The following is a 57,109-nucleotide window of genomic DNA, read 5'->3' as shown; positions in this document are numbered from 1 at the left end:
CAGGTAGCCCACGACGGTGTCGGTGCCGGGCCGGTTCCGGCCGGTGGTGAAGGTGCCGAGCAGGGTGTCCTCGGTGCCGCTGAACTCGGTGAGCGCGGCCCAGGCGACGGCGAGCCAGCCGGTGTAGGCGGTGGCGGCCTCTCGTTGGGCGGATGCCGCGATCGCCTGGGACACGGCCGCGGGCAGGGTGAACCCGACCCGCTTTCCCTCCCGTTGGGTATGCGCACCGCGTGGCCGGTCCGTCGGCAGGGGCGCGGGGGCGTCGGCGGTCTCTGCCGCCCAGTGCGCCGCGGCGGCCCGGCCCTCAGGTCCTCGCATCCAGGTGGCCTGGTCGCGGACGAAGGCGCTGTAGGGGCGGGCCGGGGCGGCCGGGCCGGTCCGCCGGGCGAGCTCGTCGAGGAGCAGCTCGAACGACCAGGCGTCGAAGACCAGATTGTGCACGGCGACCAGGACCCACGCCTGGTCCGGCGCCGGCCCTTGGGCCAGCGTCACCCGCAGCAGGGGCCCGGCGGCCGGGTCGAACGGCTCCGCCGCGAGACGCCGGGCCTCGGCGTGGGCATCGGCCTCGTCGGCGCAGCGGATCCGGGACAGCCGGGGCGCCAACTCCCGGTGGACGACGCGGCGCACCGTGCCGCCGATGGTCTCGAAGGTGGTACGCAGCGATTCGTGTGCCGCCGCGAAGGCGAGCACCCGCTCGGCCAGCAGGTCGAGGTCGACCGGGGTGCCGGTCAGCCGGACGGCCTGGCACACCACGTCGACCGGACGGCCGTCCACGTCGTGGTGTGCCTGCCAGAGCCGAAGCTGACCAGGCGTCAGTTCGTCAGTGCTGGCAGCCTGTTGGGGCAGTGCGGCCCGCAGCCGGGCGCGCTGTTGGGGGGTCAGGGCCGCGAGGCGGGCCGCGAGTACGTCGCTCATGCGTACCGCCTGCGCAGTTCGTTGAGGTGGCTGAGGCTCTGCACCACGAGGTCCTCGTCGACGCCGAAGTCGATGAGGCAGGCGATCTCGGTGACGCCCATGCCCTTGAACCGGTCGACGACGGCTCCGCAGGAGTCCGGGGTGCCCAGCAGCGCCCCCTTCTCGAAGTACTTCTGGAAGGCGAATTCGATCAGCTGGTCCTGGTCGTGCTGGGACATGTCGCGCACTCCGGCACCCGGTGCGAGGTTCTTCTTCTGCGAGTCGATGACGGTGAAGAAGGAGCGCAGGTAGTCGCTGAAGGGCGACCGGACCGTCTCGCGGACCTCGTCGAGGTCGGTGCCGATGAAGGTGTGCAGCATCAGCGTGACGGTGACGCTCTCCGGGTCGTGGCCGTGCGCCTCCAGGGACTTGTAGTAGAGCGCGAGCTTGTCCTCGAGCTCCTCGTTGGTCATGTCGATGAGCGCGGTCAGCACGTTGCAGCCGAGCCGGCCCGCGGTCTCGAAGGTCTCCGGGCTCTTCGTGCAGGTGAGCCAGATCGGCAGCTCGGGCTGGACGGGCTGCGGGTGCAGCTCCACCTCGACGTGGTTGCCGAGGCCGTCCTGGACGTAGACCGGTGCTCCCTCCCACAGTTCGCGGATGGTGGTGACGGCCTCGAAGGTCCGCTCGCGCCGGTTCTCCCAGCCCGGCGGGTTGATGGCGAAGTCGACCGGGCTGAAGCCGGTCGCCAGGGCGATGCCGGCGCGTCCCCGGGAGAGGTTGTCCACCACCGACCACTCCTCGGCGACCCGGATCGGGCTGTGCAGCGGAAGGATGACGCTGCCGGCCCGGATCTGGAGGCGCTGGGTGGCCATGGCCAGGCCGGCGCCGAGCACCGACGGGTTCGGGTACAGGCCGCCGAACCGGTGGAAGTGGCGTTCGGGGGTCCAGATGGCCGTGAAGCCGTTGTCGTCGGCGTACTTGGCCGCGTCCAGGACGAACCGGTACTTGTTCTTCTCGTCGCCCGAGAAGAAGATCAGGCTGAAGTCCACCGTCAGCGCTCCTGTTCCTGAAGAGGGGTCACGGCCGGCACGTCCGCGTCCGTGTCGGTCTCCGCCGCCGCCAGCAGACGTTCGAGCTCGGCCGGGTCGAGCCCGTCCAGCTCCTGGGCCAGTACGGCGATGTCGTCGTCGCCGACGACGGCGTCGAGCCGGTCCTGGACCAGGGCGGCGAGCGCCCGCGGGGTCGGATCGCCGAGGACGTCGGCCAGCGGTACTTCGACGGAGAACTGCTCGCGCACGTCCGAGAGCAGCCGGACGATCAGGAGCGAGTCGCCGCCGAACTCGAAGATGTCCCCGTCGAGGGGCATGTCCTGGCTGCCGAGGGCGTCGCGCACCAGACGGGCCACCTGCCCGGCGAGGTCGCCGACGGGCGCGCCGTCCGCGTCGGTCGCGGCGGCGAGGGTGCCCGCGACCGGCCGCGCGATGCGCTCGTCACGCACCCACTGGTCGAGCCGGTAGTCGATGTCCCAGGTGGAGACGGCGACATGGGAGACGTCGCGCAGCGTCAGGAGCCGGCGGATGGTCTCCAGGCCCTCCTCCGGCTGGATGGCCTTGTCGTCCATGCTGCGGCCGATCGCCGACAGGGCCCGCTTCTCGTCCTGGTGGTGCTGCCACACGTCCCAGGCCGCGCTGATCCACACGGTGCGGTCGTGGCCCCGGTTGGCGCGCTCGGCGGCGGCGTCCATGAAGTGGTTGGCGGCGCCGTAGCCGAGCAACCGCAGACCACCCAGCACACCGGCGAGGGAGGACAGCATGAGACAGAAGTCGACGGGGTGGTCGGCGAGGACCTTTTCGAGGGCGATCTGGCCGTGCGCCTTGGACACGAAGTGCCACTGGCACTGCTCGACGCTGGCCGCCGTGATGGCGCGGTCCCACTGTTCACTCGGCAGGCCGGCCGCGTGCACCACTCCGTCGAGCCCGCCGAACTGGGCCTTGACCTTCTCGACCGCGGTGCGCAGGCCGTCCACGTCCGCGACGTCGGCGTTCACCAGGAACGGGGTGGCTCCGGCGGCCTCGAGGGCCCGCAGCCGGTTGATCCGCAGCGCCGTCTCGTCGTCGGCCGGGTGCTCCTGCAGCCAGGCGTCCCAGGTCTCCCGGGCGGGCAGCGCCTCGCGCGTCAGCAGGGCGAGGCGGGCCCCGCACTCGCGGTGGAGCCAGCCGGCGATGGTGGAGCCGATCTCACCGAGGCCGCCGGTGACGAGGTAGACGCCGCCGTCCTTCAGGCGTGATGCGGCCGGCGCGCTCCAGTCGGCGCGCACCCGGGCCATTTCGGCGATCCAGCGGGTGGCGCCGCGCAGCGTGACGGCCACCTCCGGGCGCCGGAAGGTGCCCAGTTCGACGGCGAGCGTGCGCAGCGAACGCTCGTCCGGCCGTGCGGGAAGGTCGAAGTGGCGGGAGCCGATGTTTCCGTGTTCCTGGCCGATGACCCGCGCGGCCACGGCCAGGGTGACCAGTTCGGCAGCGGGCTCGGGCTCGGCGGGGCTCACGGCGTACGCCCCGGCGCTCACCAGGTCGAGCTGCACGGGGCGTGTCACGCCGTGCTCGCTCAGCGCCTTCACTAGGGCGATGAGGCTGTAGAGACCGGCCCGTTGAGCCTGCTCGAAGCGCTCGACGCCGTGGTCGGCGGGGAGCGCGGCGGTCGACCAGGCGTGCACCACGTGGTCGGGCAGGCGGTCCTCGGCGAGCAGATCCGCGACCAGCCGGCTGTGGTCCTCCTCGGAGTCGGGGCGCACCGTCCAGGTGTCGCCGTCGCGTCCGTACGCGCCGCCCGCGAGCACCCTGATCACCTCGCCGGCGAAGGCGTGCGCCGCGAGCCGCGCGGCGGTGCCGTCGGGGTCCGCGAAGAGGAGTACGGGGTCGGTGATCGGCTCGACCGGGCCGTCCGGCGTGCCGACGGCCTGGCGCCACACGGGCGCCGAGAGCCAGTCGTCGAGGGCGAGCTTTCCGCCCGGGGCCCCGGCGCTCCGGCCGGCGCCCGCGGTCAGGGTGTCCGGGCCGGGCTCGATCCAGTAGCGCGTGGCCTCGAACGGGTAGGTGGGCAGCGGCACCCGGCCGCGGCCGTGCCCGGCGTGGAGGCCCTGCCAGTCCACCGGCAGGCCCGCGGCCCACAGACGGCCGAGCGCGGCGTGCACCGCGGTCAGGTCCGCGTGGGCGTCGCGGCCGCGGGCGGCGGAGGTGATGACCGGGACTCCGGTCTCGCGGTCGGGGTGGCGACGGGTGAACGTGGCCAGGGTCTGGCCGGGGCCCACTTCGAGGAAGACGTGGTCGCCGTCGGCGAGGACGGTGGCGAGGCAGTCGGCGAATTGGACGGTGTCGCGCAGATGGCCGCCCCAGTAGGCAGGATCGGTGGCCTCCTCGTCGCGGATCCAGGTCCCGGTCCGGTTGGACAGGAACGGTATCTGCGGGCGGTTCAGCTCGATGGTGCGCAGCAGCTCGGTGAGCGGGCCGGCCGCGGGTTCCATCATCGGCGAGTGGAAGGCGTGGGAGGTGGTGACCTTGCGGTGGGCCACGCCGTCGGCGGTGAGCCGGGTGGTCAGCTCGCGGACCGCCTCCCGGGTGCCCGCGACGGTGCACACGGACGGCTCGTTGACCGCGGCGAGCGCCACGCCGTCGCCGAGGTATTTGGCCAGTTCACCGGGCGGCAGCATGACGGAGGCCATCACGCCCCCCGCGAGCTCGTCCACCAGGCGGCCGCGTTCGGCGATCACCTGCAGGGCGTCCGGCAGCCGGAAGACCCCGGCCAGGGTGGCGGCGACGTACTCGCCGACGCTGTGTCCGAGGAGGGCGGCGGGGCGGATGCCCCAGGCCAGCCACTGCCGGGCGAGGGCGTACTCGACGGCGAACAGGGCCGGCTGGGTGAGCCGGGTCCGGTTCAGGTCGTGGGCGGCGCCGGTGCCGCGCAGTGCGGGGTAGAGGGCGTCGCGCAGGTCGAGGCCCAGGTGGGGCAGGAGCAACTCGGCGCACTCGTCGAGGGTTTCGCGGAACACCGGCAGGTGTTCGTACCAGCCCTGACCCATGGCGGGGTGCTGGGTGCCCTGGCCGGGGAACAGCAGCACGACGGGCCGGTTGGCGGGCTGACCGGACTCCTGGTGGGTGTGGCGCGGGTCGGCGCTGCGCAGGGCCCGCACGGCGGTGGCCCGGTCCGGAGCGGTGATCACGGCCCGGTAGTTGAAGGTGCGGCGCGCGGTGGCGAGGGTGTAGGCCGCGTCGTCGAGACCGGTGTCGCCGCGCTCTCCCGGCTCGGCGGGGGTGGTGGCCTCCAGGTGGTCGGCGAGTGCGGCACGTGCCGTCTCCAGCGCGGCCGGCGACTTCGCGGAGACCGGCAGCACCACCACGGGCGCCGCGTGGGCCCGCGGGCGGGCCTCGGTGGCCGGAGCCTCTTCCAGGACGACGTGGGCCGTGGTGCCGCCCATGCCGGTGGAGGTGACGGCGCAGCGCAGCGGCCCCTCGCCCTGCCAGGGTTCGACGGCGGTGCCCACGCGCAGGCGGGTGCCCTCGACGAGGCACTCCGGGTTCCACTCGGTGAAGTGCGGGGTCGGCACGAGGGTGCGGTGGTGCAGCATCAGGACGCACTTGATGAACGCGGTGACACCCGCGGCCACGCTCAGGTGGCCCAGGTTCGCCTTGACCGAGCCGATGGTCAGCGGCTGCGCGCCCTCGGTGCCGTAGGCCTGTGCGACGGCGGCCAGCTCGATGGGGTCGCCCATCCTGGTGCCCGTGCCGTGCGCCTCCAGGTAGCTGACGTCGGCGGGGTCCACTTCGGCCACGGCCAGCGCCTCGGCGAGGACGGCGGCCTGCCCTGCGACGCCGGGGGCGGAGTAACCCGCCCGGTCGGCGCCGTCGTTGCCGACGGCGGAACCGCGGACCACCGCCCAGATGGTGTCGCCGTCGGCCAGCGCGTCGCTGAGGCGCTTGAGCACCACCACGCCGACGCCGTTGCCGAAGACGGTGCCGTCGGCGTCGGCGTCGAACGGGCGCACCGTGCCCGAGGCCGAGCTGATGCCGTCGGACCCGTGGAGGTATCCCGCTTCCTGGGGGAAGCGCAGCGCCACACCGCCCGCGAGGGCTACGTCGCACTCCTGGGAGAGCAGGCTCTGGACCGCGGTGTGCACCGCGACCAGGGACGTCGAGCAGGCCGTCTGCACCGAGATGCTGGGGCCGGTGAGGTTGAGGTGGTAGGAGACGCGGGTGGCCAGGTAGTTGGCGTCGTTCCCCATGAGGGTGGGCAGGTCCTGCCGCATCCGCCGGATCGACCCGTTGAAGCCCTTCTCCCCCGTCAGCACGTTGTTCAGGAGGTAGGTGCTGCTGAGCGCGCCCGCGAAGACGCCGATGCGGCCCGGGTACTGCTCGGAGTCGTGACCGCTGTGTTCGAGCGCCGACCACGAGGACTGGAGGAACAGCCGCAGTTGCGGGTCCATCCGCTCGGCCTCGCGGGCGCTGAGGTAGAAGAACGACGCGTCGAAGAGGTCGGCCCCCTCGACCGTCGAAGCGCGGCGCACGTAACGGGAGTTGGCGAGCGCCTCCTGGGGGACTCCGGCGGCGCGCAGCAGGTCCTCGTCCACGTCGGTGATCTGCTCGGTCCCGGCCAGCAGATTGCGCCAGAACTCCGCGTGGTCACGGGCCCCCGGCAGTCGGCAGTCCAGGCCCACGACGGCAATCCGGCCTTCCAGGGCTGAGTCGTCGTACGGGCGGTCAGTCACGAGTCCCTCCAGGGGCGGTGGTTCGGTCCCCGCCGGCAGGCGGGAGTGTCGGGGAGTGGCAGGCGGCTGTCGCGGGGCGCCGCGGGCGGATGGCCGTGCGGCGGCGCACGCCGCGGGAGGTGCCGTCCGCGGCGTCGGTGGTGCCCGGCCCGGCCGGGCCCGCGGCCTGCCGGATCAGCCGGGCCAGGCCGCGGATGGTCGGTGCCCGGTACAGGTCGGTCATGCGCAGGCCCGGGGCGGTGTCGCGGGTCAGTCGTTCGTGGACGGCCGCCATGCGCAGCGAGGTGCCCCCGAGGTCGAAGAAGTTGTCGTCGGGGCCGGCGTCCGTGGTGCCGAGCACCTCGTGCCAGGCCGCGGCGATGGCCCGTTCGAGGGGGCCGCCGGGCCGCGGGCGGGTGTCCTCGGGGGGTGGCAGGGCCGTCAGGGGGTCGGGGAGCGCCAACCGGTCGATCTTGTGGTTCGCGGTCAGCGGCAGTTCGCCGAGCAGGACGTACGCGGTCGGTACGGCGTGGTCGGGGAGGAGGCCGCGCAGCGCGGAGCGCAGGGCGGCGGGCCTCGGCGGGGTGCCGGGTTCGGCCACCACATGGGCCGCCAGCTGCCGTTCGCCGAGCCGGTCGGTGAACGGCATGACGACCGCCTCGCGGACCTGCGGCAGGCTCTTGAGGACGCTCTCCACCTCGCCGGTCTCGACCCGGATGCCGGAGATCTTGACCTGGAAGTCGGCCCGTCCGATCAGCAGCAGGGTCCCGTCGTCGAGTCGGCGCGCGAGGTCGCCGGTGCGGTACGCCAGGTCCGCGGTGACGGCGCCGGGTGCCAGATAGGGACTGACGACCACGATCTCGCCCTCCCCGGGCCCCTCGACCGGCCGCCCCTCGGGGTCCTCGATGCGGACGGTCGTCCCGACCACGGGGTGGCCCAGGGGGAAGACGCCGGTCGGCGGCCGGTAGTGGTGGTCCGCGACCCGAAGCAGCGCGCAGGAGCACTCGGTGGAACCGTAGGCGCCCGCGACCTGGCAGTGCGGCCCGAAGGCGCGCCGGTAGGCGTCGAGGTCGCTCAGGTGCAGGGTGTCGCCGCCGAGGGCCAGCAGTCGCATCGCCGGCAGCGCGGTGCCGCGCGACTCCATGGCCCGTACCAGCGCCCGGAAGACGGGCAGCGTCGAGTGGTACACGGTCAGGCGTTCGCGCGCCATCCACTCCAACAGGCCTGTCACACCTAGGGACTTGAGGTCGACGGGGTACAAGGCGGCGCCGTTGAGCAGGGCGGCGAAGGTGTCCTGGACCGCGGAGTCCCAGCTGTACGCGGACTGCAGGGTCAGCCGGTCCTCGGGCCCGATGCGCAGGCCGTCGGTCCACACCCGGGTGTGGTGGAGCACGTTGCGGTGGATCTGGGCCACCGCCTTGGGGCGGCCGGTGGAGCCCGAGGTGTAGAGCACGTAGGCCTCGCCGCCCGGCACCGCGCGCACCGGCTCGTCGCCGGGCTCGTGGCGCACCAGGTCCTCGTAGGCGAGGACGGGCCGGCCCTGGGCCAGTGCCCGGGCCGGGGCGAGGGCTGCCCGCGTGGTGACGAGGGCGCAGGCCTCGGAGTCCTCGGCCATGAACGCGAGCCTCGGCTCGGGGTAGGAGGCGTCCAGCGGCACGTACGACAGGCCGGCCCGCAGCACGCCGAGCAGGGTGGCGATCATTTCCGCGCCGTGCGAGAACAGCAGGGCGACCCGGCGGCCGGGGCGCAGACCCGCCGCGGCGAGACCGGTGGCCACGCGGGCGGAAAGACGCTCGGTCTCCCGGTACGTCCAGCGGGTTTCGGGGGTCACCACCGCTTCCCGCTCGGGGCGGGCGGCGGCGATCTCCAGGAAGCGGTGGACCAGGGTCGTGGCCTGCTCCGCGGCGGGGAACGGCCGGTGCCCGGTGGCCGCTTCGGCAGACGTGGGTGCGGTGGTCACGGTGTGCGGTGCTCCTCGGGTCGTTCGCCGGCGCGGTGGTCAAACAGCACGGCAGGGTGCGCGGGCCGTTCGCGCAGTTCGGCGTAGGCCTCCTCGGCCCGCTCCAGCGGGAAGCGGGGCAGCCGCATCGAGGCCGGACGGATGCCGCCACGGACGATCAGGTCCAGGGCCCGCTGGAGGTTCTCGGTGACGGTGCCCTCGCCGTCCGGCGCGGTGACGTCGCTGAGGCCGCGTGTGTACGAGGCGTCGCGGTAACCGGCGCCGCAGCGGGCCGCGTACCGGATGTCGAGGTTGCCCAGCTCGACGCTGAACTCGACCCGGGCGGCGAACCGTCCCACCCCGACCAGGCGCGGCCTGCCGGGGGCCCGGCTCGCCCAGCGGGCCGCGGCGGCGACGGTCTCGTCGGCGTCACCGGTGCCGCACAGCAGCACACAGCGGCCCCCGGTGGCCGGGGCGTGGGTCCCGGCCAGGAACGTGTCGCCCTGGGCGACATCGAGACCGAGCGCGACGGCCTCGCTCAGCCGATCGGGGCGCAGGTCGAGGAGGGTGACCCGGTTGCCCCGGGCGCGGGCGGTCTGGGCGACCAGTTGTCCGACGATGCCCGCTCCGACGACGGCCACCTCGTCGTCGGGGGCGAGTGCGGCCCGGTCGACGGCGTGGACGGCGGTGGCGGCCAGATTGGCCACGACGGCGTCCGCGAGGCCGAGCCCGTCCGGGACCTTCCGGCAGAGCCGGTACGCGGCGGTGATCACGTCGGCGTGCACGGCTTCGCCCCAGCCCATCGCGATGACCCGGTCGCCGGGTGCGAAGCCCGGGGCGCCGGGGCCCACGGCCTCCACCGTTCCGGCGGAGCAGTAGCCGAGCGGGAACCGCTCCCCGGTGCGCAACGAGCGGTCCAGGTAGTGCAGTTCGGTGCCGGGGCTGACCAGGCTGTAGGCGGCGCGGACGCGCAGTTCGCCGTGGCCGGGCGCGGGGCAGTCGCTCTCCTCCAGGACGGGGAGCGCCCGGCCCGCGGCGACGAGCCGCCGGGTACGCAGCACCGGGACGTCGAGGGCAGCCGTCATCGCTGTTCCTCCGTGGCCGGGGCAGCGATCCAGCGCTCGTCTGGAATGATCTCCAGCTCCTCGCGGAAGTTGGGGATGGGTCCCATGGGGGTCGGCTTGCCGGATCTCTCGTACGAGGCCCGCCGGTTGCGCTTGCGCTCCAGGCCCAGGTTGAGGCCGGCCAGGTCCACCGGGCTGTGGGTGAGCAGCCCGCGCGCCCGGCCCTCGGAGACGGCCTCGGCGCCGGCGGCCGTGCGGATGAACACCCGGCCGTGTTTGAGCTGTTCACCGCCGTCCACGCTCGCGGCGAAGATGTTCGGGTCGCCGTCGCTGACGCTCACGTCGGCCAGGCCCGACATCCAGTCGCCGCAGGACAGACATCGGTAGGTCTTGTTACCCGCGAAGTCCCGGACGGCCTGCCAGAAGGCGACCCGGTGGTCGGCTCCGTCGTCCGTGCGCACGCTGATGTCACCGGGGTACTCGCCTTCCCGGTAGCGGAGCCGGACCACGGACTCCAGGGGCACTTCGGCCCGTTCGCGGATCACGGCGGCGGTCCCCTCGGGCCGGGTGCTGGAGGAGCAGGCGGGTTCGATCGCCAGCACCACCTGGTCGCGGGCCCACCGGCCCGCCGGGGTGTCCATCGCCTGGAGCTTGCGCAGCGCCTGGATGTGGCAGGCGACGCCGGTCAGCGCGACCTTGGCCTGCGGCTCCTCCTCCATCACCTGGCGCAACGCGCCCAGATAGGGCGCCAGTTGATAGGTGGACTGGGCGGTCTCGGTCAGCTGGGCGGGGTCCCGCACCAGCTGAGGGGCCGCCCGCCACGGCTCGTGCGGATCACGGCCCATGGACAGCACGACATCCACGTCGAGCGCCGCCATGGCGGTCCGGAGGAGCGCGGTGAGGGTGCCGCCGCTGGCGGACGCCTCGAACACGTCGGGCTCGAGCGAGTGCCCCGCGACCACCTCGGCGAAGATGCCCGTCCAGCGTTCGCCGGGGGTACGGGTCCGGCCGAACAGCCGCTCCTCGGAGGCGGGGGTGGCGGGGTCGGCTCCGGGGCAGACGTCGAGGCACTCGCCGCAGCTGCCGCAGTCCGTGTCGGTCCACAGCTCCGCGGTCAGCACCGGAACCAGTCCGTCGAAGCCGATGACCGCCGCCGGGCAGGCGAGTTGGCAGGCCCCGCACACGGTGCAGAGGTCGAGGTCGAGCACGTCCTTCTGCAGTTGCTGGAACGTCACAGGGATTCCTCGCTACAGGAGTCGGCCGCGGTGAGGGCGGCGCTCAGGCCGTTCACCAGGAATCGGTACGCTTCTTCGTCCAGCAGCGCGGGCGGGACGATTTTGACGGTGGCTCCTTCGGGTCCGCCGCCGAACAGCAGCAGCCGCCCCTCCAGCGCGGCCCGCAGCACCGCCCTGGCCCGTGCCGGGTCGGGTCGGCCCGCGCGCAGGCAGTCGAAGGCGGCGAGCGCGCCCGCGGTGCGCACCGAGGCGATCCACGGGTGGCGCGCGGCCAGTGCGCCCAGGTCGGTGTGGAGGCGGTCGCCGAGGGCGCGCGCACGGCCGGGCAGGTCGTCGTCGACCACGGCGTCGAGCACGGCGGCGGCCGCGGCGCAGGAGACGGGGTGGCCCGAGAAGGTGGAGGTCTGCACCCCCGCGGGCAGCGCGTCGACGACGTGCCGCTCGCCCACGACCGCGGCGACCGGGAACCCGTTGCCCAGCGTCTTGCCGAGCAGCGTCAGATCGGGCTGCTCGGTCATAGTTTCGGCGGCGAACATCCGGCCGGTGCGGCCCAGGCCCGTGTAGATCTCGTCCAGGACGAGCAGTGCGCCGCGCCCGTGGGCCTGCCGGGCGATCTCGTCGAGCAGGGCCGGCGTCACCGCCAGGATGCCTTCGGTCACCTGCACCGGTTCCAGGACGACCGCGGCGGTGCCGCCCAGCAGGTCGGCCTCATCGAGCGCGGCGGTCAGGGCAGCCGCGAACTCCTGCGCGTCGTCCGGGTGCGGCCGGCGCGGATCGGGCAGCTCGGCCGTCACCACGGGTCCGGCCGACTGGCCGCTGTACGCCTTGAATTCGGCACGCCAGGTCAGGGCGAGCGCCCCGGCGGTCTTGCCGTGGTAGCCGTGCCGGAAGGCGACGACCGCGCGGTGCCCGGTGACCGCCCGAGCGATCTTCAGCGCGGACTCGACCGCCTCGGCGCCGGTGGTGGTGGGCAGCACGGCCGGGTCCCGGTAGGGGCTCAGCCGGCCGATGCCGGCGATCATCCGGGCGCGGGCGTCGGAGCCGAGCTTGCAGCCGGTGTGGGTGAGCCGGCCGAGCTGGCGGGCGGCGGCCGCGGTGACCGCCGGGTGCTGGTGGCCGAGGGTCGCCGCTCCGCTGCCCGACGTCGCGTCGAACCACGCGGTGCCGTCCTCGGTGTACAGCCAGGGCCCGCTGCCCGTGGCGAACTCGGGCCCGAGCACGGTGCCGGTGGAACGAGCCTCGGGAGCCGGGGCCTTCACTTCCGTCATCGGTTGCTGTCCTCGCAGATCCTGGCGCCGACGGCACGCTGTGCGTCGGCGAAGTCGGGAAACGACGTGCGGTGGCAGGCGCCACCGGCGACGGTGGTGCGGCCGGGCAGACTCATCGCGAGCGTGGCGGCCGCCATGGCGATCCGGTGGTCCTCGAACGCGGGCACGAGGGCCGGGCCGAGCGCCGCGCCGCCGCGGACCGTGAGGCCGTCCTCGGCCACCTCCACGCGGGCGCCGAACGCCTCGACCATCCGTGCCGTGGTGGTCAGCCGGTCGGTCTCCTTGAACCGCAGTTCCTGCGCGCAGCCGATCCACGAGTCGCCGGGCAGCGTCGCGGCGAGGGCGGCGAGCAGCGGCACTTCGTCGATCAACGCGTGCAGGACGGCCGGGCTTTCGACCCGTACGCGGTGCACGTCCGCCAGGCCGCCGCGCGCGACGACGGTGCCCACCGGCTCGCCGCCCGCGGTGGTGCTCCGGTCCTCGTAGGAGATGTCCGCCCCCGCGGCCCGCAGCACGTCGAAGAAGCCGAGCCGGGTCGGATTGAGGCAGACCCGCTCCACCCGAAGCTGCCCGCCGTCGCCCCAGAGCAGATGGGCGGCGACGGGATAGGCCGCGAGCGACGGGTCGGCGGGGATGTCGATGACCGGGGGCACGGTGTAGGCCCCGCCGTCGCAGACGACCTCCCGCTCGCCACTGGTCACACCCGTGCCGAACGCGGCGAGCATCCGCTCGGTGTGGTCCCGCGACCTGACCGGGTGACGCACCGTCACCGGCAGACCGGCCGCCACCGCGGCGAGCACCACGGCGGAGCGGGCCTGTGCGCTGCCGACGCGCAGCTCGACCGTGCCCGGACGGTGCACCGGGCCGCCGATCCGGACCGGCAGTCGTCCTCGCTCGCCCAAATAGGTGAGGTCCGCGCCCATGTCGACGAGCGGGTCGACCAGCCAGTCCATGGGCCGGTGCCGGAGCACCTCGTCACCGTCGACGACGGCGGGCGTGCCCGTGCCCGCGAGCAGACCGATCAGCAGGCGCGCGGCAGCGCTCGACCCCTCGGTGTGGAGATAGGGAACGTCCCGCGGCCAGACGTCGATGTCGGGATGCGGCCGCACCTCCTGCGCCCGGGGCGGCGCGGGCCGGCGCACCCTGAGCGTGGCGCCGTCGGCGTCGACCGCGAGGCCCAGGGCGCGCATCGCGGGAAGCAGGGCGCGCACCGCGCCACCCAGGTTGGCGCCCCGCACCGTGAGCGTCGCGGGCGCGCCGGGGAGCAGCGCGGCGAGCAGGGCGCGGTGGCTCACGGACTTGTCGCCCGGCACGACCACCTCGTGTGCCGTACCGGATGGGGTCGTCCTGCCGCCGTCCACCACGAGGTCCGCCGACTGTGTCATCGGCATGGCGAAGCTCTGGACTTCTGGCACTGGATACTCCTCTTTCTGGCGCCCGGGCCACCGGCACGACGATCTGGGAACCCGGGACCGCGGCGGCCGTGCGCGGGGGTGGGCCGTGCCGTGCCGCGAACGGTGCGGCAGATCCGGGGCGTTGGCCGGTTCGACGCGTACGGACGGATGGGGCCGGCCGGTGCACGGCTGCCGCCTCGGGGGTGTCGCCGGTGAACGGCCCGACGGCACCGAGCAGGCTCAAGTTGTCACGGCCCGGGGCCGGCTCACAGGGCGTTCCGCTGGCCACCCGCTGACTTGGCCCCAACCGGACAGCCCCCCTCACGGGCCGGATCCGGCACGGAACGCCCGCTCCGCACATGGCCGATAACACACAGGACGGCGCACGGAGTCCAGGTGATGGACCGATACCGGCTGCTGCGGGTGGCTCATTAGCATGCGACCGGCAGGGCGACACCGAACATGGGGGGAAACGTGCGGATCGATGCACAGGGGAAGGCCCAGGCGCTGTTCCGCTTCATGCTCGACGATCCCGACTGGACGCCGGAGGGGGCCCGGCAGAGCCTCGGCTTCTCCCAGATCGACTTCGAGCTGGCCCAGCACTCGCTGCTGGAGGCCGGCCTGCTGCGGCCGACCCGGGGCAAGCCCCTGACCTACACGGCGGTCGCACCAGAGATCGCCGTCGCCAGGCTGCTCGCGATGGAGGAGGAGGGCGCGCGCAGTTGGATGGCATCGGTGCACGAGAGGCGGTCCACGCTCGCCACCCTCGGCTCGAAGATGATGCGGCTCCAGGCGCAGGCCAACACCGACACCCGGGTCGAACTGCTCACCGGTCAGGAGCGCATAGCCACCGCCCTGAACGGTGCGTCGGTGACCGCCCAGCGGGAGATCCTCAGCATGCACCCGGGCACCCCGCTGCCACGGACCGTGCTGGAGGGCAGCATGGACCGCAACCGCGCGGCGCTCGAACGGGGTGTCGTCATGCGCTCCCTCCATCTGGAGGCCATGAACAAGGTGCCGCACGCCAGGGCGCACCTGGAGGCGCTCCAGGACTTTGGCTGCCACGTCCGGCTGACCCCCGCGCTGCCCTTCCGGCTGATCCTTGTCGACGAGGTGCTCGCCTACGTCTCCGCGCCGTCCGCGGCCGCGCAGATGTCCGCGCTGGAGATCCGCGGGGAGGAGGTCTGCTGGCTGCTGCGCCAGGTCTTCGAACACTGCTGGCTGCAGGGCAGCCCCGTGCTGAAGGGGGAGAGCGCCGCGCAGGAGGTGGGCCTGTCGGACCGGGAGAGGGCCGTGCTGCGCATGCTGGCCGCCGGATACACCGACGACTCCGTGGCTCGCGCCCTGGGGATCTCCACCCGCACCCTGCGCCGGATGACCACCGTGATCCTGGAGAAGATCGGCGCCCGGAGCCGGTTCGAGGCCGGGGTCAGAGCTGCCATGCTGTCGCTCATCGAGACGTCTCCGGGCGGCCCGGCCGGCCTGTGAAGGGGGCGCCTCGGGGGGTGTCCGGTCGCGGCTCTGGCCTGTCCCGGCCAGCGGCCGGGCATGGACACCGCACCGGCCGCCTTCGTTGGATGGGCGCTGCTGGCCGCGTGGCCCAGGACAGCAGCGCCCACCCCGTCGAAGGCAGGATCTCCAGATGGCTCCCGACCGTGCCGCAGGACCGGTCCACGCCCCCTCCCGGGTACTCGAACTCACCGACGGCACCGTATGGTTGAGGCCGATGCGGCCGGCGGACGCGTCGGCCGTGGCCCGCGCCGGTGACGATCCCGAGGTGGCGCGCTGGACGCCGTTCCCCTCCCCGTTCACCACCGAGGACGCCCGTGCGTGGATGGCCGCCCAGGCTGCGGCCGGCACCGTGGACCTGGTCGTCACCGACCGTGCGAACGGCACCCGGGTGCTCGGCTGGGTCGGGCTGCACGACGCCGATCTGCCGCAGCGCCGGGCCGAGTTGGGCATCTGGCTGGCGGCCGAGGCCCGCGGCCGGGGCATCGGCCGCCGGGCGATGACGCTGCTGACCGAGTGGGCCTTTCGCGAGCTGGGCCTGCTGCGGATCGCCGCCCTGTGCCTCAGCGGCAACACCCGGGGCCGACAGGCCATGGAAGCGGCCGGCTTCGCGCCCGAAGGAGTGCTGCGGGCCTACGAGGACGTGAAGGGCGTCCGCCACGACACCGCGATCCTCGGCATGGTCCACCCCGATCTGCGCGGCTGACCCGGGGGCCGGGTCCACCCCGGTCCGCGCGGCCGACCCGGTACGGCCCCGGCCCCGCGGGCGGCCTCGGCAGGGCCCGCCTCAGAGGGAGCGGACGAAAGAGACCCGGTCCAGGCCCGGACCGTCGTAATCCGGCTGGACGGGACGGCCCTCGAGTTCCCGGGGGCCCGCCTCGGCGGTGAACCCCATGCGGGTGTGGAATGCGTACGAACCCGCATTACCGGCCGATGTGATCGCACGCACCACACTGCGCCCCTGGGCCCTGCTGTATTCAAAGAATTGCCCGTAAAGGAATCCCCCGAGTCCGCTGCGCTGCTCCTCGGGCGCGACCCCGACGAAATGGATATAACTTTCGTTTGTTCGCGCCTGGGACAGGAACCCGATGAGGAATCCGACCAATTCACCGTCCCGCTCCACCAGGAAGCTTCCCGTGGTGAAATGCTGGAAGTAGAGCCGCGGCAGCAGCAGCGCCCGCTGCACACTTCCGGTACTCCCTTCGAATTCACCCCACCACCGGTCGAGTACGCGCAGCACACGCGGCTGATCGTCGGCCTCCGGGTGCCGGACCCGCATTCCGTTGAATTCAGTTATCGGCATGGCCGGATGCTAGCACGGTCGTCGAACCCTGCGGCCCGAGCTCAACAGATCGATATTCCGGCAGTGGCCGTGTCCGCATGCGGACACCGGCAGCGCCTGTACACGCCCTCCGCAAGGCAGCAGCATTTCATCGTTCCCTCGACGGTTTATGGAGAAGAAATATGCCGGGCTCACCCCTCTCCGCAGCAGCCGCTGTCCGCGACAAGCTGTACGCCGCCGGACTCGTCCTGCACCTGGAGGACGGGGCCCTTCGCTATTCCGCGCCGCCCGGCGCGCTCACCGAGGAACTCCGCCGATCCGTACGGGCCTGCCGCGACGACCTCATCGAGCTGCTGCGCCGGGAGGCCGCACCCGGCACCTCCCAGGGCGAGGACTCCTGGCACTTCGCGGCCGACCCCGAGGCCGCCGGTGCCCCCTTCGCACTGACGGATCTGCAGCAGGCCTACCTCGTCGGCGAACAGGACTTCTACGACCACGCGGCGCCCGCCGTGTTCGTGCACGAGTACGCCTTCGCGGCCGGCGCCCTACCGGACGCGGACACGCTGCACACGGCTCTGACCCTGCTGCGCCGGGCCCACGGGGCGCTGCGGCTCGCCGTGTTCGCGAACGGCACCCAGCGGATCCTGCCGGTGCCCGAGGGCTGCGAGGAACCGCTGCTGGTCGACCGGCACGACTTGAGCGCGCTGTCCGGCGAGGCGGCCGACGCGGCCCTCCTGGCCCTTCGCGAACGCCTCGCCGACGACCTGCCGCCGTACACCGAGGGCCGTCCCTTCCTGCTGCGCCATGTGCTGCTGCCCGACGGCACCGCCCGGCTCCAGATCGCCCTGCGACTGATCGCCTTCGACGGCGTCACCACCCAGCTGTTCTTTACCGAGCTGGCCCGATGTTGTATCGACCCCGCCTACCTTCCGGAGGCGCTGGACCTCTCCTTCCGCGACTACGTACGGGGTCTTGAGGAGCGGCGCGCGGCCGGTGCGCACCACTCGGCCCTGCGCTACTGGGAACGCCGCTCCGACGAGCTCCCGCCCGCCCCCGCACTGCCGGCCCGGCCCGCCGCGGCCGAGCCCGCCGGTGAGCCCCGGCCCGGTGCTCCGCTGCGCCGTCTGTCCGTGCGGCTCGACGCCCCGGCGTGGTCCCGCCTGCGGGCGCGTGCCGCGGCCGCCGGACTCCCGGTGGGCAGCGCTCTGTTCGCCCTGTTCGTCGAGACACTGCACCGCTGGTCGGACGGCGCCGCCGGCGTCGTCACCGTCCTCGCCGCGCACCGCCCCGGCAGCCATCCGCAGCTGCCGCGCGTCTGGGGCAACGCCAGCAGCACGGTGCTCGTCGGCTACGGCCCGGCCGAGGCCGGCACCTCCTTCACGGACCGGTGCCGCCGGCTCCAGAGCGGCCTCTACGCCGACCTGGCGGCACTGGAGGTCTCCGGAGTAGAGGTGAGCCGGTCCCTGCAGAGCCGCCGAGGGGGCACCGGCAGCCCGGCCCCCGTGGTCTTCACCAGCGGACTCGATCTGGTCGACGGCGCCCCCGCCGGCTTCCTGCTGGCGCTGCCCGGGGCGGAACTGGTGCACAGTTCGATCAGCACCCCGCAGATCCTCCTGGACCACCAGGTGTACGAGGAGGCCGGGGACCTGGTCTGCAACTTCGACTACGCCGAAAGCGCCTATCCCGAGGGCCTGGTCGAGGAGATGGCCGCCTACCACCGGGAGCGGCTGCGGGCGTTGGCCGACGGGGACGAGGGGTGGAGCGGGACCGGTCCCGCTCCGCTGCCGGCCGGTCAGGTGGCCGACCGGGTCCGGGCCAACGCCACGCAAACCCCGCTGCCCACGGGCGAGTTGCACTCCTTCGCCCTGCGCTCCTGCCGCACCGCGCCGGACACGGCCGCCGTCCACGACGCCGACGGCACGCTGACCCGGGCCGAGCTCGACGCGGCCTCCTTCGAACTCGCGGCACGGCTGCGCGGGTTGGGCATCGGCCGGACATCGGGGCCGCCCGACCTCGTCGGTGTCCGGGTGCCCCGGGGCCGGGCGCAGTCGGTGGCCGTCCTCGCGGTGCTGCGCGCAGGGGGCGCCTACGTACCGATCGACCCGGGCTGGCCCCAGGAGCGGGTCGACACGGTGCTGCGGCACAGCGGCGCCCGCGCGCTCGTCACCGGAACGGCGCTGGACGCGGTCGGCCCGCTGCCCGACGGCGTGTGCCCGGTCCCGCTCGACGACACCGCCGCCGACGGGTCCGCCCCCCGGCTGTCGGACACCGCCGTGGAACCGCCCGCCGACCTCGACCGGACGGCGTACGTCATCTACACCTCCGGGTCGACCGGTACCCCCAAGGGCGTGGTCATCGCCCACCGGGCCGCCGTCAACACCCTGCTCGACCTCACCGGGCGATTCGCCCTGACCGCCGCCGACAAGGTGCTCGCGGTGTCCTCGCTCGCCTTCGACCTGTCCGTCTTCGACCAGTTCGCGCTGCTCGGCTGCGGCGGCACCGTGGTGTGCCCGCCCGAGAGCCCCGTACCGGACCCGCAGGCCTGGGGCGAGAGCGTGCACCGCCTCGGCGTCACCGTGTGGAACTCGGTGCCCGCCCTGCTCGCGCTGACTCTGGAGTACCTCGGCGAACAGGCCCGCGAACTCCTCGCGTCCTTGCGCCTGATCATGCTCAGCGGCGACTGGATCCCGCTGCCCCTGCTCGACCGGCTGGCCGAGCTCTGCCCCGGCGCCCGGGTCATCGCGATGGGCGGTGCCACCGAGGCGTCGATCTGGTCGAACTGGTACCCCGTGGCCGGCGTTCCGGCCGGCTGGCAGAGCGTGCCGTACGGGACTCCGCTGGCGAACCAGACGATGCACGTCCTGGACCGGAACCTGGCCGACGCCCCGGTCTGGGTGCCCGGCGACCTCTACATCGGCGGCACCGGTGTGGCCACCGGCTACCTCGGCGAGCCCGACCGCACCGCCGCCTCGTTTTTGCACCACCCCACGACCGGTGAGCGCCTCTACCGGACGGGCGACCGCGCCCGCTACCGGCCGGGCGGAATCCTGGAATTCCTCGGGCGGGCCGACCACCAGGTGAAGATCAACGGCTACCGGGTCGAACTGGGCGAGATCGAGGCCAAGTTGAGGGGCCTCGCGGGAGTCAAGACCGGCGTCGCGCTGGTCGACACCTCGCACAGCCAGCCCTTCCTGGCGGCGTTCGTCACGCGGGAGGCGCCCGATACCCCGACGAGCGGGGCCCGGATCGCACCGGACGAGGCGGAGCTGCGGCACCGGCTCGGCGCCACACTGCCTCCGTACATGGTGCCCGCCACCGTGGTCGAGGTGCCCGACCTGCCGCTGAGCGGGAACGGCAAGGTGGACCGCAAGGCGCTCCTGGGGCTGCTCGCGGACACGGCGCGGGGCGCGCGAGGGCCCGCGGCCCGGGACGCGGGCGACAGGCCCGGGGAACTCCCCGCCTCCCCTGCGGAGGCCCAACTGCTGAACCTGTGGCGGGAGTTGCTCGGCCGGACCGACGGCGGAGTCACCGACGACTTCTTCTCGCTGGGCGGCAGCTCGCTGACCGCCGTGCGGCTCTTCCGCCGCATCGAGACGGTCTTCGGCCGCCGGCTTCCGCTGGCCTCGCTCTTCCAGAACAGGACCGTGCGCGCCCAGGCGGCCCTGCTCTGCGAGGAACCCCGCGGGACGCGGGGCGACGACGGCGGTCCGCTGGTCGGCTTCGGCGGCAGCGGTGACCAGCACGTGCTGTTCGTCCACCCGGTCGGTGGCGACGTCCTGTGCTACGAGGAGGTCGTATCCGCGGTGACGGCCGACCCGGGCCCGGCCGCACGGGTGCGTCTGCACGGGCTGCGGGCCGCCGGGCTGCACGGCGCGGAGGAGGCCGCGAGCAGCCTCGACGCCATGGCCAAGCACTACGCCCGCACGCTCATCGAGCGGCTCCCCGAGGGCCCGCTCCATCTGGTGGGCTGGTCCCTGGGAGGCACCGTGGCCCTGCACACGGCGGTGGTCCTGGAGCAGGAGGGGCGCCCGGTGACCTCCCTGACCACGATCGACTCCTTCGTCGGCCGCCCGGACGGGTGCACACCTCCGCTCGAGGCGCGACTGGCGGGCTTCTTCGGCGATCTGCTCGGCCGGAGCGACCTCGCGGGGCGTATCCCGGCCGCGACGGACGCCTCCGAGGAGGAGCGGCTGTTCGCGGCCCACGACTCCCTGGTCCGCTCGGGCCTGATCGAGTCCGCCCTCGAACCGGCCGAGCTGGCACGGCTGTTCGCGGTGTACCGCAACAACGCGGAGATCCTGGAGCGGCATACGCCGGTCGCCTGGAGCCCCGGCCCGCCGATCCCCCGCCCCAGCGACCCCTGGCTGTCGATCCGCGCCGGGCGGACCTCGCGGAACGCCTTCCCCGGACTGCTGCCGCTCGACGAGGTCGTCCCGGACCCCGGCCCCGTGCACACCGCCGACGAGGACCACTTCTCGGTGGTGCGCGGGGCGGCCGCGGCCCGGCTGGCCCACCGGATCGCACAGTGCACCGCGGCCGCCACCGCCGGCCGCCCGAGAGGAGCACGGGGATGAGACCACTGAGTGCCGAGCGGGCCCTGCTCGACGCACACCTGCCCGGCTTCGACGAATGGCTCGCCGAGCTGGGGATCAGCGGCGCCGAGGACCCGGACGGCGACCTAGTCGAGGACTTCCGGCGGGCCGGCGGCGGCAATCTGTTCGTCCCCCGCGACCTCGGCGGCGCCGGACTGGGCTGCCACGACGGCGTACGGCTCCAGCGGGCGATCGGCTCTAGGGCGCCGGCCCTCGCCGTCGCCACGACCATGCACCACTACAAGGTCGCCTGGCTGGCCGACGCGCTCGGCGCCGACGCCGCCGGTGTGCTCCGCGAGATCGCCGACAAGCGGCATCTCGTCGCGTCCTGCGGCGCGGAGGGCCAGGTGGGCCGGAGTCTGTTCGCGCCCGGCATCCGGGTCGCCGCCGCCGACGGCGGCCTCACGGTGTCGGGCACCAAACGCCCGTGCTCGCTCACCCGCTCCATGGGACTGCTGTCGATGACGGCGACCGCACCGGCCGGCACCGAGCTGGAGGGCCAGCTCCTCATGCTGGTGATCCCCGCCACCGGGGCCGGGATCCGGCGCGAGCCGTTCTGGCGCAACCGGGTACTGCGCGCCACCCAGACCGACGCGGTGATCCTCGACGGCGTGTACGTCCCGGACTCCATGATCATCCCGCTCGGGGACCCGGCGCTCACCCCGGGCCGCCTGACCTCCAACCTCCTCTGGTTCCAGCTCCTCATCACCGCCTCCTACCTCGGCATCGCCACCGGCCAGGTGGAAGCGCTGTACACCTTCAAGCGGGGCACCCCCGGGGACCGGCTGGCCGCTCTGGCACCGCTGGAGACGGTGTGCGCCGCGCTGGAGTCGGTGGCCGGGGAAGTGGATGCGGGGCGGGTGGACGACGACCTGCTCGGCCGGTCCCTGCTCGTCCGCTACACCGCGCAACGGGCCATCGCGGAGGCCACCGACCGGGCCCTGGAACTCGCGGGAGGGATGCCGTTCGTGACGGGCTCGGAGGGCGTGGACGCCCTGGCCGCGAGCCGGGGCCTCGCCTTCCACCCGCCGTCCGAGATCTCCGCGCGGGAGCGGCTCGACACCTGGCTCGACGGCGGCGGACTGACCCTGATGTGACCGCGTCACCCACCTCGCAGACCGATCGACGCGCCCGCGGGGCGCAGCACTTGGAGATTCGATGATCGTCCTAGGCCTCCACTTCGGCCATGACGCGGCCGTCTCCGTCCTTCGTGACGGGGCCGTCGTCTCGTACGTGCTGCGGGAGCGGCACACCCGGGTCAAGCACGCGGCCACCCTCGATGTGGCCACCGTGCGCAGGGCACTCGACGTGGCCGGTGTGCGCGCCGACGACCTGGACGCGGTCGCGGTCTGCTCCACCCAGGGGGTGGAGCTGATCGTCGACGACCCGGCATCCCTGTCCGTCACCTACGCGGCGACCGATGTGTTCGGCCGGCCCTGCACGCTCCTGGATGAGGAGCCCCGGGCGGCCGAACTGCGGGGCGGCGGAAGCCTGTTGGACTTCCTCTACGACCCGGACCTGTCCGCCACCTGGCTGGGCCGCTCCTACGCGCGCCTGTACCCGGAGTACGCGACGCGGGAGCGGGCGGACGTCCCGGTCACCCCCTGGGTCGACGACTTCGTCACCGTGCCGGACTGGGCCGGGGACCGGGGCCTCGCGGAGCTGGCGGCCGCGCCCGTGGCGGCCGAGGAACGCCACCGCTACGGCTTCCACCTGCCGGTGCACGTGACGCTCGACGGGATCACGGTTCCCGGGTACGCCGTCCACCACCACCTGGCCCACGCGGGCAGCGTGTACTACGCCTCCGGGTTCCGCGAGGCCGCCGTGCTCACGCACGACGGTTACGCCGAGGGCGAGAGTTACCACAGCGGCATGTTCTACCTGGGCCGCGAGCAGGCCCTGTACCCGCTCGCCCCGCACCACCTGGGTCTGGGCGGCCTGTACGACCGGGTGGGCGCCGCCCTCGGCCTCGGCGTGGTGGGCCCGGCCGGAAAGCTGATGGGCCTGGCCGCCTACGGCCGGCCCCGCTTCTACGCGTCCCGGTTCCTGGGCAACCACGCCGACCTGCGGGAGCGCTTCCCGGTGGACGTCGCGACCGCATGGCTGCGGCACTGCCGGCGCGAGGCCGAGCGCATGGGGTACGACCTCGCTCCGTACGGCGACCCGGAGCGGGCCACCGCCCCGGTGAACGCCGACATCGCGGCCAGCACCCAGAAGCTCTTCGAGGAAGTGCGGATGGAGGCCGTGCGGACGCTGCACGCCTCGCTGGGCGCGGGCGGCATGACGGTGCCCGCGCTGTGCATGTCCGGCGGCACGGCCCTCAACTGCCCCTCGAACAGCCAGATCGCGCAGGACGGGCCGTTCGAGAGCGTCTTCGTCGAGCCGGCGTGTGACGACGGGGGCATCGCCATCGGTGCGGCGCTCGCGGTGTATCACTCGATCCTGGACCACCCGGTGCCGGCCGCGGGCAGCGAGGTCCGCCCGCCTTCGCCCTACCTCGGCGCGGCCGCGACGGCCGACGAGGTCGCGCGGGCGGTCGCCGCCGCGGGCGACCGGATCACGGTCGAGCAGCCGGGCGCCGGCGAGGCACTGGCGGAGCGGGTGGCGGACGACCTCGTCGCCAACCGCGTGGTGGCCTGGTTCGAGGGCGGCAGCGAGGCGGGACCGCGGGCGCTCGGCCACCGGTCGATCCTCGCCGACCCCCGTGACGCGCGGAACTGGCCACGGGTGAACGCCATCAAGAGCCGTGAGGGATGGCGCCCGTTCGCCCCCGCGGTACTCGCCGAGTGCGCGGCCGACTGGTTCGGGAACGTGCCGCTGCCCTCGCCGTACATGCTGTTCAACGCGACGGTGCGGCATCCGGGGATCCCCGCCGTGACCCATGTGGACGGCACCGCGCGCATCCAGACGGTCGATGAGTCGGCGGGCGGCTACCACGCCGCGATCGCGGCCTTCCACCGCAGGACGGGCGTGCCGGTGGTGATGAACACCTCCCTCAACGGACCGGGAGAGCCGATCGTCGAGCGACCCGAGGAGGCCATCGACCTCTTCCTGAAGACCGAACTCGACGTGCTGTACCTGGCCGGTCTGCGCATCACCCGCGCCTGATGCACCTCTGGGAGGAACGATGAAACTCACCATCTCCGGTGACGCCCCGGCCCAGTGGACCGGCGAGGTGCTCGCCCTGGGCATCTACGCCGACGCCGGGGCGCCGACGGCCCAGCCGTGGCCGAGCGGCCTCGACGCCGAGCTCGGCGACGCCGTCGGCCGGCTGCTGGCGTACGACTCCTTCGGCGGCGCCCGCGACGAACTGGTCACGGGGCCGGGCGTGCCGGGCCGGTGCGAGCGGCTCGTGCTGATCGGTCTCGGCCGGCCCGAGGAGGTGACTCCGCATACCGCACGGCGTGCGGGCGCCGCCCTGGCCCGCACCCTGACCGCGGGTCCCAACCGACGTGTCGGGGTGGCGCTTTCCTCCTGGCGAGCCGCGGGCCAGGAGGTCGTCGAGCATTTCGTCGAGGGCCTGAGCCTGGCCGTCCACTGCGGCCGGTGGAATGTGCTGCCCGACCGGTTCCGCGCCGACTACGGCTCGGACCTGCCGCGTGAGCCCGAGTCGGTCGAGCTGCTCGGCTGCTCGGCACCCGAGCAACTCCTGCGCCGCGCCGAGGCGTTCACCGATGCCGTGGTGCTGGCCCGGGAGCTGGTGGCCGCCCCCGCGAACCTGATCACTCCCGAACGGCTCGCGCAGGAGGCGGCGGCGCTGACGGCCAGCGAGGGCCGCTTCGACGTCGAGGTGTGGGACGCGGACCAGTGCCGGGAACAGGGTCTTACCGGCTTCGCCGCCGCAGCGGCCGCCGGCGCGGACCCGGCCCGCTTCATCCGGCTCAGCCACCACCCCGCGACCCCCTCCGGTCCGCCCGTCGCGGTGATCGGCCTCGGACTCACCCATGACGACCGGGGCGTGCTGCGGTCGGGCGGTGCGGTCGAGGGGGCGAAGAAATACATGGCGGGGGCCGGCGCGGTGCTCGGCGCCGCGGCCGCGCTGGCCGCGCTCGGCGGCCGGAGCGAGGCCCATCTGCTGATCCCGGCGGTGGCGAAGGCCGCAGGGCCGGGCGCGCTCCGGGTGGGGGACCTGGTGACGACCGCGTCCGGTGCCACCGTCGAGGTCAACCACGAGGACGCGCACGGTCGGCTCATGCTGGCGGACGCCCTGCATCTCGCGGGGCGGCTGGGCGCGGTACGCACCGTCAGCGTCTCCGCGCTCGGCCTGCCCGTCGCGGCCGCGCTCGGGCCGAAGGCGGCCGGCCTGTGGAGCACCCACGAGGCGCTCGCGACGCACCTTGTCACGGCCGGTCACGACGCGGGGGAACTGCTGTGGCGGCTCCCGCTCGTGGACGAGTACGACGAAGAACTCTGGGCCCCGTTCGCCAACTTGAGGGCGGCCGGGCCCGAGAGCGGCGACGCGGCGACGGCTGCCGCCTTCCTCCGCCGGTTCGCGCCGGCGGGCAGCTGGGCCCATCTGGAGATCACCGAGCCGGCGTGGTCCCCCCGGATCGACGGCTACTACAACGCGGGCGCCACCGGGTTCGGCGCCGGCACCCTGGCCCGCTGGCTCTGCACGCGCTGAAGCGCCCCATCTTCCGAGGATCATCCATGTACGCACCCGGACTGTACCGTTCCGAGGACCTCGCCCAGCAGCACGAGCTGATCGAGGCGCACCGTTTCGGCATGCTCACCGCGACGGTGGACGGCCGGCCGCACGGCACCCACATCCCCTTCGTGCTCGACCGGGGGCCCGAGCACGGCCCGTACGGCCGTCTGCGCGCCCATCTGGCCAAGGCCAATCCGGTGGTGCCCGCCCTGGCGGCCGGCGCCGAGGTGATGGCGGCGTTCCTCGGGCCGCACGCGTACATCTGCCCGGACGACTACGCGACCGAGCCGCACTTCCCCACCTGGAACTACGCGGCGGTGCACGTCTACGGCCGGCCCCGACTCCTGGACGACACCGGACAGTTGGAGCAGCTCGACGATCTGATCGCCGCGGAGGAGTCCCGGCGGCTGCCCAAGGAGCCCTGGACGCTGGACCGGGCGCCGCGGGACCTGGTCGAGCAGTTCCGCACGATGATCGTGGCCTTCGAGCTGCCCATCGACCGGATCGACGGCATCTTCAAGTTCGGTCAGAACAAGAAGGAGGAGGACCTTCTCGCGCAGATCGCCTCGTTCCGCAGCCGGCCGTTCGACTCCTCGGCGCACCTGGCCGACCAGTTGCACGCACACAACGCCGAGCGGCTCGGCTGAGCACGGCCGGGGCCGCTCCGGCTCGGCCGTTCGGCCGCCGCACCGAGCACGACCGATCAACCCACGTGATGAGAAAGGCCCGTTGATGCCCACTTCCTCCCTGCCCGCCGTCCCCGCCGGAACGACCCATGCGGAGGTCTGCGAGCGGATAGCCGCCGTATGGCGCACTCTGTTCGGCGAGCCCGGCCTGCGGATCGTGCCCGAAGACAACTTCTTCGCCCTGGGCGCCTCTTCGCTCCTGGCCATGCGGATGGTCACGGTCGTCTCCGAAGAGCTGGGGGTCGCGCTCTCGGTGCTCGCGGTGGTCGAGAATCCCACGCTCGGCGGCCTGGCCCACCATGTGCTCGGGCTCGCGCCGGGCGGCCCGGCCCGTGAGACCGGGGAGCTGTGACGGGTCGGCGAACGCCGGAATAGGCCCGCATAAATATGCGGGCCCATCGGGAGCTGAGGGTCAGCCCCAGATCAGATCCCCGGGGACCATGATGTCGCCGGGCCAGTTCGCCACGACCGGGACCCCCTTGTCCTCTTCACCCCTCCTACATCGGTTCCGTTGGCTGCAGTTCATTTGAGTCATTCCCACTCCCGGTGGTCAGCACGGCCGCCCGGCGTGCGCACGCCAAAGCGGGGCGACGGGCCCGTTGTCGCCTCGCGACGCCGTCCGTCACACCGCATTCATATTCTGCTACGCGTACATACATTCGCAACAAAAAAAGATCTTCGGCTCACATGGCGGACTGCTCCGCCGGCGTCGGCCGTTCGGCCCCGTCGGCGGGCGGCTCCGTCGCGAACAGGAGCGGCTCGGCCGCCATGTACCGCTTGAGCCGCGCCATCAGCACCACCAGGCCGGCGAGCGCCGCCGCACCGACCACCGGAATGAGGACCCCCAGCGGCACGAGCGGGCCCGCCACCGCAAGCAGCGCACCGGCCAGCGGCAGGGAGAGAAAGTTCAGCAGGGAGACGGCCGCGACCGTCCGCCCGAACTCGTCGCTGGCCACGACGCGCAGCCGCAAGGTCCGGATGACCACGCTGAAGACGCTGTCGCCCGCCATGAACACCGCGACCATCGCGGCGAAGAAGAAGAAACCGGTGCTGGGGCCGAGCGCGGTGAAGACCACGCCCTGGACCACCGTGCTCGCGAGGGCCACGCCCAGAAAGCCGAACCGGCGGATCAGCAGCGGCACCGCGGTCAGCGTCGCCATGGCCACCAGACCCGCGCCCGAGTACACGAGACCCAGCGCGCCTTCGCTGCGGCCGTAGCGGTCGGCGGCGAGCGCCGGGGCCGCACCCTGGATCAGGCCGAGCATGATGTTGACGCACATGGTGGCGAGGACGATGGTCCTGAGCACGGGGATCCGCACCACGTTGCGGGCGCCGGCCACCGAGTCGCGCAGCAGTCGGCGCACCGGAGCCCCCTCGGCCGGGGCCGGCCGGTGCCCACCGCCGCCCGCGCCACGCGGCAGACTGAGGCTCAGCAGCAGGCTCACGCCGAACAGGCCCGCGATCACCGCCACGATGGGCAGCGGGCCGGTCAGCAGCAGCGCCCCGCCGACGACGGGCGCGAGCAGCAGGGTCCCCTGCTCGATTCCGCTCAGCACGCTCTGCGCGCGGTGCATCCGCTCCGGCGCCACGAGAGTCCCCGCCAGCTTCTCGCCCGCCACCAGCACCTGCTCGCAGCAGATCCCGGCCAGCAGGGCGAAGACGATCACGATGGTGAACGCCTGGCCCTCCAGGACCACGGCGAGCACGGTTGCCACGCCCCCGAGCACCACCCGGACGACGTCGTTGACGCAGTAGATCCGCTGCTCGGGGAACCGGTCCGCGAGCAGTCCAGCGACCGGCAGCGACAAGAGCCGCGGAACCCATTGCGCGGCCAGGACAAGTCCCGACCAGGACAGTTCGCCGGTGGCCTGGTAGGCGAGCACCGGCAGCAGGAACTGGATCAACTGGTCAGTCAGCCAGCCGACCGCGCGCAGGGCGTAATAGCGCTGAACGGTGGTCAAGACACGCGAGGAGCTTGTGGTCATGGAGTCTCCGTGGGGACAGGGGCCTCGGGCAACTCGGCCGCTACGAACGGGCACGGCGCCCGCACCGGACCGGTGCGGGCGCCCTGAGGGGTGGGGGCGGCGTCGCCGGGCCGTCCGCGCCCGGCACGCCGGCCTGCCTACGGCAGGGGGACGACCGTCTCTCCGAGCTCCTGCCAGATCTCCCGTGCCTGCTCGGCGGAGTCGGCCGAGAAGAGCGCGTAGCCGATACGGCCGCGGAAGTCGTGCAGGGGCGGGATCTCCTCGCCCGCGGCGATCACCACGCCGGTCTCCATCACCTCGGGCCGGGCCGCGGCCTCCTCCCAGCCCTTCAGCTCGGAGTAGCTGCTCAGGCCCTCGGCGGTGAAGTAGCGGATTCCGGCACACTTCACCTGCCGCTCGCCGTCCGCGCCGAGCTCCCGCGGCGCCCGGCCCAGGTACGCGGCCAGCATCACCCGCGACATGGAGGTTCCGGTGGTGAGCTGAACCAGCTCGGTGATCCGGTCGCCGGGCAGCCGCGCCGCGATCTCGATCAGTACGGGCTGGTCTTCGGGCAGCCGCAGTTCACAGTGGAACGGGCCGGAGGAGATGCACACGGCCGCCGTGACCGCGCGCACGTACTCCGTCACGCGCTCCACGACGTCCGCGGGGACGGCGGACGGGACGATGTGCCCCAGCTCCACGAAGTACGGCTCCGGGCCCAGGAGTTTGCGGGTCACCGAGAGCACCACGACCTGGCCGTCATGGACATAGCCGTCGGCGCTGAACTCCGGCCCGTCCACGTACTCCTCGACGACCACCCGGGTGTCCAGCGCGAAGCCCAGGTCCAGTCGGCGGTCCTCGGCCAACTCCTCGAACGCGGCCCGCAGTTCGTTGACCGTGTCGGCGCGGCGCACATGGATGCTGCCCGACGACTCGACGGGCTTGATCACGCAGGGGAACCCGATGGCCTCGGCGGCGTACTCGATTTCCTCGGCGCTCGCCGCCTGCACATGCCGCGGCACCCGCAGCCCGGCCGCGGCCGTCCGCTCCCGCATCAGGGCCTTGTTGCGCACCAGATCGACGGCCTCCAGCGGCAGGCCGGGCAGCCCGAGGCGATGAACGAGGCGGGTCACCGCGGGTATGTAGAACTCGGCACCCGGCACGAGGGCGTCCACGGGGTGCTCGGCGTGGAAGGCGACCACCGCGTCCGCCAGCGCCCGCTCGTCGTTGGTGTCGACGGTGAGCAGGGTGTCCACGAACTCCAGGAGTCCGGCCGGCAGACTGCGGTCGTCCACCCCGGCGCTGGCCACGACGACCTCGAACCCGAGGCGGTGCGCGTCCTCCAGCATTCTGGTGCCCGAGGAGACCGGCTCGACGATCAGGACCCTGGTGCGCGGTTCACCGGTGCTGGAAAGCGAGTCTGACATGTGGCGTTCCTTGTCGTGTTGAGCGGTGGTCGGGCTGAGGGGGCTACGGTGGCCGGCCGTCGGCGGTCCAAGTACGGGAGGCGGCCCGCCGGGCCCGGCCGGAGGGACGGCCGGACCCGCCCGGGGGCGGACCCGGCCGACGGGGCACGGTCAGACCAGGGCGCGGCCGTGGTCCGAGTAGCGACGGCCCTCCGCCTTGCGGAGGTCGGCCATCACGTTGATGCGGCGCAGCCAGCGGTCCGTGCCGTCGTAGCGGGCGGCGAACGGGCGGCGGCCGTGGACGGCCCGCTTGTTGTCGACGATCAGCATCTCGCCGGGGGCGAGCGAGACATCGCGCAGCTTCGCGTCGATGCCCTTGATGACCGCGTCGAGGGCGGCCGCGGCCTCCGGTTCGAGGTCCCGCGGCATGAAGGCCGGGTCGATGCAGATGAAGGGCGACGCGGGGTCGCCGGAGAGCACCGCGGTGCGGCGGGGCTCCTCGTTCATCTCGGCGATCTTGCGGAAGGCCTCCGCGACCCAATCGCCCTCGTCCACGCCGGTGGTGCTGGCGTTGAAGCCGGCGGTGTGCGACTCGTCCGGCAGGATCACGAACCGCTCCTGGAAGAGCACTTCGAGGGTCTTGGCGTCGAGCTCGACGTCCTGGACCGGCGCGAAGGTCGTCGGCACCTTGTCGTGGTTGCGCAGCCCGACCAGCATGATCCAGTCCGCGCGCAGCGGGTGGAACGCGTCCTCGTTGTGCCACTCCAGGTTGACCGTGGAGCTGGAGCCGAGCTGCTCGTTCTCGTGTCCCGCGATCGGGAAGAGATCGAGGACCATGCGGCCGCGCTGCTGGGTGAGGTAGGAGACCGGGTCGCCCAGGAGGGAGCCGAGGAGCAGCAGGGAGGCCGCGGCCCGCTTGGCCTCACGGCTGTCCGGCACGTCCGTGTAGCTCAGCGGGGTGGGCCCGGCCTGGGCCTCGTCGATCGGCAGGTTCGAGATCACGAACCCGCCGAACGGCCGCCCGGTGAGGCGGAACTGGTTGATGGTCGCCCGCACCCGCGCCGGAAGCTCGTGCGAGAGCAGCGAGAGCTGACCGAGCCGCTGCTCCAGCGGCTGCTCGGTCTCGCTGTCCAGCACGTAGTCCGCGATGTCCTGCACCTGAGCCCGCTCGGTGTCCGTGAGCTCCAGGCAGGGCACCTGGTCGGCGGCGCGCAGCGTCAGCTCGGGGGCCGTGGGCATGGTCAAATTCGGCACGGTGACGATCCTTTTTCGTGAAGAGGTTGGAACGCTCAGGCGGAGGTCTCCGCGGCCGAGGGGCCCAAGGCATGGGCTACGAGCAACGGCGGCTGATCCGAGGCGATCGGCAGAGGGCGGCGGCGCCTGCCGCCCCGCTCCGCCCGGGCGGTGACCCGGCGCGGTCCCTCACCCCGTATACGAGAGAACTCCCTGGCCAGAAGTCTGGAGGACCTCGATCGCCGGAGTCCAACACTCCCCGTGTCCGTGTGAGGACAAGTCCGCACACGGACAGCAGGCGATTACGCGCGGTGTTCGGCGATCGCCTTCGTCAGGAGCGAGCCCGCTGCGGCGAGGTCATCGAGGGAGAGCCCCGCGTATCCGACGACCAGACCGTCGGTGGCCTTGGGGCCGTGCTGGAACACGGACAACGGGGTCACCTCCACGCCGAGTTCGGCGGCCCGGCGCACCACGTCCGCGCCACTGATCGTGCCGTCGAGCAGCAGCACCGCGTGCAGCCCGGCATCGAGACCGGTCAGGGTCACCACGTCCGAGACGGGCTCCAGCGCCCGGCGGAGCACGCCCCTGGCCCGCCCGTAGCGCAGCCGGGTCCGGCGGATGCGCCGTTCCAGGGCACCAGAGGAGAGCAGGTGCAGCACGGTCTGCTGCACCGGCCAGCTCAACGGGCCGTCCACGTGGTCCTTCAGCCGGGCGATCCGCTCCGCAAGCCCGCCGGGGGCCACCAGATATCCGCAGCGCAGCGCCGGGGTGAGGACCTTGGAGAGGGAGCCGAGGTAGACGACCCGCTCCCGGTCGAGCCCGGCCAGCGCAGGCAAGGGCGGGCCGTTGTAGCGGTACTCGCTGTCGTAGTCGTCCTCCAGAATCCAGGCGTTGTGCTCGCGCGCCCACATGACGAGGTCGAGCCGCCTGCCGACACTCATCCGCACGCCGAGCGGGAACTGGTGCGAGGGCGTCACGTGCATCAGCCGGGGCGCCGCGGCCTGCGCCGCCAGGATGTCCACCCGGGCCCCGTCCTCGTCCACCGGCACCGACAGCACGTCGAGCCCGTGGGCCCGGAACAGCGAACGGACCACGGGGTGGCCGGGGTCCTCGCAGGCGACGGTGTCGTCCGCGCTCAGCAGGGTACGGAAGACGAGATCCATGGACTGGGTCGTACCGCTGGTCACCACGATGTCGTCCGGGGCGCAGACCAGGCCGCGGGCCCGGGCCAGATAGGCCGCGATCTCGGCCCGCAGTTCGGGCAGCCCCGCGGCCTCCTGGTAGCGGGTCGGGGCGGCCGTGCGGGCCGTCGCCCGCCAGGCCTGTGCCCACCCGTCGCTGCCTTCGTGCACCGGTCCCGTCTCACCGGTGCACAGGCTGAGCGCGGGGCGCGGCGAAGGCTTCGGCCGGCCGGGCGGGACCGGGGCTCCGGCACCCGAAACCGCTTGCCCGGCAGCCTTGTTGAGCCGAGCCACATAGGTGCCCGCGCCGGCCCGGCCCACCAGGAAGCCTTCGGCTTCGAGACGGACGTACGCCTCGGCGGTCACCGTGCGCGAGACGGCGAGGTCCTGGGCGAGGGTGCGGGTGGAGGGAAGCCGTTCACCCGGGGGCAACAGGCCGGAGAGCACCGCTTCACGCAATGCCTCGACGAGCTGGGCGACCAAGGGCCGGTCCGCGCCGCGATCGAGTGCGACAGGCAGGGCCAGCTGGGGTTTCGCCCGCTGTCCGCGGGGCGTTCCCTCTGCAGGTGGCATCTTCGATCTACCCTCTATTGGCCATTGGATCAGGTCAGTGCCGAGGGTAACTTCACCGCTTGGCGCTTCGAAGCGACGGCGTTCGGAGCCGCGGAGGCGCCGGTCTGGAAGGTGGAGTCACGGGATGAACAGCAGCGTGTCGCTGGCGGAGTACGGGGTCAGTGAGAGCAACGGCTTCCTGCCCGACGCCGCACCGTTGACACGGCTGCCCGGTCGCTTCGCCGAGTGGGACGAGATCGGCGCGGTGCTGCCCAAGCACCTGGCCGCGGGCCGTGCCCGGAACCTGCTGAGCAATGTCGCTCCGCTCGATCCCGGCGCACTGACCGATCCGGCAGAGCGCGAAAGGGCGATGCTCCTGCTGTCCTATTTCGGACACGCATACATCTTCGGCGATGACGAACCGGCCAATGTCTGTCCGGAGAACATCGCCGTGCCCTGGCACAAGGTGGCAGGCCTGCTCGGCCGGCCGCCCGTTCTGTCGTACGCCACCCAGCAGTTGCACAACTGGGGGCGCCTCTCCGACGATCCGCGGATCGAACTCGGCAACATCCACCGTCTCCAGGACTTCCTCGGGGGGATGGACGACGACTGGTTCGTCCTCGTCCACGTGGCGATCGAGGCAGCGGCAGCACCGGTGCTGCGCGCCTCGATCGCCGCCCAGGACGCCGTACTCGACGAGTCGGCCGACGAACTCGCCCACTGGCTGCGCGAGATGGCCACCGGGGTCTCCGCGATGAGTGCCACGCTCGCCCGGATGCCGGAACGCTGCGACCCGCACATCTACTACCACCGCGTACGGAGTTTTCTGTTCGGCTGGAAGAACAACGCGGCGCTGCCGGAGGGCGTCGTCTACGAAGGAGTGGCCGCATACGGCGGCCGCCCCCAGGAGTTCGGCGGCGAGACCGGCGCCCAGAGCGCCATCGTCCCCTTCCTGGACGCGGTCCTCGGCATCCACAACGAGGACGATCCACTCGCCGCCTACATGCTTTCGCTTCGGGCCTACATCCCGCCGGGCCACCGGGAGTTCATCGAAAAGGTGGGCCCCCGGGTCGACCTGCGTGGCTTCCTGCTGCGCCACCGTCCGGCCGAGGCGTCCGCCGCCTACGACGCGGCCATCTCGGCCATGGCGGACTTCCGCGAGCTGCATCTGCGGTACGCGGCGACGTACGTACAGCAGCAGGCACAGCGGTCGGCCGCCAATTCCACCGCGGTGGGCACCGGAGGCACGCCGTTCATGCGGTACCTCAAGGGCCATCTGGACACGGTGCGCGCCCACAGCATCAGCGCGGCCGGATGACGCCGCCGAGCCGCCACGTCCACCGGCACCACCTGCCCGGCCTCGATCCCCGGATCTTCGCGCTGCGGGTACCCGACGAGGTCGATGCCTTCGTCGTACGCACCGAACGGTTCGTCGCCCTGGTCGACACGCTCAGCACGCCGGAGCTGTGCGAGCAGGCGCTGGAGTGGGTGGCCGACGAGGCCGGTGGACGCCCGCTCGTCGTGATCAACACGCACGCGGACTGGGACCACGTGTGGGGCAACGCCGCTGTCGAGGGGCGTGCTCAGATCATCGGCCACCGGTCGGCCGCGGCCCGGGTCCGCTCGGCCGAGGCACAGGACACCTGGCGCACCAAGCGCGCGGGGGACACCCGGTTCGCCCAGGTGCGTCTCGTTCCGCCCACCGTGACCTTCGACGGCTCGCTCTCCCTGGACGGGGGCGACCTGACCCTGGAACTGCTGCACACCCCCGGTCACACCCCGGACCACATCGCCGTCTGGATCCCCGCACTCCGCGTGTGCCTGGCCGGGGACTGCGCGGAGGACCCCCTTCCCGAACTCTGGGAGGGCACCGCGTCCTGCCTGACGGAGCTCACCGCCTCGTTGCGCCTCCTGCGTTCGCTGCGACCAGAATTCGTGCTGCCCAGCCACGGTGGCACCACGGACCCGGCGCTGCTTGACCGCAATCTCCGCTACTTCGCCGACCTCTCGGGCCGGCACGCCGAGGCGGTGCGCTCCGGCGGCCCGGAGTACGAGGCGGTCCTCCGCGACAGCGCCGGGGCGAGCGCCGAAGCGCGGGCGTTCTACCGGGAGTGCCACCGCAAGGCGGTACGGGCCGCCGCGTCCTGTGCCGGCGACGGCCCGGCCTCCGGCCCGGCAGGGTGACGAACCTCCGTCGGCACGGGCTGTTCCCCAGCCACGGCCCCAGCTCCCGCCGCTGCCCCTGCCGCGCATGCCGGAACGACCAGCAGGCTCCACCGGCCGCCGGCGGTCAGCGTCAGCGCTGTTCCGGCTCCTCGCCGATCGATGCCGGGTTGGTCTGGGCAAGGCCGGCGAGCAGCAGGTCGATCATGCGGCGGGCCTGGTAGTCGGGGAAGTTCTCCACTCCGATGCACAGGTTGCCGATGGCGAGCATGAAGTCGTAGGCCCGTACGTCGGAGCGCGTGTATCCAGCGGCAGCGGACGCCTTCAACAGCTGGTCGAGCACGGGCATCAGGCGCTCGACGAACTCGTTGTGCAGGCTCTCGAATCCCGCTTGGTCCGAGTGCAGCGCTTCGGCGAGGCCGTGCTTGGTGACCAGGAAGTCGGCGAATTGGTGGACCCACTGCCGCAGGACCTCGTACGGCGTGTCGGCGGTCGGCGCCGCGGCGACGGCGGCGGCGAGTGCGTCGACTTGATGCCGGAAGACAGCCACCACCAGGTCCGCCCGGGTGGGGAAGTGGCGGTAGATCGTGCCCATGCCGAGGCCCGACTCCGCGGCGATCTCCCGCACGGGGGCGTCGATCCCCCTGCGGACGAAAACGGCAGCTGCCGCGTCCAGGAGCTTCTGCTCGTTGCGGCGGACGTCGGCTCGTCTACGTCCTGCAGATGCTGACGTGTCGGCCGTGGACATCGTGCACTCCTCCTGCTTGCAAAGCGGAGCACCGCTCCGTATCGTGATTCGGAGCGGCGCTCCGGATTCCCATCTTGCCAGACACCGCGCAGCAGGCGCCCACTGGGCTCGTCGAGAAAGGCATTCGTTTCGTGAGCGACAACACGCCCGCCGACGGCGGCAACGACTTCACCACCCCGGTCATCTCCGTCCACCCGATCTCGCTGGCCGCTCCGGACCGCGGTCAGGATCTGGAGGTGCGGATCACGGCGCCGATCACCGGCGGCAACCTGCCCGTCGTCGTCTTCTCCCATGGCATGACCCTGACCATGGACGACTACGTACCGCTGGTCGGCTACTGGGCCGCCCGCGGGTTCGTGGTGGTCCAGCCCACCCATCTCGACTCCCTCGGCCTGGCCCCCGACGACCCGCGCTCGCCGCTCATCTGGCGCATCCGCACCGCAGACCTCACTGCCGTCCTCGACCAGCTCGACACGATCGAAGCCGCTGTGCCCGGGTTGGCCGGCCGCCTCAACCACGACCGCATCGCGGTCGCCGGACACTCCTGGGGCGCACAGACCGCCAGCACCCTCGCGGGCGCACGGGTCGTAGGCGCCGACTCGCTTCCCGGTGAGAGCATGGCCGACCCGCGTGTCAGGGCCGCCGTGCTGCTGTGCCTGCCCGGCACCGGCGGCGCCGACCTGAGCCCGCTCGCCACCCAGTACTTCCCGTTCATGAACCCTGATTTCGCCGAGCTGAAGACGCCCAGCCTTGTGGTCGCCGGCGACCACGACCAGTCCCCGCTGACGGTACGCGGTCCGGACTGGTTCACCGACGGCTACCGGCTCAGCCCGGGCGCCACCGATCTGCTGACCCTGTTCGGGGCGGAACACGGACTCGGCGGCATCCAGGGAGCCAACGACACGCGCACCACCGACGAAAGCCCCGAGCGTGTCGCGCTCGTGCAGCAGGCCACTCTGGCGTACCTGCGTACCGCGCTGGGCCTCGACCAGAGCGCATGGCCCACCGCCCGTCGGTCGCTGGCCGCGGCCGATGCCCCGCTGGGAAGCATCGACTCGAAGTGACCAGCCTCATCGCGCCGACCGACAAGCCCAGTTCTGGATCAGGACCGCCCTGCACAGGTCGCCCACGACGACATCCTGCGGGCCTGGAGTGAAGCGGACGGCACAGAACACATCGAGCACGCCTGGCTGTTCGGCCACCTCATGCCCCTCGGCGGCAACCCACGGACCCGGGCGCGAGACCCCGTTAACGCGCGGAATAACAAGGGCCTTCCCACGACACGTCGGGGCGGTCACCAGCACAACGCCGCTCCGACGGCGCAGTCGTGGAGTCACGGCCGACGACCCGCGCAGGGGCGCCGCCCCGTGAACACGGGCGCATCTTGGGGCCCTGGCCGTCGTTCGCTGCTGGCGACCTGCCGCGACGCCATCGAGGTCGTCGGCCCGGGGAGCCGGGTCGCCCTCCGGCTGCAGACTGACCCGATTGATCCCCGAGGCCGGAGTACGAGAACCGGGTCAGCGCGCTCACACCGGGTCCATGATCGTTCTCAGCGCCAACCGCTGTATCGAGTACCGAGGCGGCGATGATCCTTCGAGGAGCGGCCGCAATCCGGACATGCCGCCCTGGTTGCCTATCGTTCGGCGTCCGTCATCAGCTCGCGGTGTCCCAGGTCTCGCACCACCGCGGCGGCCATCCACATCAGCAAGGTCGGGGCGGCCGCGGCGAATCACCAGGCGGCCACCGTGGTGGTGCGCAGAAGGCGGCGGGCCACGGGCAGGCCGAGCCCGGTACGCATCACACGGGTCGCTTCGTCGGCCCGCCGGGTGGCAACGGATTTCGCGATGTGGCAGGCCCCGCCGCCCAGCAGCAGTGGTCCGCTGAGCGACGCGGTGGAAGGACCACCAGGTGGTGTTCGACCGCATCGACCGCTATGACGAGCCAGCCGTCGGCCCGGCGCCTGTTCAGCAATCAGCTGGCCGACCAGGCGCAGCACCACTCCCGGCTCGGCCACCTGAACCTCGGCTTCTCCACCTGGGGGGCAGGCATGACTACCGAGCTGGAGCTGAGTGGCGTCGACCTTGCGGGCCAGGCTCTGCTCGCGGCCCGGAAAGAGGAACGGTTGTGTGGCCAACGCCAGTCAGCTAGCGCCGAGGGGCCCGGGGCCGGCAGATCTTGCAGAGCTTGTACTGGACGCCGCCACGAGGGCCCGTGTGGTTGTCGATCCATTGCACTGCTTCGTCTGCGGTCATCATCGTCATGCGGGTGGCCCAGCCCGAGTTCAGCTCGCCCTTGTGCGCGAACTGGCGCAGGTTGTGCGCCATGGTTTCCGGGCCGTTCCACCAGTCGTCCGGGCCGGGGATCTCGCCGATCCACTCCTGCACTTGACGGCAGACGCTGCCGTGAAGGGTGCGCTTGCCGGCGGCATAGGGGTAGGCGTCTGGTACCTGAAGCCGCTTTCTCTGAACGAGCGTTTTCGCCGAGATTGCGTCGAATTCCTCCCTCGCCGCGTCGCAGACTTCGCAGCCTGACGCCGGACAGGCAGTTCCCCAGACGTCGTCTTCTATTTCCGGCGACAACGGCTCGTTCTCCGCTCGAATCGCCTCGGCGAGGTATTCCATGTGCCTCACAAGATCGCTGGCCGAGACCCCGCCAGCCGCCGCCAAACGGACCATGTCGATGACTGCAGGAAGCTCGATCCCCACCCCCCAGCCGGCCTGGCCGCGCCTTTTGGGGCTGTGCATGTCCTGCCACACGTACTCGACGTCTTCCCATCGGTGATCGCCGATGGTGACAGTGAGGCATCCGCTATACGGCATGGCACCTGCTCTCTCGCACTGCTGCGGAAGCCATAGCGTACTGATGCCCTGGCCAGTCGCGGTCGTCGATGCGAAGAAGCGCGAACGGGCCTGGCGCAGCCGCAGATACCGTCGGTGCTGACCATCGCAGCCCGGTCCGCACTGGTCATCTGGGGTAGGCACCGGTGGAGGAATGCGGGTCTGCCTGGAGACTGGTGCGCCCGCGGCAGTTGGGGGCGTCAGTCGGCCGGGGACGGTGGCAGCTCTGACGCCGTGCTGCTGCGTCTTGCGTCGGCCAGCAGGGGCGGGTACGGGAGTCGAGTGGGTTGCTCGGTCTGTGGGCTTGGCGCTTACTCGTCGTCGAAGCCGATGACTTCCTCGGCGTGCAGGCGGGCGTTGAGGTCGGTCACCCACGCGACGGCCCAGTTGCGCAGTTCTTGGATCTGGTCGGGGGATAGTCCGTAGGCGGCGAATTCCTCGTCCGCCAGCCAGTCCGCGCTGGCGAGCCGGTCGCGGAGGTCGGGGAGGCTGAACTCGAAGGGGGCGTGGCGGCGGCCGAGTGATTCCAGGTCGGCAGTGCTGCGGTGCTCGGCTGCGGCGTGGACGTCGATGAGGTCGCGGACGGCGCCGCGGTCGGCCAGGGCTCGGACCTTGGTACCGATCACGTCGTCCAGAGCAAGGACCGGGCCGTACTCGGTGGTGACGGGCGGACCCCAGAACGCCTCCTTGAGGATGTCCACCTCGCACCGCTCCCCGGTGCCCGGGTCGGTAGCGATGAGACGCCCGGAGAGGGGGTCGGCCTTTACCTGCTGCACGCCCCAGCCGCGCGCCGCAAGGCCTTCACCGACCGCGTGGACGATCTCCTCCATCGAGGCGGGGTTCTCGGTGGCGACGTCGAGGTCCTGGCTCAGGCGGTCAACCAGGCCGTGGGCCTGGACGGCGTAGCCGCCGGTGATCACCAGGGGTAGGGGGTGCTGATGGTGAGGACGTCGGCCAGCAGTCGGCGGTGCAGGTCGGTCAGGTTCACGCGGCGGTCGCGGCCCGGGTGGCGGTGAGCTCGGGGAAGGCGCCTTCCCATACCTCGCGGATCGGTCGGCTGATCAGGGTGCGCAGCACGGGCCACTGGTTGATGAGCAGGTCGCGGTGGAGGAAGGTCTCCAGGTCCTGGCGCAGGCCTTCGGCCAGGACCGTGCGGTACAGGCTCATCCGCAGCTTGGGATGGTCCACGTCGAAGGAGCGCAGCCCCGACCACACGATGTGCAGCGGGAGGTCGACCGTGCCGTGCACGGGCCCGGCCAGGTCGTCCAGACGGGCGGGCAGCTCGCTGGCGTACCGGCTGCGCAGAACCTCGAGCGCGGGCGGCATGGAAGCGGGAGAGGATGCCTGAGCCATGCCCCGATTATGGCCTGCCCGGTCCCGTGCCGGCATGCGGGCGCCTCAACTGCTACGGGCCGTCTACCGCGAGCTCGGCGACCGCCATGGCGAAGGCCGGACGCTGAACAACCCCGGTGCCGGCGTGCGCGGGGCGCAAGATCCTTGCTCTGGGGCGGGGATCCCAGGGCTGCATGGGGACAGGTATGTACCCGTACGCCGGTGAAGTGGGAAGGAGTGCGACGATGCCGGACGCCAACATCCGTCTGCCCGAGGAGGCCAAGGAGCGGCTCACGGAGGTGGCGGACGCCAAGGGACTGTCGCTGCGGGCCTATTTGGCGCGCCTGGCCGAGAGCCTGCTGACCCCTGCCGAGCGGGCCGAGCGGGCGGAGCAGGCTCGTGCTGCGCTGCAGGCGTGGAACGGGTATGCGCCGAGCAAGCGGACCTCGACAGTGAGCTGGACCGGCGGCTTGCGCAGGTGACCGGGCGGTGAGCGAGGCGATGCGCATCGTCCTGGACGAGACGGCGATGGCGGCCGCCGGTCAGGGCAACGTCCTGGCCTCACGGCTGATCCACCGGGCGCACGCCGAGCCGGACTGGTTCCTGTACGCGCTGGTCGAGGCCGACCGGGCCCGGCCCGGCCGAGCATCTCGCGGCGATGCCCGGGTATCACGGTCCTGAGCCTGGACCGGCCGGACGGTGCCGTTGTGGCCACCGCCGACGCGAAGCGGTGGGAGGGGCAGCCGGTCCGTGTTTTGGACCTCGCCTGACTCTCCGGACACAGCTGAGGGATCCGCACCGCCGTGCTTGGGCCGGGGTGCGGTGGGCGGAGGGTCGCGGCATTGGCGGAGGGGATGGTTACGGCTGCGACGGAAGCGGCCGTGAGAGCCAGAATGATCATCTTCTTCATGCCCGCACAGCGACCGATGGGTGAAGCGGACAAGAGGCGGCCTGCTCGGACGCCTCGTCTGGCCTCCGTCACCAGCGCCCCGGTAACCAGGAAGTTGTAGGAGCTGCTCGTGGTCGGCGGGCAGGCGGTGGTCGCACCTCTGGTCGCGCTTCCGGTTGCACTCCTGGTCGCGCCTCTCGTCGCGGTCCTGGTCGCGTCGGGCGACGCAGCTGAAACCTGGTCAATCGCGGGTCAGAGCCCGGTTTTTTCTGCTTGTCGCGCGGCGACTACTTCCCATACGGGGTGTCCTTGGCGAAGTCAGGCCCGTGCCGAGCCCGCCGCGGCTGTCTCAGTTGCCTGCTCTTCGACGGCGAGCGGGAGCCGGCGGATGGTCATGCTCGTGTCCGTCTGCGCGTCCGAGGGCCGCAGCCCCCGGGGCGACCGCGCGAGGCCGGGGCTGGAAACGGCCGCCGGGCCCCGCTAGAGAGGCCGTGCTCAAAGCGCTCGCCGCGACCCGCCATCGAGAGACAAGCCACACTGATGGGGCACCAACTGGCAGAGCCCGAAGCGGAACTGAGAGCCGCTCGGGAAGCCGACCCGCACCATACCCGTTCGAAAGGAGAGTGCGGACGGGGTGGCCGAAGGGACGGTCGATATGTGGGAAGTCGAGGGCGGCAAGATCAACTATCGTGACTTCAGGTCAAGCAAAGGTGCGGATGGTCCGCCCATTGACTTCACCGGGAAGGACCTGCAGGCGGAACTTGGGCTGAAGCGCTACCACGGAAAGGCTCATCAGTGGCGATAGATTCCAGGCAATATCGCGAAGAACTGGACTACTTCGTCGACTACGCCGAGCAAACTACCGTTTACCTTTCGCTGCTCTACGATGCTGCGGAAGGGATTCTGGATGGGAGCCCTTCCAGAGAAGAGATCGAGTACGTCATATTGCAACTCATCTCAGACATGATCGACCGCGGAGTGAGAGTTGGGGACCTAGGGGGCCCAGGCGGGGATTTTACTCGCTGGGAATCCTCCAAGTCGGAAACTCTGAGCCGTGTGGCTGCCGAAATGAAACGCTACGACGACCCCATGGATCTCATCGAGATCTGCTGGTTCAGGGCCTGACGGAGCGGGCTCTGGTTGCACAGCGTGCACGCTGTGCAACCAGAGCGGGATCAGAGGGCCGGCCGCCCCAATTTGCGGTAGCCGTTGCGTCGGCTTCCACGGAGTTCAACTCCTTTGTCAGGAAAGGCTATTGGGGGTCCGGAGTCCAGGCTGCGACAAGGTCCAGCAGTCCGGGGTAGCGGTGGTTGAGGTCGTCGATGCGTACGTGGCTGCGGCGCTCGAGGCCGTACTGCCGTTGGCGGGTGATGCCCGCCTCGCGCAGCGCCTTGAAGTGATGGGTGAGCGAGGACTTGGGGCGGTCGATGCCGAACCAGCCGCAGGGATGGTCGAAGGCGTCCGACTCCAGGAGCAGCTTGCGGACGATGGCCAGGCGCAGTGGATCGCTGAGTGCTCCGAGGACGACGTCCAGGCGCAGTTCGTCGATGCCGGGCTCGGGCAGTGGCTGGGGGAGCTTCTCGGGGTCCGTGGTGGCGGCCGGACGCTTCGTCGTTGGCATAGGTCCCTCCTCATAATCCGAATCCTATGTACGAGTTTCATCGTACTGCATGCTAAGTTCGACATAACTCGTACAGGATGCCTCGGAGGGAACACCCATGTCGAAGAGCCGAACCACACCCCCAGGAACGGACACCGCGGTCCGGGAGCGCCAGGACGAGGCACTCCGGAAGCAGACCCCGGCGGCCCCGCTCGCCCCCGCATGGTGGATCTGGCTGGCCGCCTGGCCCGTCACCGCCGTCTTCGTCCTGTCCAACGCGGCGACGCCTCTGTACGTCCTGTGGCAGCGCGACATCGGCTTCTCCAAAGGCACCCTGACCGTGATCTTCGCGTTCTACATCGTCGGCCTGCTCGGCTCCCTGCTGGTCTCGGGCGTGGTGTCCGACCGGCTCGGCCGCAAGCCCGTCCTGCTCCCCGCCCTCGCCCTCGCACTGGCCGCATGCGGCATCTTCGCCACCGCCTCATCCGTCACCGCCCTGGTGGTCGCCCGCCTCTTCACAGGCATCGCCGTCGGAGCACTCGTGTCGGCCGGCATGGCAGCCGTCACCGACGTCGCAGGCCAGGAACGCAAGCGCCGCGCCGCCCTCCTGGCCTCCTGCGCCATGGTCTTCGGCGCGGGCCTCGGCCCATTCCTGTCCGGCCTCCTCTCCGAGACTCTGCCCGCTCCCACCACGACAGTCTTCATCGTCGAAGCCGCACTCCTGCTCACCGCCGTAGTGACCGTCCTGCGCATGCCCATCCCCGCACGCCGCGCCGCAGCGCCCGCCCGAGGCGGCTGGGTACGAGTCCCCGGCGTGCCCCGGGGCAACGGCACCCAACTCGCCCTGGGCATCGCGGTGTTCGCACCCGGAATCACGGCCACCTCCTTCGTCCTTTCACTTGGCCCGTCCCTGCTCTCCGGACTGCTGGGAACCACCAGCCGCGTAGTCGCCGGAGCAATGGCCTTCGTCATGTTCCTCACCGCCACGGGCGTACAGTTCGCCGTCCAGAAACTGTCCCGGCTCACCATCCTGACCGCCGGTGCCGCGAGCATCATCTTCAGCATGGCCATCCTCATCCTGGCCGTACACACCTCCTCCGTACCCGCCCTCATCGCCTCCGCCCTACTGGCCGGCGCAGGCCAGGGCATGGGCCAACTGGGCGGCCTGTCCCTGCTCAACGCCACCGTCCCGCCACAGCGCCTCGCCGAAGCCAACGCCGCCCTCAACGTCGGCGGGTACGTACTGGCCGGAGTCCTGCCGGTGTCCGCCGGCTACCTCAGTGACGCGGTCGGCCTGACCAGTGGCGCCACTATCTTCGCTACTGTCCTGATGGCCCTGGCCGCCATCGGAGCCCTCATCGTGACCGCCAACCGCCGCCACGCCACCCCGCCTTCCTGAGGCCCCCACCGGCGCGAGCGGAGAGCGCCCAGACGTCCAGCTCAAGCCTCCGCAGCGATGGGTTCCCAGTACCAACCCCATGAAGAGCCTCCTCGAAGCCACCCAGACTGAGGGCCCCTCCGACATCCCCCGCGGAGGGGCCCTCACCTCGATATGAACCGTTCCGGGTTCAGACTCGATCGTTTGCGAGGATCGAGTGCCCCCGGACACGCCACCGGTACGCCCCGGCCGCAAGCTCGGCCCGATGACGGCGAGCGTGGGCAGCGCTCACCGAGCCTGGCTGGAGCCGGTGCGCCAGAGTTATCTGGGCAGCGGGCTGACGCTGAGCGAGCTCAGTGTCAGGATCATGTTCGCGAAGTCGAAACTGTCCGAGCTCCTGCGCGGGGTCGGCCTGTACCCGCGATGGGAAGCCGCCCACAACCTGTCCCGGGAGCTGGACCTGCCGAGCTGGCCGCTCTACCGGCTGTGGCGCCAGGCCGCGTTCGAAGCCCACAAGAGCAGCGCCTGGGTGGAGCGGTGCACCGAGAACAGCGCGCTGCCCACCGCGCCCACCCCGCCGCCCCTGGAGCACCTCGCCTACCGGGAACTCGTCGGGGACGACTACACCGGATACGCGCAGGTCTTCCTCGGCGACGACCAGCGCGACTGCGCGGTCTCCGACACCTTCGACATCCTGTGGCTGTGCTGGAACGAGGCCCTGACTGACCAGCCACGACGTGCGCCACTTCGCTTGGGACGTGCTGCGGGCAACCGTTCTGTCCAAAACCCCGCACCTGGACGGCAGGTCGACGACTCCGACGCCGCCGAAGACCTGCGCGCCCTGTGCGAGACCCTGGTTGCCCGCACACCGGCCCGCGATGTCGCGACCTTTGTCACCGACCAGGGTGCCGCGGGCGGCGTCGGCTGCCCGCCGCACCCCTTCCGGCCTTGCGTAAGGAGTCTGATGTCCAAGCTCGTGTGCCTGCCGGGTGAAGGCGCGGACCACGAACTCAACTGGTTTGCGACTGCCAGCCTGTTCGACGACGTCGTCACCTTTATTCAAGAGCATGTTCGGGATGAGCATGCGGGAGAGGCAGTGACCGCGCAGGCGGCATCCGGCTACCTGTTCCTGGCAGAACTGCCGGGACCAATCTTGACGGAAGTCCTCACCGCATTGCGTGATGAGCTGCCCGCCTATGGATGCGGTGATTTCCCCCCGGATGCGGCAGCTGCGATGGACTACCCGGAGATCTTCATCGCACGCGCCAAATTCCTCGCGCACATGGCCGGCCGCAGCATCTCCATGCGCAAGTCCGGGGCCTCGGGTGCCCCTGTCGCAGTGCAGGCTTCCACCGTGACCGCCCGTGCCGAGCGGGGTGCGCCGCTCAGGGGCCGGCTTGTGTACCAGCGCGCCGGAGGCCTCAACTTCCTGTCTGCTCCAGAGGACAGGGCAGACAAACTGGCGCGGGCCGGAAGCGACGGGTCCGTAAGCCTGAGCATCGGCACGCTACAACTCGAAGTAGGCATCACCACCCACCAAGTGCTCTACGCCCGTGGATACAGCCCACGTGACTCATGGCGTGCCTCACGGTTCGGCGTCCCGGACATGGCCCCCGGCGTGGTGTTCACCGAGCCTGACCAGCCGTTCGTCCCAGGCGAGCCGGTGGCGCTGGATCGCGCGGAGAACTGGCGCGCGCACTACGACGGCCGCTCGGGCTGGCTTCGCGTCTCCACGACCGATGAAGAGGACAAAGGTGCTCTCACCGTGATTGCCGATGGCGTCGCAGTCGGCATGCATGCCGAGCAGATCGTTTCAGTGTGGCTGAACGTCGGCCCGCAGTAAGAGGTCCTGGCATAGGCATGGAAGACCGCGGGTGCCCCTTCTGCTTGAGGGGCACCTGCACCCAACAGAAAGATCTGCGATGACCAGACCCACGTCCGGTCTGCTACATGGACTACTGGGAGGGCTTCGGCCTCAGCGGACTGACTGGAAGGGACTGTTCACGTGTAGGCCCGCGGATCGATGCCCAAGTCGTCGTCCTCTCGGTTGCGGGGCAGATGGTGATCGAGGAGGACTATCAGCTGGCCCCCGACGTTCGGTTTGCTGCTCGATGCCCCTTTGTCCGAGGGCGCCCTGCAGGGTGCGTGGCTGGCTGCTTTGCGAGGGTGCTTCGATCCGACGAGGTTGGAGAGTTGAGCCTCGGCATCTCTCAACAACCCAGGCGCGACAGGCGATCGTGCTTACCGGAGGAGGCCGACGAGGAGGAAGAAGGCGCCGAGCGGGACCCAGAAGGCGCCAACGACCCGGAGAGTTTTGGGGGTTGCGGTTCCGACGCGGGGACTGAACTGTGCGAACAGGTGGAAGGCGCGTTCGGCGGCGCTCGCGATGTTGGTCACGAAGAGCACGCCGGCGACGATGAAGATGGAACCGACCACGGCGCAGTACATCATTTCTCCTTCTTCTGTCCTTGCCACGAGGTGCCCATGGAAATGCCATGTACATCCTGCCTGTAGGCCTTCTCGCGTTTCTCGAACTCCTTGGCCATACCGTCCCAGCGGTCTCCTGCTGCGATGGCGCGCTTCCGAACGGGTGCGGCCGGCCCGGCCACATGATCCATCCAAGGAGTGGGACTCCGCTGGTGCGCATGTCGTCGGCGACGGCATCGTAGAAGACCGGGTCGGTGGCACGCACCTGTGCCGTGCCGTGGCAGACGAGGCCGTGGACGGCGACCTGGTGCCGTTGCAGGAACTGCAGATGGCGCTCGCGTAGGACGGCGGCGCTCTGCTGCAGGGTGAGCTGCCGCCGGTGGGTGACCTTCCGGGTTGCCGTCCATGCGGAGGTGCCGCCCGTGTCGGGGGAGATCTCTCGCGTCGGCCAAGGCCACGAAGTGGTCCGCGAGCTCGTAGGGATGCCAGAGATCACCGTGGGTGTCGGGGAGAAGAACGGTGAGGTCGAAGGTGTCTCGGGCATGGCGTTCGGCGACTTGCAGAAGCGTTTCCTGGGGCGGCCTGTTCCCGATGCCGTGGGTGTACCAGTCCATGTTCAGTTCGGCCAGGCGTCCCTGCCCCTGAACAGGAGCAGCGTTCCAACGAGGGATGGAGTACGGCCCGGGGGATTCGGGCGGTTCCTCGGTGCTCCATCGCCCCCTTGACCCTCCTGCTCGTCGGCATGCGCATCTCGTATTCCCGCTCGCGCATGAGGAGGACACGCAGACCCAACTGCGCCCAGGCCGCTGCGATGCCACGGATGATGAAGGTGTGCTCGTAGATGAAACGGGCGAGGAACTGGACCACCTGGCCACATCCAGCTCGGCATGTCCACGGGCAGTGGCCGCCTGTACGTGGACAGCTACCAGTCGATCTCGTCCGGCCAGACCAAGGGCAGGACCTGGGTGATCGCCCTGCCGTCCGACAGCACGTGCTCGGCCACCGGATACATGAACTCGACCACCGGCCAGTACTTCACGCCGAGCGTCAGCTTCTGCTGACCCACCTGTAGTTGTCTGTCAGCCTGGGCGCGGGTCACCGCGCCCAGGCCCGCCGGGAACGAAAGAGACACACGTTGATCAGAGCATCCGTCGGTGCCGTCTCAGGACTGCTGCTGATATTCGCCGTCCTCGCCGTCCTCGCCGTCCTCGCCGTCCTGGCCGCCGTGCCGACGGCGCTCATAGCTCGGGCACGCGGCCGGCCCGTCCTCGCCCCCACCCTCCTCGCGATCAGCGTGACGGGAGTCTTCGCGGTCACCCTCCTGCCCGGCAACGCCGGCACCGCCATGGACGGCCTGTGCGACACCGGAGCACCGACCCACCTGTTCACCTCCTCCAGCTCCCTCCTCAACATCGCCCTGTTCATCCCCGCGCCCCTCCTCGCGGTGTGGGTCTTCCGCCGGCCGCTGACCGTGACAGCCATCTCCGTCCTGTGCAGCGGGCTCGTCGAACTGATCCAGGCGGTCGTCTCGTTGGGCCGGGCCTGCAGCGTCACCGACGTCACCGCCAACGCGACAGGCGCCCTGATCGGCAGCATCTGCGGTGCCGTCCTGCTCCGGCTGCACGGTCAGCGCATGCGTCAGGGCAAGGACCTCGCCTGGGGAACCACCTGCGCCGTCGGCGGCTCGCTGCTCCTGGCCGGCCTCTTCTACGTCTGCGTCACCCCGACGAACGTGGTGGCCGCGGACGACCGGCGCACCGAGATGGCAGACCAGTCCGCCGGCGCCCAGGAATGGCTCAGCTCGGCCGCCACCGACGTCTTCGGCAAAGACACCCACGTCTTGCAGACGGAGATTCAGCCGCAGGACGGTCGCCTCCACATCACCTCCTCCACCGACCGGGGCGACATCAGCGGATGGTGGCCGGACAAAGCCCTGGAAAAAGCATGGGCCAAACAGAACCGCGGCGACGACGGTCCCCTCACACAACGCGCAGCACGCGACATCGGCGCCCGCTTCGCTGCGAAGTGGTTCCCCAGCAGCGTCGCGGGAAGCAAAGAGACGGTGCGGAACATCGGCGAAGGCAGCGGACAGGTATACCAGCTGACCTACCGCCGCTACACACACGACGTCATGATGCCGATGCGCCTCGACGTCACCGTCACCACCACCGGCCGCATCATGGGCTTCACCTCACACGCCACGCCTGACCCAGACCTTCCCGCCGTCACCATCCAGGAAGACCAGGCCAAGCAGCTCGCCAAGGGCGTGACCGGGAACCAGCCCAAGAACGCTGTCCTTCTGGCGCAGAAAGTTGGCGGCCAGTGGCGGCCCGTCTGGATGCTCGGCACCCAAAAAGCACGACAGCTCGACATCTACTTCGACGCCGCCACCGGCAAACAGACAACCCCCGATCCCCAATAGGACCCCGCACAGCAGCGCAACACCCCTGCCCAGCGCGGCCCGCCCCGGGCCCTGGCAGATTGGGCAGCAAGCACAGACAACGGTGTCTCCGAAGAAAAGTCGGCTGCCCAAAAGAGGCCGACATTGCCCCGCCGAGCCGCGCAGCCGAAGCACTTTCGAGGAGGCGTTCTTGTGGCTTCAGACCGCGACACCGTGTGGCGCCAGTGCGTCCGGCTCGGCCGTCACGTGCTGCCTCTCCTTGATCAGGAGCCGTGGCAGGTGATCAAACGCCACGAGCGGCTGCGGGCCTGGGACATCGAGCGGGACGCGGGCGAACGCCTCATCGCCACGCTCGGAACTCTGGTCCTCCACTCGCTTGTGTCCGATGCCGTCGCCGCCGGCAGCCCCCGAACCGTCGGAATGCTGCACGGCATTTCCCTGACCGCGGTGGCGGCTGCGGCCACCGCCAAGCCGGACTTCGAAATCCTCGCCGCCATGCCGACCGAGCACACGAACCCGGCCGAACAGGCGGCCCTTAACTACGTCCGGCTGCTCACCTACCAAAGCGGCCGCACCGGCCTGTGGGTGCCCAGGCTCAGAGCGGAGCTGCACCACTCCTTGGTCACCCTCACGGGACGTTTTCGCCTGGCCGCCCCGACTTGTGCTGATTTCAGTACGTGGGTGGACCAGACGAGGCCGGCGTGACACCCGTGTCGGGCTGAGGTCAGGGAGACCGCCGACGGCCTCGCAGCGCAAGCCCCCTGATCAGCACCGGCACAGGAACCACCTGCCCCGGCGGAACCGCCTACGGCTACAACGACCCCGGCCAGCTCACCACGAAGAGCGGATCCCCGGCAGGCTGGTCCTACGACGCCAACGGCAACGAAACCTCCGCCAACCCCCCTGGCGGGACGGGCCGCACCGACGAAGGGTGGAACCACTTCGGTTAGCAGACCTCCATCACCGTGGGGTCGGCCACGTATCCGGTGGAGAACGCCGACACCACCAACACCGAACGCATCCGCATCGGCGACACGTGGTTCCACCACACCCAGACCGGACTCGCCGCCTCCACAACCGGCAACCAGGACACCGGATTCGTCCGCGAACCGGCGGGAACCCTCAACTCCATGACGAGGGACGGCAAGAGCTACTACTACCTCACCGACGCTACCGGCAACGTCCTCGCCCTCGTCGACCCCACCGGCACCCGCACCCACAGCTACACCCCCACCGGCCAACCCCGCACCACCCCCGCCGAAACAGTCCCCCAGCCCTACCGCTACGTCGGCACCTACCTCGACCCCACCGGCCTCTACAAAATGGGCGCCCGCTCCTACGACCCCAACCTCGGCCGCTTCACCACCACCGACCCCAGCGGCCAGGAAGACAACGTCTACCTCTACGCAGGCGGCGACCCCATCAACCAGACTGACCCGACCGGGCTTAGCTTCCGGAGCAGCGTACGGAAAATTGGCTTCGCGTCGATGGGCGGCGCGATAGGCGGGGCCGTCACCGGGGCAATCGCCGGGTGCGTCGTCGGAGCTGAAATCGGCTGCCTGCCCTCGGCGCTGGTAGGGGCATTTGGCGGTGGTGCTGCGGGAGCCGCCATCAAGGGCTACCTCGAGTATCAAGGACAGTGAACGGTATGCGTGATCGCGTCAGCGGTAGTGCCGTGCTTGCCACCGGCCTCGGCCTATTCGTGCTGACATTTTTCACTCTGGGCCCGGACCTCTCGGGCCTGAGCGCCAAAGCCGTCGGGTTGATCATTCTCTGGGCCGCAGGTTGTAGCTTTCTCGCCTTCGTTGCATTTTGGGCCTACTCCTCGGCCACGCGCAAATAAGCCCCATCCAGCGAGTCGCGGAATCCTCGCTGACGGTGGGATCGGATCGATGGACGGGCTCTTTGCGCCCATGAGGTTGCAGGTGCGGAGGGTTGGGCCTGACTGCGAAGCAGCCGGTACCGTCGCCAGTTTGAGCATTTGACCGGCAGGCGAAGGCCAGGCCTACGGCTGCCGCACAAATGGACGTGAACGTGTTTCGGAGGGGTGTCGGTATCTGGAGGGATTCGCATCGCAGACCAAGTAGCCCTGCGGCCCAGCCTGGTAGAAGAAGATGATCGAGCGGTTAGTGTGGATCGGGATTGGTTAAGGGTGTCTCGGAATTATTCTCTTTCTCCTCGACGTAGTAGTTTTACGCTGATCGATATACTGAGGAAGTTCCAGATGCGAACCGCTGCGAACATTTCGCTATGGTTGGCGGCCCTTGGGGATGTCTGCCAACCTCGCCTGGAGGAGCGCGTATAGGGGAGCTTGCCAGCTGACGGAGGCAGGAAAACTCTGCCTCCGTCAGCGTTCATCAGCCGCCCATTCCCATCAACTGCTCGTCCGGTACTGCCTCCGCAGCCGACTCGACGGCCGGTTCCTTGACACGCTCGTGATGGGTGACAGCGAAGTCTGTTCCATCGTCGACGAAGAACGCAGCAGAATGGCGCCGCATCCGTCCCACGACTCCTCGATCGTCAACCACAGCCGTCGAGCCATCGAGTCGAGCTCTACTGCGAGCAGCGCCAGCAAAATCGGTGGCTCCATTGCGGCTTGGGGCATAGAGCGCCCGGCCGTTCGGGGTCTTGTGCCGTGTAGCGGCGTACTTGTTCAAGCGCGGCTTCGGGAGTGCCAGGCCTGGTACACCGGGCGATGTCGGGGTTGTTGCGATACTCGGCCATCGGAGCCGCGCCGGGGAGGGGGAAGCGGCGCAAGACCAGACGGGAGTCTCTATCTCGATCATCCGGGCAGCCTGGCACGGCGCCGTGGCGCGGGGGTTTCCTGGACAGTCGGCCGGGGGCCTATTCCCCGAAGTCGTCGGGGTCGTTTTCGGTGTGCAGGCGGGTTTCGAGGTCGGCGGTGGTGTGGTGGCGGGAGGCGGCGTGGACGTCGATGAGGTCGCGCACCGCGCTTCTTCCCGACCAAGGAATCCCTCGTCCTGGACCTGGGTGAAACCACGTTGAACTCCCTGCGGACCACATTGGCCGATCCGGACGTGTCACCGGTCGAAGCGGTGCTGGAGATCTTGTCCGGCCAACTGGCGAGCCTCACGTCCTGGCTGGCGGCGCAGGCCGACTGGACCCAAGCCAAAGCGGTTCTCCTTCGCTTCGGGCTGCTGATCGGATCCACCCCGTCGCTGCGGGCATATCAGCGGGACATGGCCGACCAGCAGGTCGCCGTAGCCGCCGAAGTCCTGGCCCGACGCGCCGAGATGAGCCCGGACGACTCCGAACCTCAGATCGCCGCGGCCACCCTGCTCGCACTGTGGCCGGTCCAGTTCCAGGCGCTGCGCAAGCACCTGCATCGTGCCCAGACCCCCGAGCAACTGCACGATGAGGTCAGCGCCGACGTCCAGCGCGCAGCCCGACTCATCGACGCCGGCCTCAGCTCACTCGCCCCCGCCGGGCGTAGTAAGTGAAACAGCCAACCGGACCGGGGCAGCGGCGAGGGCACCACCGTTCCTCCGGCCCGCCTGTCGACCGGTACCCGTCACCACTCTCCGTGGGTAGAACACCTAGGCGGGAGGTAGGTGCCCCACTCGCCACTACCCGCGACCGCGCCGAACAACAAGCCACGGCCACTGACTTCCCGTGAGGCTCAGAGCGCGATCGGTCGGTACTTCAGAGCCTCGTCGACTATCTGCTCCGCAGACGCGTCCCGCAGGTCGTCCGAGGGGTGGAAGACCAGGTCGCTCACTCGGGGGTGCGACACGTTCGCCTCCAGGAGCCGCAGGTAGTAGTCGCTTTCCGTGTCGGCCAGCAGGAGTCTGCGAACGATCTCAACGAGCTCGTCCCGGGTGATGTCCGCGACCACGGGGCCGGCCGGCCGGGCCGCCTCCCGTGCGAACTCCTCCAGGCTCCTGCTTCCGTAGTACTCAGCGAAGTCGAGGACCTCGTAGTCATGACCGGTCATCGCGTTGAAGGCCGTGATGGCCTCATCCGCTGACTCCCGGCGGGTTTCCAGCAGGTCAGCGATCCGCTCGACCTCGGCGCGCAGCTCGTTCAGCCGCTGCCGACTCACGGGCGGGGGCAACAATTCCGGCCTCAGGTCCACAGCAGACCTTCCACGGTCGCCTGAGAGGGGATTTTCATCCGCACACTTCGAGATCGGGAGGAGCGCAGTCATGAGCGAGGCAGTCCTGTCGGCGGGCTGCTCGGGAGGTTGGGCCCGGCGGTGTGGGTGAAGGTTTCCTTTTTGAACCCTTTCCAGTCGATCTCAAGGGCGTTGGATGTGAGCTTGAGCGTGCCTTGGCTGCGTTCCTTGTAGTTGCCGTTGCAATCGCTCATCGTGACCTTTGTCGTGCCTGCCGTGTCGGCGAACTTGCCCACGCAGAAGTGGCTCCCCGTCAGAGTGACGGTCTTTTGGCTGGTGAAGAGCAGCGTGACGTCCTTGTCGCCCTGGGACGACCACACGCCGAGAAGATCGCTGCTCTGTACCGTCGTGCTCTCGCCGGCGCTGGGCGCGCCCGCCGGAATGTTGCGGGCGGGCGGCGGGTCGGACTTCTTGTCGCTGCTGCCGCAGCCGGTCAGGATCAGGGCGGCCGAGATCCCTACCGCGGTGAAGCCGACGGTACGTATGCGCCTGTGCACGGCTTGTCTTCCCCCTGTGATCGTCCTCCGGAACGGCGACAAGTTACCAGCGACCGGGGTCAGGCCACTCGATCTGATGAGTTCCATGGGGCGGGGACGGGTTTCCCCGTGCGGTTGCGCACGCGCCAGAGCTCTATCGGCAGCCCGAACCGAGCGGGGCGTTCACGCCGGTCTGTGCGACGCAGAAGATCCTGTGCGCGTGCCGAGAGCTCGGATGGATCCTCCAGGATGTGCATCCTGAACTTCTTTTCCCAAGGAAGGTGTGGGGCCGTCAGGCGGACACGTTACCGGTCGTCAGCACGGTCCCTACGGCGTGACCTCTCCACTGGGAAGCGGAAGCGGTGGAGGACCGATACCGCGCTCAGTCACAACTGCCACCACCGAAGTATTGAGATCGAGGCCAGAGGGGGGTTTCCGGGCCTGTCAGAGGGGTCTCGTAGTCTCGGTTCATGATCGGCGGGCGGTGTGCTCGCGTGGGACGGGCTGAAGTGAGCTGGTTGCGCAGGAAGTCGGAGGGCCGTCCGCAGTGGGTGCTGAATCCGTCGGTGGGGGCGGGCCCGCTGCGGTTCGGGATGGACTGCGACGAGGTCAAGGCGGCCTTGGGCGGACCGATCGAGGGCAATGGGCAGGTCGCACCTGACGGAAGGTTCTGGCAGGACTACCAGGCGACGGGACTGACCTGCGTCTACGACCGGGGCATGATTCTTGTCGCCGTGGCGGTCTCTGCCCTGGAGGGCCCGCTGGTCAGGCGCGGGGAGGTCGAGCTGATCGGCCGGGTTCCCTCCCGGCTCCGTGCTGTGATCCTCGACCTCGCTCGTTCTGAGGAGGTCGAGGTTCGGGTGAATTGGAGCGGTGACCCGGAGATCGCGGCATGGGGAGTGTCCCTGGGGGGCCAGTCGGGAACTGGGTCTGTCCGCTGAGGGCTGGCTGGAGCAGAAGGGCACGATGGCCACTTCTGCCCTGTTCGTCGGGCCCGACCTGGCCCACGATCCCTACGCGACGGCTCCTGTCATGCACGGGTGTGACGTCCGCGAGAGGGGAAGGAACCCGGGCACCTGGCCGGTGATACCCGATCAGGAACGCCCGCTGTGGGAGTGGGTGCCGCTGGAGCGGGTGGGGCCGCTCCGGTTCGGGATGAGCCCGTCCGAGGTGGTGGCTGCCCTGGACGGCGAGACGCCGACAGGGCGGCTCGGCGACTTCCCCCACTGGGCCTTCCGAAGGGACGGCCAGTGGAATCTCCACGAGGACAGGTTCGAGAAGGCCGGGGTGAGCGCGCACTACTGGACGCATCCGGACGGCGTTCCGCGCCTGGGCGCCGTGACCTCCTACGGCCGCACCGGACCTCAGATCCTGCACGCCGGCATCCCCCTCGTCGGGAGACCCCCGTCCGTCCTCAACGCGGCCATCATCCAGCACGCCGAGGACCACGGCCTGAACTTGCTCTGCTGCCCCAGCTCGGCGGTCGCCTGGTACGGGCTCCAGCTGACCCTGGACACCACCAGGGCCGGGGACACCGCCGTCAGCGAGGCCACGTTCTACACGAAGGACTGGGAAATATAGGGATGTAGGCCAGGCGGCCCGCCGGGCTCAGCACGCGCACGGTCGAGCATCGTAGGCCTCCACGAGGCCACCTACGGCAGTCCGGACCCGCGACGTGATGGGCACCTTCAGAGGGGGATGCCGGAGAGTTTCGACAGGCGTAGCAGTTGGGGGTTGCTGCGTTTGTGGAGTGAGGACAGGACCCGGAACACTTTGCGGGCCATGGGGTGGATGCGGGCCATCTGAGGTGCGGCGTTCCATGCGGTGGTCAGGTTTTCGAGTGCGCCGTCGCGGTCGCCGAGGTCGAGCTGGGCGCGGGCGTAGTTGATGTGGGTGGGGGCGACGCGGGTGGCTGGCAGGCCGGTGAGGGCGGCCGGGAGGTTGTCGGTGAGGGCGAGGGCGTCCCGGGCTTTGCCGAGGTCCACGCGGGTGGCGAGTTCGTGGGTGAAGGTGTTGCGGGGTCCGAAGGTCAGCCCGTGCGCGTCGATGTCTTCGGGGAAGCCCGCGGCGGCCTGGCGTGCGGAGCGGATGTGCCGCTCGGCCTCGCGTGAGGCTTCGCGCTTGTCGGGGAGCCTTCCGGCCAGGGTCATGCCCCGCAGGTTGAGGATGCCGACCGCGAGACCCCGCTCGCTGCCGGACAGGGCTGCCCGCTCGGTCGCGTCCTGGACGGCTGCGATGGCGCGGTCGACCAGGGTCAGACCGGTCTCGACGTCGCCGAAGTTGAGGTAGGTACCGGCGCGATCCCGTGCGGCGAAGGCCTCTCCGAGGGGGTTGGGCTGTTGCTCGACGGCCCACCGTTGCCGGGTGACGGCGAGTTCGGCCATGTCCATCCAGCGGTGCCGGGCCGCCAGCCAGTAGACGGTGGAGTAGACGTCGGCGAGCATCATCCAGCCGCTCACGGTGTTCGCCGCGTACGCGTACGCGGTCGCCTCCCGCAAGAGTCCTGGAAGCAGCGCGATCAGCCGGGTCACGTTCGCCGTGTCGCGGTACTGTCCGGCCGCCTTCACGCCGGCGCTGATGCGTTCTGCGGCTACGGTCTGGGCGGTCGGCAGGTCGTAGTCCCGGATCGCGGACCGCAGCGCGGACAGCCGTTGTTCGTCGTCCAGCGTGACGGGCGCGCGGCCGAGGACCTCGGCCATCGACACGCCGAGTGCCTTGGCCGGAGTCACCTACCGACGTCTACCGCCCCATCCGGCGGGCCGTGCGGGATTGCGTGCGCAAGGCAGTCAGCCGGGCGGTCTCTTCCGCTCCGGCCAGGCTTTCGCCCAAGGTCAGCAGCGAGAGGAGACGCACCGGCCGACCGGCGGTGGCGGCGGCCTCCAGTTTGTGGTGTCCGTCGAGGAGGAAGTGGGTCAGGCCCCAGTGCACGAAGTAGTCCTCTCCCTGGTCGATGGCGGGCTGGCACACGTCCAGGGTGGAGATCGCCACCGCCGTGGGGACCGTTCCCTGCTCCATGAGTGCGACGTATTCCTCGACACGCTCCCGCTCGTTCCACGTAGGGGGAACCATGGGCACGACGAACTCGAAGAGGTGGGCGTCCGCGTCGACCGCGGTCTCGAAGGTCCGGTAGTACGGGGTATGTGGGTACTCCGGAAGGCCCCAGAACTGATCGATCCCCCAGGTCGTGACCTGTTCGCCGCTGAAGTAGTCCCCCTCTCTGCCGGGGATGACCAGCCGGGGTTCCACCTCCAGGAGCATCGGAAGGTACTCGCCCTCCGGCAACAACGTGCCGAACGCATCGATCACGCCGCTATCGTCCGGGTCGTCCAGCGTTCCGGTGAGGCGTTCCTGCATGCTCTCCAGGGACAGCTTCTCCCGCGCGGTCTCCAGCCGGCGGAACAGGAGCGGGCACGTGCCGCAGTAGAAGCTGAGCTCGAAGGCAGGCTCGTCGTCGACCATGAGCAAGCGGCGCCGTGGTCCGCCCCCGAGCTCCTGCAGTTCCGTATCGAAGTTCAACCGTGCCTCGGAGGCAGGGACACCGAGACTGCGGGGGTCGCCCGTTTTGATCATCACGGGCCGACCGTACGGGACGCCGTCAACGGGGCGCCTCACCCGCGTCCTGAGCGGGACGGCTGCAGTGTCCGCACCCGGCGCGCCCCTGGTCACCGGCGGCCGCGGACCGGGGCTGCCGCCTCGCGTCGTCCCGTCCCGGGTTCTCTCGCCTGGTGGTTCTGGCCCGGCATACTGTGCGGGTCCCAGCGGGGCGCGCGGGACAGCGCGACACCCGGCTCACAGCAATGCGCACTGGGCGGTCTCTCCGCCGTGGTTTGCCGTGATCCGCACCGCCATCGGACCTCTTGTTCTTGGCCGCGACACTGAGTACTCGACATCCGATCCTCCTAACCGGCAACCGTCGCAGGCCAGTTGTGGCGCGTTGTGCCGTGACCTGCCGGTGGCGGCTTGCACGGCTCTAGGGCGTGTGTGATGTCGTGATCAGTCGGCGGTTTTCACGAGGTCGTCGATCCAGATCATGGCGGCGCGGAGGTGGAGGCCGGCGAGGTAGCTGTCCGGGGTTTTGTCGTAGCGGGTGGCGATACCTCGCCAGGCTTTCAGCTTGTTGATCAGACGCTCGACGGTGT

48 protein-coding genes and 3 pseudogenes (1 of these 51 cut by a window edge) are annotated in these 57,109 nt (G+C 70.8%); 25 read left to right on the top strand and 26 right to left on the bottom strand.

What is annotated here, in order from left to right:
• The 8 genes in view from AC07F3_RS38240 to AC07F3_RS38205 are tightly spaced (at most 2 nt apart) and all read right to left on the bottom strand, a layout consistent with a single transcriptional unit that may run on beyond the window.
• Positions 1-915 carry the 5' portion of a condensation domain-containing protein gene (locus AC07F3_RS38240; protein ID WP_479119457.1) on the bottom strand. It extends 411 nt beyond the left edge of the window, so the window shows 915 of its 1,326 coding nt (coding positions 1-915); it begins with the start codon at positions 913-915; its stop codon lies off the left edge, out of view.
• The gene (locus AC07F3_RS38235) at positions 912-1,943 is read right to left on the bottom strand and encodes a MupA/Atu3671 family FMN-dependent luciferase-like monooxygenase (RefSeq protein WP_479119456.1); all 1,032 of its coding nucleotides are present in this window, start codon (positions 1,941-1,943) and stop codon (positions 912-914) included. Before AC07F3_RS38235 ends, AC07F3_RS38240 begins: the two co-directional genes overlap by 4 nt.
• Positions 1,944-1,945: 2 nt before the next feature.
• Positions 1,946-6,652, bottom strand: coding sequence for a beta-ketoacyl synthase N-terminal-like domain-containing protein (locus AC07F3_RS38230; RefSeq protein ID WP_479119454.1), 4,707 nt, complete (start codon positions 6,650-6,652; stop codon positions 1,946-1,948).
• Positions 6,645-8,591, bottom strand: a complete 1,947-nt coding sequence (locus AC07F3_RS38225; protein WP_479119452.1) for a non-ribosomal peptide synthetase — start codon at positions 8,589-8,591, stop codon at positions 6,645-6,647. The genes AC07F3_RS38230 and AC07F3_RS38225 overlap by 8 nt, the downstream gene beginning before the upstream one ends.
• Complete coding sequence (locus tag AC07F3_RS38220; RefSeq protein WP_479119451.1) at positions 8,588-9,655, bottom strand: NAD-binding protein; 1,068 nt, start codon at positions 9,653-9,655, stop codon at positions 8,588-8,590. Before AC07F3_RS38220 ends, AC07F3_RS38225 begins: the two co-directional genes overlap by 4 nt.
• On the bottom strand, positions 9,652-10,869 hold the full coding sequence (locus tag AC07F3_RS38215) for a Coenzyme F420 hydrogenase/dehydrogenase, beta subunit C-terminal domain (RefSeq protein ID WP_479119450.1): 1,218 nt from the start codon (positions 10,867-10,869) through the stop codon (positions 9,652-9,654). Before AC07F3_RS38215 ends, AC07F3_RS38220 begins: the two co-directional genes overlap by 4 nt.
• Positions 10,866-12,137: an aminotransferase class III-fold pyridoxal phosphate-dependent enzyme gene (locus AC07F3_RS38210; protein WP_479119449.1), complete on the bottom strand. Its 1,272-nt coding sequence runs from the start codon at positions 12,135-12,137 to the stop codon at positions 10,866-10,868. Before AC07F3_RS38210 ends, AC07F3_RS38215 begins: the two co-directional genes overlap by 4 nt.
• Complete coding sequence (locus AC07F3_RS38205) at positions 12,134-13,552, bottom strand: 3-phosphoshikimate 1-carboxyvinyltransferase (protein ID WP_479119447.1); 1,419 nt, start codon at positions 13,550-13,552, stop codon at positions 12,134-12,136. The genes AC07F3_RS38210 and AC07F3_RS38205 overlap by 4 nt, the downstream gene beginning before the upstream one ends.
• A gap of 453 nt (positions 13,553-14,005) precedes the next feature.
• On the opposite strand from AC07F3_RS38205, the gene AC07F3_RS38200 reads away from it, so the two are divergent.
• Together AC07F3_RS38200 and AC07F3_RS38195 are read left to right on the top strand one after the other, a co-directional pair.
• On the top strand, positions 14,006-15,019 hold the full coding sequence (locus tag AC07F3_RS38200) for a LuxR C-terminal-related transcriptional regulator (protein WP_479119445.1): 1,014 nt from the start codon (positions 14,006-14,008) through the stop codon (positions 15,017-15,019).
• Positions 15,020-15,173: 154 nt separating this feature from the next.
• Positions 15,174-15,746, top strand: coding sequence for a GNAT family N-acetyltransferase (locus tag AC07F3_RS38195; RefSeq protein WP_479119444.1), 573 nt, complete (start codon positions 15,174-15,176; stop codon positions 15,744-15,746).
• An 81-nt stretch (positions 15,747-15,827) separates the two neighbouring features.
• Here the strand turns inward: AC07F3_RS38195 and AC07F3_RS38190 are convergent, their stop codons facing one another.
• Positions 15,828-16,343: an N-acetyltransferase family protein gene (locus tag AC07F3_RS38190; RefSeq protein WP_479119442.1), complete on the bottom strand. Its 516-nt coding sequence runs from the start codon at positions 16,341-16,343 to the stop codon at positions 15,828-15,830.
• A 161-nt stretch (positions 16,344-16,504) separates the two neighbouring features.
• Between AC07F3_RS38190 and AC07F3_RS38185 the strand changes: the two genes are divergently transcribed.
• From AC07F3_RS38185 to AC07F3_RS38160, 6 genes are all read left to right on the top strand, one after another.
• Positions 16,505-20,896 carry a non-ribosomal peptide synthetase gene (locus tag AC07F3_RS38185; RefSeq protein WP_479119441.1) on the top strand — a complete coding sequence of 1,464 codons (4,392 nt, stop codon included), beginning with the start codon at positions 16,505-16,507 and terminating at the stop codon, positions 20,894-20,896.
• Positions 20,893-22,011 carry an acyl-CoA dehydrogenase family protein gene (locus AC07F3_RS38180; RefSeq protein WP_479119440.1) on the top strand — a complete coding sequence of 373 codons (1,119 nt, stop codon included), beginning with the start codon at positions 20,893-20,895 and terminating at the stop codon, positions 22,009-22,011. Before AC07F3_RS38185 ends, AC07F3_RS38180 begins: the two co-directional genes overlap by 4 nt.
• Before the next feature lie 61 nt (positions 22,012-22,072).
• Positions 22,073-24,022, top strand: coding sequence for a carbamoyltransferase family protein (locus AC07F3_RS38175; protein WP_479119439.1), 1,950 nt, complete (start codon positions 22,073-22,075; stop codon positions 24,020-24,022).
• A 19-nt stretch (positions 24,023-24,041) separates the two neighbouring features.
• Positions 24,042-25,538, top strand: coding sequence for a leucyl aminopeptidase family protein (locus AC07F3_RS38170; RefSeq protein WP_479119438.1), 1,497 nt, complete (start codon positions 24,042-24,044; stop codon positions 25,536-25,538).
• 26 nt (positions 25,539-25,564) lie between these two features.
• Positions 25,565-26,209, top strand: a complete 645-nt coding sequence (locus tag AC07F3_RS38165; RefSeq protein WP_479119437.1) for an FMN-binding negative transcriptional regulator — start codon at positions 25,565-25,567, stop codon at positions 26,207-26,209.
• An 85-nt stretch (positions 26,210-26,294) separates the two neighbouring features.
• Positions 26,295-26,600 (top strand): acyl carrier protein, encoded by a 306-nt coding sequence (locus tag AC07F3_RS38160; protein WP_479119436.1) that lies wholly within the window; start codon positions 26,295-26,297, stop codon positions 26,598-26,600.
• A 331-nt stretch (positions 26,601-26,931) separates the two neighbouring features.
• On the opposite strand, the gene AC07F3_RS38155 is transcribed toward AC07F3_RS38160, so the two are convergent.
• The 4 genes from AC07F3_RS38155 to pdxR all read right to left on the bottom strand — a co-directional run bounded on the left by AC07F3_RS38155 (position 26,932) and on the right by pdxR (position 32,605).
• Positions 26,932-28,233, bottom strand: a complete 1,302-nt coding sequence (locus AC07F3_RS38155) for an MFS transporter (RefSeq protein ID WP_479119434.1) — start codon at positions 28,231-28,233, stop codon at positions 26,932-26,934.
• Positions 28,234-28,370: 137 nt separating this feature from the next.
• Entirely contained in the window at positions 28,371-29,639 is a 1,269-nt protein-coding gene (locus AC07F3_RS38150) for an ATP-grasp domain-containing protein (RefSeq protein WP_479119432.1), read from the bottom strand.
• Positions 29,640-29,789: 150 nt separating this feature from the next.
• Positions 29,790-30,872: a guanitoxin biosynthesis L-enduracididine beta-hydroxylase GntD gene (gntD, locus tag AC07F3_RS38145; RefSeq protein WP_479119431.1), complete on the bottom strand. Its 1,083-nt coding sequence runs from the start codon at positions 30,870-30,872 to the stop codon at positions 29,790-29,792.
• A 281-nt stretch (positions 30,873-31,153) separates the two neighbouring features.
• Entirely contained in the window at positions 31,154-32,605 is a 1,452-nt protein-coding gene (gene pdxR, locus AC07F3_RS38140; RefSeq protein ID WP_479119430.1) for a MocR-like pyridoxine biosynthesis transcription factor PdxR, read from the bottom strand.
• A gap of 124 nt (positions 32,606-32,729) precedes the next feature.
• On the opposite strand from pdxR, the gene AC07F3_RS38135 reads away from it, so the two are divergent.
• Positions 32,730-33,902 carry a PrnB family protein gene (locus AC07F3_RS38135; protein WP_479119429.1) on the top strand — a complete coding sequence of 391 codons (1,173 nt, stop codon included), beginning with the start codon at positions 32,730-32,732 and terminating at the stop codon, positions 33,900-33,902.
• Positions 33,899-34,768: an MBL fold metallo-hydrolase gene (locus tag AC07F3_RS38130; protein WP_479119428.1), complete on the top strand. Its 870-nt coding sequence runs from the start codon at positions 33,899-33,901 to the stop codon at positions 34,766-34,768. The genes AC07F3_RS38135 and AC07F3_RS38130 overlap by 4 nt, the downstream gene beginning before the upstream one ends.
• 112 nt (positions 34,769-34,880) lie before the next feature.
• On the opposite strand, the gene AC07F3_RS38125 is transcribed toward AC07F3_RS38130, so the two are convergent.
• A complete protein-coding gene (locus tag AC07F3_RS38125; RefSeq protein ID WP_479119427.1) occupies positions 34,881-35,495 on the bottom strand; it encodes a TetR/AcrR family transcriptional regulator in 615 nt (204 codons plus the stop codon).
• Between the two features lie 131 nt (positions 35,496-35,626).
• Here AC07F3_RS38125 and AC07F3_RS38120 point away from each other — a divergent pair, with 131 nt between their 5' ends.
• Positions 35,627-36,559: an alpha/beta hydrolase family protein gene (locus tag AC07F3_RS38120; protein WP_479119425.1), complete on the top strand. Its 933-nt coding sequence runs from the start codon at positions 35,627-35,629 to the stop codon at positions 36,557-36,559.
• A gap of 665 nt (positions 36,560-37,224) precedes the next feature.
• Here the strand turns inward: AC07F3_RS38120 and AC07F3_RS38115 are convergent.
• The 4 genes and pseudogenes from AC07F3_RS38115 to AC07F3_RS38100 all read right to left on the bottom strand — a co-directional run bounded on the left by AC07F3_RS38115 (position 37,225) and on the right by AC07F3_RS38100 (position 39,685).
• Positions 37,225-37,629, bottom strand: coding sequence for a hypothetical protein (locus tag AC07F3_RS38115; protein WP_479119424.1), 405 nt, complete (start codon positions 37,627-37,629; stop codon positions 37,225-37,227).
• A gap of 10 nt (positions 37,630-37,639) precedes the next feature.
• On the bottom strand, positions 37,640-38,314 hold the full coding sequence (locus AC07F3_RS38110; protein ID WP_479119423.1) for a hypothetical protein: 675 nt from the start codon (positions 38,312-38,314) through the stop codon (positions 37,640-37,642).
• A 329-nt stretch (positions 38,315-38,643) separates the two neighbouring features.
• Positions 38,644-39,320 (bottom strand): annotated as a pseudogene (locus AC07F3_RS38105) (nucleotidyl transferase AbiEii/AbiGii toxin family protein).
• Positions 39,317-39,685, bottom strand: coding sequence for a hypothetical protein (locus AC07F3_RS38100; protein ID WP_479119421.1), 369 nt, complete (start codon positions 39,683-39,685; stop codon positions 39,317-39,319). The pseudogene AC07F3_RS38105 and the gene AC07F3_RS38100 overlap by 4 nt, the downstream one beginning before the upstream one ends.
• 224 nt (positions 39,686-39,909) lie before the next feature.
• On the opposite strand from AC07F3_RS38100, the pseudogene AC07F3_RS38095 reads away from it, so the two are divergent.
• The 4 genes and pseudogenes from AC07F3_RS38095 (at position 39,910) to AC07F3_RS38080 (ending at position 41,678) form a co-directional block, all read left to right on the top strand.
• Positions 39,910-40,157, top strand: a pseudogene (locus AC07F3_RS38095) (Arc family DNA-binding protein).
• Positions 40,158-40,165: 8 nt separating this feature from the next.
• A pseudogene (locus AC07F3_RS38090) lies at positions 40,166-40,434 on the top strand (hypothetical protein).
• 753 nt (positions 40,435-41,187) lie between these two features.
• Entirely contained in the window at positions 41,188-41,358 is a 171-nt protein-coding gene (locus AC07F3_RS38085; RefSeq protein WP_479119419.1) for a hypothetical protein, read from the top strand.
• The gene (locus AC07F3_RS38080) at positions 41,349-41,678 is read left to right on the top strand and encodes a hypothetical protein (RefSeq protein ID WP_479119417.1); all 330 of its coding nucleotides are present in this window, start codon (positions 41,349-41,351) and stop codon (positions 41,676-41,678) included. Before AC07F3_RS38085 ends, AC07F3_RS38080 begins: the two co-directional genes overlap by 10 nt.
• A gap of 127 nt (positions 41,679-41,805) precedes the next feature.
• Here AC07F3_RS38080 and AC07F3_RS38075 read toward each other — a convergent pair whose 3' ends face one another.
• Positions 41,806-42,174: an ArsR/SmtB family transcription factor gene (locus AC07F3_RS38075; RefSeq protein WP_479119416.1), complete on the bottom strand. Its 369-nt coding sequence runs from the start codon at positions 42,172-42,174 to the stop codon at positions 41,806-41,808.
• Between the two features lie 97 nt (positions 42,175-42,271).
• Between AC07F3_RS38075 and AC07F3_RS38070 the strand changes: the two genes are divergently transcribed.
• Both AC07F3_RS38070 and AC07F3_RS38065 read left to right on the top strand, forming a co-directional pair.
• Positions 42,272-43,552 carry an MFS transporter gene (locus AC07F3_RS38070; RefSeq protein WP_479119415.1) on the top strand — a complete coding sequence of 427 codons (1,281 nt, stop codon included), beginning with the start codon at positions 42,272-42,274 and terminating at the stop codon, positions 43,550-43,552.
• Positions 43,553-43,796: 244 nt separating this feature from the next.
• The gene (locus AC07F3_RS38065; RefSeq protein ID WP_479119413.1) at positions 43,797-45,374 is read left to right on the top strand and encodes a hypothetical protein; all 1,578 of its coding nucleotides are present in this window, start codon (positions 43,797-43,799) and stop codon (positions 45,372-45,374) included.
• Between the two features lie 398 nt (positions 45,375-45,772).
• Here the strand turns inward: AC07F3_RS38065 and AC07F3_RS38060 are convergent, their stop codons facing one another.
• Positions 45,773-45,982, bottom strand: coding sequence for a hypothetical protein (locus AC07F3_RS38060; RefSeq protein WP_479119412.1), 210 nt, complete (start codon positions 45,980-45,982; stop codon positions 45,773-45,775).
• The gene (locus AC07F3_RS38055) at positions 45,979-46,149 is read right to left on the bottom strand and encodes a hypothetical protein (RefSeq protein WP_479119410.1); all 171 of its coding nucleotides are present in this window, start codon (positions 46,147-46,149) and stop codon (positions 45,979-45,981) included. Before AC07F3_RS38055 ends, AC07F3_RS38060 begins: the two co-directional genes overlap by 4 nt.
• A gap of 696 nt (positions 46,150-46,845) precedes the next feature.
• On the opposite strand from AC07F3_RS38055, the gene AC07F3_RS38050 reads away from it, so the two are divergent.
• The 5 genes from AC07F3_RS38050 to AC07F3_RS38030 all read left to right on the top strand — a co-directional run bounded on the left by AC07F3_RS38050 (position 46,846) and on the right by AC07F3_RS38030 (position 50,202).
• The gene (locus tag AC07F3_RS38050; RefSeq protein ID WP_479119409.1) at positions 46,846-47,019 is read left to right on the top strand and encodes a hypothetical protein; all 174 of its coding nucleotides are present in this window, start codon (positions 46,846-46,848) and stop codon (positions 47,017-47,019) included.
• A 74-nt stretch (positions 47,020-47,093) separates the two neighbouring features.
• Positions 47,094-48,380 carry a VanZ family protein gene (locus AC07F3_RS38045; RefSeq protein WP_479119408.1) on the top strand — a complete coding sequence of 429 codons (1,287 nt, stop codon included), beginning with the start codon at positions 47,094-47,096 and terminating at the stop codon, positions 48,378-48,380.
• A gap of 171 nt (positions 48,381-48,551) precedes the next feature.
• Entirely contained in the window at positions 48,552-49,064 is a 513-nt protein-coding gene (locus tag AC07F3_RS38040) for a hypothetical protein (protein WP_479119406.1), read from the top strand.
• 260 nt (positions 49,065-49,324) lie between these two features.
• On the top strand, positions 49,325-50,002 hold the full coding sequence (locus tag AC07F3_RS38035) for an RHS repeat-associated core domain-containing protein (RefSeq protein WP_479119404.1): 678 nt from the start codon (positions 49,325-49,327) through the stop codon (positions 50,000-50,002).
• Positions 50,003-50,007: 5 nt separating this feature from the next.
• Positions 50,008-50,202, top strand: coding sequence for a hypothetical protein (locus tag AC07F3_RS38030; protein WP_479119402.1), 195 nt, complete (start codon positions 50,008-50,010; stop codon positions 50,200-50,202).
• Between the two features lie 514 nt (positions 50,203-50,716).
• Here the strand turns inward: AC07F3_RS38030 and AC07F3_RS38025 are convergent.
• Complete coding sequence (locus tag AC07F3_RS38025) at positions 50,717-51,016, bottom strand: hypothetical protein (protein WP_479119401.1); 300 nt, start codon at positions 51,014-51,016, stop codon at positions 50,717-50,719.
• Between the two features lie 345 nt (positions 51,017-51,361).
• On the opposite strand from AC07F3_RS38025, the gene AC07F3_RS38020 reads away from it, so the two are divergent.
• On the top strand, positions 51,362-51,820 hold the full coding sequence (locus AC07F3_RS38020) for an acyl-CoA-like ligand-binding transcription factor (RefSeq protein WP_479119400.1): 459 nt from the start codon (positions 51,362-51,364) through the stop codon (positions 51,818-51,820).
• 179 nt (positions 51,821-51,999) lie between these two features.
• Here AC07F3_RS38020 and AC07F3_RS38015 read toward each other — a convergent pair whose 3' ends face one another.
• Both AC07F3_RS38015 and AC07F3_RS38010 read right to left on the bottom strand, forming a co-directional pair.
• The gene (locus tag AC07F3_RS38015) at positions 52,000-52,527 is read right to left on the bottom strand and encodes a hypothetical protein (RefSeq protein ID WP_479119399.1); all 528 of its coding nucleotides are present in this window, start codon (positions 52,525-52,527) and stop codon (positions 52,000-52,002) included.
• Positions 52,524-52,991 carry a hypothetical protein gene (locus tag AC07F3_RS38010; protein WP_479119398.1) on the bottom strand — a complete coding sequence of 156 codons (468 nt, stop codon included), beginning with the start codon at positions 52,989-52,991 and terminating at the stop codon, positions 52,524-52,526. Before AC07F3_RS38010 ends, AC07F3_RS38015 begins: the two co-directional genes overlap by 4 nt.
• A 449-nt stretch (positions 52,992-53,440) precedes the next feature.
• Here AC07F3_RS38010 and AC07F3_RS38005 point away from each other — a divergent pair, with 449 nt between their 5' ends.
• The gene (locus AC07F3_RS38005; RefSeq protein WP_479119397.1) at positions 53,441-53,911 is read left to right on the top strand and encodes a hypothetical protein; all 471 of its coding nucleotides are present in this window, start codon (positions 53,441-53,443) and stop codon (positions 53,909-53,911) included.
• Positions 53,912-53,936: 25 nt separating this feature from the next.
• Complete coding sequence (locus tag AC07F3_RS38000) at positions 53,937-54,551, top strand: hypothetical protein (RefSeq protein ID WP_479119396.1); 615 nt, start codon at positions 53,937-53,939, stop codon at positions 54,549-54,551.
• Positions 54,552-54,658: 107 nt separating this feature from the next.
• Here the strand turns inward: AC07F3_RS38000 and AC07F3_RS37995 are convergent, their stop codons facing one another.
• A complete protein-coding gene (locus tag AC07F3_RS37995; protein WP_479119395.1) occupies positions 54,659-55,699 on the bottom strand; it encodes an XRE family transcriptional regulator in 1,041 nt (346 codons plus the stop codon).
• 10 nt (positions 55,700-55,709) lie between these two features.
• Positions 55,710-56,540, bottom strand: coding sequence for a hypothetical protein (locus AC07F3_RS37990; protein ID WP_479119488.1), 831 nt, complete (start codon positions 56,538-56,540; stop codon positions 55,710-55,712).
• Between the last annotated feature and the right edge of the window lie 569 nt (positions 56,541-57,109).

The organism is Streptomyces sp. NPDC045846 (assembly GCF_056431605.1).
This window is presented reverse-complemented; position numbering and strand designations above follow the sequence as displayed.

Excerpts from the sequence above, each read along its gene's own strand:
- AC07F3_RS38050 (WP_479119409.1), top strand. The coding sequence starts at position 46,846 with ATGTCCACGGGCAGTGGCCGCCTGTACGTGGACAGCTACCAGTCGATC.
- pdxR (WP_479119430.1), bottom strand. The coding sequence starts at position 32,605 with ATGCCACCTGCAGAGGGAACGCCCCGCGGACAGCGGGCGAAACCCCAG.
- AC07F3_RS38165 (WP_479119437.1), top strand. The coding sequence starts at position 25,565 with ATGTACGCACCCGGACTGTACCGTTCCGAGGACCTCGCCCAGCAGCAC.
- AC07F3_RS38030 (WP_479119402.1), top strand. The coding sequence starts at position 50,008 with ATGCGTGATCGCGTCAGCGGTAGTGCCGTGCTTGCCACCGGCCTCGGC.
- AC07F3_RS38055 (WP_479119410.1), bottom strand. The coding sequence starts at position 46,149 with ATGGATCATGTGGCCGGGCCGGCCGCACCCGTTCGGAAGCGCGCCATC.
- AC07F3_RS38185 (WP_479119441.1), top strand. The coding sequence starts at position 16,505 with ATGCCGGGCTCACCCCTCTCCGCAGCAGCCGCTGTCCGCGACAAGCTG.
- AC07F3_RS38210 (WP_479119449.1), bottom strand. The coding sequence starts at position 12,137 with ATGACGGAAGTGAAGGCCCCGGCTCCCGAGGCTCGTTCCACCGGCACC.
- AC07F3_RS38150 (WP_479119432.1), bottom strand. The coding sequence starts at position 29,639 with ATGTCAGACTCGCTTTCCAGCACCGGTGAACCGCGCACCAGGGTCCTG.
- AC07F3_RS38135 (WP_479119429.1), top strand. The coding sequence starts at position 32,730 with ATGAACAGCAGCGTGTCGCTGGCGGAGTACGGGGTCAGTGAGAGCAAC.
- AC07F3_RS38075 (WP_479119416.1), bottom strand. The coding sequence starts at position 42,174 with ATGCCAACGACGAAGCGTCCGGCCGCCACCACGGACCCCGAGAAGCTC.
- AC07F3_RS38015 (WP_479119399.1), bottom strand. The coding sequence starts at position 52,527 with ATGACTGCGCTCCTCCCGATCTCGAAGTGTGCGGATGAAAATCCCCTC.
- AC07F3_RS38180 (WP_479119440.1), top strand. The coding sequence starts at position 20,893 with ATGAGACCACTGAGTGCCGAGCGGGCCCTGCTCGACGCACACCTGCCC.
- AC07F3_RS38100 (WP_479119421.1), bottom strand. The coding sequence starts at position 39,685 with ATGGCTCAGGCATCCTCTCCCGCTTCCATGCCGCCCGCGCTCGAGGTT.
- AC07F3_RS38070 (WP_479119415.1), top strand. The coding sequence starts at position 42,272 with ATGTCGAAGAGCCGAACCACACCCCCAGGAACGGACACCGCGGTCCGG.
- AC07F3_RS38060 (WP_479119412.1), bottom strand. The coding sequence starts at position 45,982 with ATGATGTACTGCGCCGTGGTCGGTTCCATCTTCATCGTCGCCGGCGTG.
- AC07F3_RS37990 (WP_479119488.1), bottom strand. The coding sequence starts at position 56,540 with ATGATCAAAACGGGCGACCCCCGCAGTCTCGGTGTCCCTGCCTCCGAG.
- AC07F3_RS38005 (WP_479119397.1), top strand. The coding sequence starts at position 53,441 with ATGATCGGCGGGCGGTGTGCTCGCGTGGGACGGGCTGAAGTGAGCTGG.
- AC07F3_RS38160 (WP_479119436.1), top strand. The coding sequence starts at position 26,295 with ATGCCCACTTCCTCCCTGCCCGCCGTCCCCGCCGGAACGACCCATGCG.
- AC07F3_RS38110 (WP_479119423.1), bottom strand. The coding sequence starts at position 38,314 with ATGCCGTATAGCGGATGCCTCACTGTCACCATCGGCGATCACCGATGG.
- AC07F3_RS38155 (WP_479119434.1), bottom strand. The coding sequence starts at position 28,233 with ATGACCACAAGCTCCTCGCGTGTCTTGACCACCGTTCAGCGCTATTAC.
- AC07F3_RS38220 (WP_479119451.1), bottom strand. The coding sequence starts at position 9,655 with ATGACGGCTGCCCTCGACGTCCCGGTGCTGCGTACCCGGCGGCTCGTC.
- AC07F3_RS38065 (WP_479119413.1), top strand. The coding sequence starts at position 43,797 with ATGACGGCGAGCGTGGGCAGCGCTCACCGAGCCTGGCTGGAGCCGGTG.
- AC07F3_RS38190 (WP_479119442.1), bottom strand. The coding sequence starts at position 16,343 with ATGCCGATAACTGAATTCAACGGAATGCGGGTCCGGCACCCGGAGGCC.
- AC07F3_RS38000 (WP_479119396.1), top strand. The coding sequence starts at position 53,937 with ATGGCCACTTCTGCCCTGTTCGTCGGGCCCGACCTGGCCCACGATCCC.
- AC07F3_RS38130 (WP_479119428.1), top strand. The coding sequence starts at position 33,899 with ATGACGCCGCCGAGCCGCCACGTCCACCGGCACCACCTGCCCGGCCTC.
- AC07F3_RS38175 (WP_479119439.1), top strand. The coding sequence starts at position 22,073 with ATGATCGTCCTAGGCCTCCACTTCGGCCATGACGCGGCCGTCTCCGTC.
- AC07F3_RS38170 (WP_479119438.1), top strand. The coding sequence starts at position 24,042 with ATGAAACTCACCATCTCCGGTGACGCCCCGGCCCAGTGGACCGGCGAG.
- AC07F3_RS38195 (WP_479119444.1), top strand. The coding sequence starts at position 15,174 with ATGGCTCCCGACCGTGCCGCAGGACCGGTCCACGCCCCCTCCCGGGTA.
- AC07F3_RS38125 (WP_479119427.1), bottom strand. The coding sequence starts at position 35,495 with ATGTCCACGGCCGACACGTCAGCATCTGCAGGACGTAGACGAGCCGAC.